The organism is Vitreimonas sp., assembly GCF_036392335.1.
Lineage (GTDB): Bacteria > Pseudomonadota > Alphaproteobacteria > Caulobacterales > Aquidulcibacteraceae > Vitreimonas.
Genome location: NZ_DASVYD010000027.1, coordinates 1 through 52830, shown reverse-complemented (window position 1 = coordinate 52830; position 52830 = coordinate 1). Strand labels below are relative to the sequence as shown.

At 63.9% G+C, this 52830-nt stretch carries 62 protein-coding genes and 1 riboswitch (1 of these 63 only partly in view); of the genes, 38 read left to right on the top strand and 24 right to left on the bottom strand.

The window, feature by feature from the left end; all coding sequences use genetic code 11:
- From VF769_RS06585 to VF769_RS06550, 8 genes are all read left to right on the top strand, one after another.
- Positions 1-1392, top strand: partial view of an ATP-binding protein gene (locus VF769_RS06585; protein WP_331007585.1) — the 3' portion only. Its footprint begins 243 nt before the window's first position; the window shows 1392 of its 1635 coding nt (coding positions 244-1635); its start codon lies beyond the left edge, outside the window; the stop codon is at positions 1390-1392.
- Positions 1393-1503: 111 nt separating this feature from the next.
- The gene (locus VF769_RS06580; RefSeq protein ID WP_331007584.1) at positions 1504-1911 is read left to right on the top strand and encodes a PTS sugar transporter subunit IIA; all 408 of its coding nucleotides are present in this window, start codon (positions 1504-1506) and stop codon (positions 1909-1911) included.
- 27 nt (positions 1912-1938) lie between these two features.
- Entirely contained in the window at positions 1939-2214 is a 276-nt protein-coding gene (locus tag VF769_RS06575) for an HPr family phosphocarrier protein (RefSeq protein WP_331007583.1), read from the top strand.
- Between the two features lies 1 nt (position 2215).
- Entirely contained in the window at positions 2216-3016 is an 801-nt protein-coding gene (locus VF769_RS06570; protein ID WP_331007582.1) for a thioesterase family protein, read from the top strand.
- A gap of 81 nt (positions 3017-3097) precedes the next feature.
- On the top strand, positions 3098-4786 hold the full coding sequence (locus VF769_RS06565; RefSeq protein WP_331007581.1) for a hypothetical protein: 1689 nt from the start codon (positions 3098-3100) through the stop codon (positions 4784-4786).
- A 9-nt stretch (positions 4787-4795) separates the two neighbouring features.
- Entirely contained in the window at positions 4796-5071 is a 276-nt protein-coding gene (locus VF769_RS06560; RefSeq protein WP_331007580.1) for a SemiSWEET family sugar transporter, read from the top strand.
- Between the two features lie 50 nt (positions 5072-5121).
- The gene (locus tag VF769_RS06555) at positions 5122-5979 is read left to right on the top strand and encodes an N-acyl homoserine lactonase family protein (protein WP_331007579.1); all 858 of its coding nucleotides are present in this window, start codon (positions 5122-5124) and stop codon (positions 5977-5979) included.
- A 145-nt stretch (positions 5980-6124) separates the two neighbouring features.
- On the top strand, positions 6125-7369 hold the full coding sequence (locus VF769_RS06550) for a mechanosensitive ion channel (protein ID WP_331007578.1): 1245 nt from the start codon (positions 6125-6127) through the stop codon (positions 7367-7369).
- A 15-nt stretch (positions 7370-7384) separates the two neighbouring features.
- Here VF769_RS06550 and VF769_RS06545 read toward each other — a convergent pair whose 3' ends face one another.
- The gene (locus VF769_RS06545) at positions 7385-7966 is read right to left on the bottom strand and encodes a hypothetical protein (RefSeq protein ID WP_331007577.1); all 582 of its coding nucleotides are present in this window, start codon (positions 7964-7966) and stop codon (positions 7385-7387) included.
- A 132-nt stretch (positions 7967-8098) separates the two neighbouring features.
- Positions 8099-8179, top strand: a riboswitch (S-adenosyl-L-homocysteine riboswitch).
- A gap of 21 nt (positions 8180-8200) precedes the next feature.
- Between VF769_RS06545 and ahcY the strand changes: the two genes are divergently transcribed.
- Together ahcY and VF769_RS06535 are read left to right on the top strand one after the other, a co-directional pair.
- Entirely contained in the window at positions 8201-9598 is a 1398-nt protein-coding gene (gene ahcY, locus VF769_RS06540; RefSeq protein WP_331007576.1) for an adenosylhomocysteinase, read from the top strand.
- Positions 9599-9723: 125 nt separating this feature from the next.
- Positions 9724-10149 carry a hypothetical protein gene (locus tag VF769_RS06535; RefSeq protein WP_331007575.1) on the top strand — a complete coding sequence of 142 codons (426 nt, stop codon included), beginning with the start codon at positions 9724-9726 and terminating at the stop codon, positions 10147-10149.
- Between the two features lie 60 nt (positions 10150-10209).
- Here the strand turns inward: VF769_RS06535 and VF769_RS06530 are convergent, their stop codons facing one another.
- Together VF769_RS06530 and VF769_RS06525 are read right to left on the bottom strand one after the other, a co-directional pair.
- Positions 10210-10905, bottom strand: coding sequence for an anti-sigma factor family protein (locus tag VF769_RS06530; RefSeq protein ID WP_331007574.1), 696 nt, complete (start codon positions 10903-10905; stop codon positions 10210-10212).
- Positions 10902-11405 (bottom strand): sigma-70 family RNA polymerase sigma factor, encoded by a 504-nt coding sequence (locus VF769_RS06525; RefSeq protein ID WP_331007573.1) that lies wholly within the window; start codon positions 11403-11405, stop codon positions 10902-10904. The genes VF769_RS06530 and VF769_RS06525 overlap by 4 nt, the downstream gene beginning before the upstream one ends.
- A 98-nt stretch (positions 11406-11503) precedes the next feature.
- Here VF769_RS06525 and VF769_RS06520 point away from each other — a divergent pair, with 98 nt between their 5' ends.
- Positions 11504-12664 (top strand): S8 family serine peptidase, encoded by a 1161-nt coding sequence (locus tag VF769_RS06520; protein ID WP_331007572.1) that lies wholly within the window; start codon positions 11504-11506, stop codon positions 12662-12664.
- Positions 12665-12760: 96 nt separating this feature from the next.
- Positions 12761-13360, top strand: coding sequence for a hypothetical protein (locus tag VF769_RS06515; protein WP_331007571.1), 600 nt, complete (start codon positions 12761-12763; stop codon positions 13358-13360).
- Positions 13361-13465: 105 nt separating this feature from the next.
- Here the strand turns inward: VF769_RS06515 and VF769_RS06510 are convergent, their stop codons facing one another.
- Together VF769_RS06510 and VF769_RS06505 are read right to left on the bottom strand one after the other, a co-directional pair.
- Positions 13466-13945 (bottom strand): Hsp20/alpha crystallin family protein, encoded by a 480-nt coding sequence (locus VF769_RS06510; RefSeq protein WP_331007570.1) that lies wholly within the window; start codon positions 13943-13945, stop codon positions 13466-13468.
- 106 nt (positions 13946-14051) lie between these two features.
- Positions 14052-14405: a cytochrome c gene (locus VF769_RS06505; protein WP_331007569.1), complete on the bottom strand. Its 354-nt coding sequence runs from the start codon at positions 14403-14405 to the stop codon at positions 14052-14054.
- A 146-nt stretch (positions 14406-14551) separates the two neighbouring features.
- Between VF769_RS06505 and VF769_RS06500 the strand changes: the two genes are divergently transcribed.
- The 3 genes from VF769_RS06500 (at position 14552) to VF769_RS06490 (ending at position 18529) form a co-directional block, all read left to right on the top strand.
- Positions 14552-15241, top strand: a complete 690-nt coding sequence (locus VF769_RS06500) for an energy transducer TonB (RefSeq protein ID WP_331007568.1) — start codon at positions 14552-14554, stop codon at positions 15239-15241.
- A gap of 171 nt (positions 15242-15412) precedes the next feature.
- Positions 15413-17854: a PAS-domain containing protein gene (locus tag VF769_RS06495; RefSeq protein ID WP_331007567.1), complete on the top strand. Its 2442-nt coding sequence runs from the start codon at positions 15413-15415 to the stop codon at positions 17852-17854.
- Between the two features lie 84 nt (positions 17855-17938).
- The gene (locus VF769_RS06490) at positions 17939-18529 is read left to right on the top strand and encodes a hypothetical protein (RefSeq protein WP_331007566.1); all 591 of its coding nucleotides are present in this window, start codon (positions 17939-17941) and stop codon (positions 18527-18529) included.
- Here VF769_RS06490 and VF769_RS06485 read toward each other — a convergent pair.
- Positions 18526-18927 carry a metallopeptidase family protein gene (locus VF769_RS06485; protein ID WP_331007565.1) on the bottom strand — a complete coding sequence of 134 codons (402 nt, stop codon included), beginning with the start codon at positions 18925-18927 and terminating at the stop codon, positions 18526-18528. The two genes, VF769_RS06490 and VF769_RS06485, sit on opposite strands and share 4 nt — an antisense overlap.
- A gap of 164 nt (positions 18928-19091) precedes the next feature.
- Here VF769_RS06485 and VF769_RS06480 point away from each other — a divergent pair, with 164 nt between their 5' ends.
- Complete coding sequence (locus VF769_RS06480) at positions 19092-20252, top strand: ferritin-like domain-containing protein (RefSeq protein WP_331007564.1); 1161 nt, start codon at positions 19092-19094, stop codon at positions 20250-20252.
- A 60-nt stretch (positions 20253-20312) separates the two neighbouring features.
- Here the strand turns inward: VF769_RS06480 and VF769_RS06475 are convergent, their stop codons facing one another.
- Positions 20313-21155: a hypothetical protein gene (locus VF769_RS06475; RefSeq protein ID WP_331007563.1), complete on the bottom strand. Its 843-nt coding sequence runs from the start codon at positions 21153-21155 to the stop codon at positions 20313-20315.
- Positions 21156-21253: 98 nt separating this feature from the next.
- Here VF769_RS06475 and mmcB point away from each other — a divergent pair, with 98 nt between their 5' ends.
- Entirely contained in the window at positions 21254-21682 is a 429-nt protein-coding gene (gene mmcB, locus VF769_RS06470) for a DNA repair putative endonuclease MmcB (RefSeq protein ID WP_331007562.1), read from the top strand.
- Here the strand turns inward: mmcB and VF769_RS06465 are convergent.
- The 3 genes from VF769_RS06465 to VF769_RS06455 are packed head-to-tail and all read right to left on the bottom strand — an operon-like array spanning position 21669 to position 23115.
- Positions 21669-22208, bottom strand: coding sequence for a DUF1254 domain-containing protein (locus VF769_RS06465; protein ID WP_331007561.1), 540 nt, complete (start codon positions 22206-22208; stop codon positions 21669-21671). The genes mmcB and VF769_RS06465 overlap by 14 nt on opposite strands.
- Complete coding sequence (locus VF769_RS06460; protein WP_331007560.1) at positions 22208-22795, bottom strand: DUF1214 domain-containing protein; 588 nt, start codon at positions 22793-22795, stop codon at positions 22208-22210. Before VF769_RS06460 ends, VF769_RS06465 begins: the two co-directional genes overlap by 1 nt.
- Before the next feature lie 20 nt (positions 22796-22815).
- Positions 22816-23115, bottom strand: a complete 300-nt coding sequence (locus VF769_RS06455; protein WP_331007559.1) for a BolA family protein — start codon at positions 23113-23115, stop codon at positions 22816-22818.
- Between the two features lie 42 nt (positions 23116-23157).
- On the opposite strand from VF769_RS06455, the gene VF769_RS06450 reads away from it, so the two are divergent.
- The 4 genes from VF769_RS06450 (at position 23158) to VF769_RS06435 (ending at position 27781) form a co-directional block, all read left to right on the top strand.
- A complete protein-coding gene (locus VF769_RS06450) occupies positions 23158-23784 on the top strand; it encodes a J domain-containing protein (RefSeq protein WP_331007558.1) in 627 nt (208 codons plus the stop codon).
- 95 nt (positions 23785-23879) lie between these two features.
- A complete protein-coding gene (gene cobS, locus VF769_RS06445; protein ID WP_331007557.1) occupies positions 23880-24863 on the top strand; it encodes a cobaltochelatase subunit CobS in 984 nt (327 codons plus the stop codon).
- Positions 24864-24890: 27 nt separating this feature from the next.
- A complete protein-coding gene (gene cobT / locus VF769_RS06440; RefSeq protein ID WP_331007556.1) occupies positions 24891-26789 on the top strand; it encodes a cobaltochelatase subunit CobT in 1899 nt (632 codons plus the stop codon).
- Complete coding sequence (locus VF769_RS06435; RefSeq protein ID WP_331007555.1) at positions 26789-27781, top strand: esterase-like activity of phytase family protein; 993 nt, start codon at positions 26789-26791, stop codon at positions 27779-27781. The genes cobT and VF769_RS06435 overlap by 1 nt, the downstream gene beginning before the upstream one ends.
- A 21-nt stretch (positions 27782-27802) precedes the next feature.
- Here the strand turns inward: VF769_RS06435 and VF769_RS06430 are convergent, their stop codons facing one another.
- Positions 27803-28204 (bottom strand): GFA family protein, encoded by a 402-nt coding sequence (locus VF769_RS06430; RefSeq protein WP_331007554.1) that lies wholly within the window; start codon positions 28202-28204, stop codon positions 27803-27805.
- An 84-nt stretch (positions 28205-28288) separates the two neighbouring features.
- Here VF769_RS06430 and VF769_RS06425 point away from each other — a divergent pair, with 84 nt between their 5' ends.
- The 3 genes from VF769_RS06425 to VF769_RS06415 all read left to right on the top strand — a co-directional run bounded on the left by VF769_RS06425 (position 28289) and on the right by VF769_RS06415 (position 30968).
- The gene (locus VF769_RS06425; protein WP_331007553.1) at positions 28289-28933 is read left to right on the top strand and encodes a glutathione S-transferase family protein; all 645 of its coding nucleotides are present in this window, start codon (positions 28289-28291) and stop codon (positions 28931-28933) included.
- Positions 28934-29083: 150 nt separating this feature from the next.
- Positions 29084-29638: a dihydrofolate reductase family protein gene (locus VF769_RS06420; RefSeq protein WP_331007552.1), complete on the top strand. Its 555-nt coding sequence runs from the start codon at positions 29084-29086 to the stop codon at positions 29636-29638.
- 55 nt (positions 29639-29693) lie between these two features.
- Entirely contained in the window at positions 29694-30968 is a 1275-nt protein-coding gene (locus tag VF769_RS06415) for a serine hydrolase domain-containing protein (protein ID WP_331007551.1), read from the top strand.
- Positions 30969-31018: 50 nt separating this feature from the next.
- Here VF769_RS06415 and VF769_RS06410 read toward each other — a convergent pair whose 3' ends face one another.
- The gene (locus VF769_RS06410) at positions 31019-31669 is read right to left on the bottom strand and encodes a TIR domain-containing protein (RefSeq protein WP_331007550.1); all 651 of its coding nucleotides are present in this window, start codon (positions 31667-31669) and stop codon (positions 31019-31021) included.
- A gap of 158 nt (positions 31670-31827) precedes the next feature.
- A complete protein-coding gene (locus VF769_RS06405) occupies positions 31828-32883 on the bottom strand; it encodes a 1,9-bis(guanidino)-5-aza-nonane synthase (protein ID WP_331007549.1) in 1056 nt (351 codons plus the stop codon).
- A gap of 179 nt (positions 32884-33062) precedes the next feature.
- On the opposite strand from VF769_RS06405, the gene VF769_RS06400 reads away from it, so the two are divergent.
- A complete protein-coding gene (locus tag VF769_RS06400) occupies positions 33063-33836 on the top strand; it encodes a glucose 1-dehydrogenase (protein WP_331007548.1) in 774 nt (257 codons plus the stop codon).
- An 81-nt stretch (positions 33837-33917) separates the two neighbouring features.
- Here VF769_RS06400 and VF769_RS06395 read toward each other — a convergent pair whose 3' ends face one another.
- Positions 33918-35114 (bottom strand): type III PLP-dependent enzyme, encoded by a 1197-nt coding sequence (locus VF769_RS06395; protein WP_349258104.1) that lies wholly within the window; start codon positions 35112-35114, stop codon positions 33918-33920.
- 506 nt (positions 35115-35620) lie between these two features.
- On the opposite strand from VF769_RS06395, the gene pstC reads away from it, so the two are divergent.
- Both pstC and pstA read left to right on the top strand, forming a co-directional pair.
- Positions 35621-36472 (top strand): phosphate ABC transporter permease subunit PstC, encoded by an 852-nt coding sequence (pstC, locus tag VF769_RS06390; protein ID WP_349258108.1) that lies wholly within the window; start codon positions 35621-35623, stop codon positions 36470-36472.
- A complete protein-coding gene (gene pstA / locus VF769_RS06385) occupies positions 36472-37668 on the top strand; it encodes a phosphate ABC transporter permease PstA (RefSeq protein ID WP_331007545.1) in 1197 nt (398 codons plus the stop codon). Before pstC ends, pstA begins: the two co-directional genes overlap by 1 nt.
- Before the next feature lie 46 nt (positions 37669-37714).
- On the opposite strand, the gene VF769_RS06380 is transcribed toward pstA, so the two are convergent.
- Positions 37715-38938 carry a glycosyltransferase family 4 protein gene (locus tag VF769_RS06380; RefSeq protein ID WP_331007544.1) on the bottom strand — a complete coding sequence of 408 codons (1224 nt, stop codon included), beginning with the start codon at positions 38936-38938 and terminating at the stop codon, positions 37715-37717.
- 116 nt (positions 38939-39054) lie between these two features.
- Here VF769_RS06380 and VF769_RS06375 point away from each other — a divergent pair, with 116 nt between their 5' ends.
- Positions 39055-39510: a hypothetical protein gene (locus VF769_RS06375; RefSeq protein WP_331007543.1), complete on the top strand. Its 456-nt coding sequence runs from the start codon at positions 39055-39057 to the stop codon at positions 39508-39510.
- Here VF769_RS06375 and VF769_RS06370 read toward each other — a convergent pair.
- Positions 39502-39816, bottom strand: a complete 315-nt coding sequence (locus tag VF769_RS06370) for a hypothetical protein (protein WP_331007542.1) — start codon at positions 39814-39816, stop codon at positions 39502-39504. The genes VF769_RS06375 and VF769_RS06370 overlap by 9 nt on opposite strands.
- Positions 39817-39869: 53 nt before the next feature.
- Here VF769_RS06370 and VF769_RS06365 point away from each other — a divergent pair, with 53 nt between their 5' ends.
- The 5 genes from VF769_RS06365 (at position 39870) to VF769_RS06345 (ending at position 44628) form a co-directional block, all read left to right on the top strand.
- Entirely contained in the window at positions 39870-41036 is a 1167-nt protein-coding gene (locus VF769_RS06365; RefSeq protein WP_331007541.1) for a serine hydrolase, read from the top strand.
- A gap of 102 nt (positions 41037-41138) precedes the next feature.
- Positions 41139-42551: a circularly permuted type 2 ATP-grasp protein gene (locus VF769_RS06360; RefSeq protein ID WP_331007540.1), complete on the top strand. Its 1413-nt coding sequence runs from the start codon at positions 41139-41141 to the stop codon at positions 42549-42551.
- A gap of 4 nt (positions 42552-42555) precedes the next feature.
- Positions 42556-43473, top strand: a complete 918-nt coding sequence (locus VF769_RS06355) for an alpha-E domain-containing protein (RefSeq protein ID WP_331007539.1) — start codon at positions 42556-42558, stop codon at positions 43471-43473.
- Positions 43474-43479: 6 nt separating this feature from the next.
- A complete protein-coding gene (locus tag VF769_RS06350; protein ID WP_331007538.1) occupies positions 43480-44292 on the top strand; it encodes a transglutaminase family protein in 813 nt (270 codons plus the stop codon).
- Positions 44293-44334: 42 nt separating this feature from the next.
- Positions 44335-44628, top strand: a complete 294-nt coding sequence (locus tag VF769_RS06345) for a hypothetical protein (protein ID WP_331007537.1) — start codon at positions 44335-44337, stop codon at positions 44626-44628.
- Between the two features lie 2 nt (positions 44629-44630).
- Here VF769_RS06345 and VF769_RS06340 read toward each other — a convergent pair whose 3' ends face one another.
- The gene (locus VF769_RS06340; protein WP_331007536.1) at positions 44631-44984 is read right to left on the bottom strand and encodes a hypothetical protein; all 354 of its coding nucleotides are present in this window, start codon (positions 44982-44984) and stop codon (positions 44631-44633) included.
- Between the two features lie 109 nt (positions 44985-45093).
- On the bottom strand, positions 45094-45930 hold the full coding sequence (gene gluQRS / locus VF769_RS06335; RefSeq protein ID WP_331007535.1) for a tRNA glutamyl-Q(34) synthetase GluQRS: 837 nt from the start codon (positions 45928-45930) through the stop codon (positions 45094-45096).
- Between the two features lie 48 nt (positions 45931-45978).
- On the opposite strand from gluQRS, the gene VF769_RS06330 reads away from it, so the two are divergent.
- Together VF769_RS06330 and VF769_RS06325 are read left to right on the top strand one after the other, a co-directional pair.
- Positions 45979-46656 (top strand): alpha/beta hydrolase, encoded by a 678-nt coding sequence (locus VF769_RS06330; RefSeq protein ID WP_331007534.1) that lies wholly within the window; start codon positions 45979-45981, stop codon positions 46654-46656.
- 178 nt (positions 46657-46834) lie between these two features.
- Positions 46835-47395 (top strand): HNH endonuclease, encoded by a 561-nt coding sequence (locus VF769_RS06325; RefSeq protein ID WP_331007533.1) that lies wholly within the window; start codon positions 46835-46837, stop codon positions 47393-47395.
- Here the strand turns inward: VF769_RS06325 and VF769_RS06320 are convergent.
- The 4 genes from VF769_RS06320 to VF769_RS06305 all read right to left on the bottom strand — a co-directional run bounded on the left by VF769_RS06320 (position 47392) and on the right by VF769_RS06305 (position 48968).
- The gene (locus VF769_RS06320; protein ID WP_331007532.1) at positions 47392-47607 is read right to left on the bottom strand and encodes a hypothetical protein; all 216 of its coding nucleotides are present in this window, start codon (positions 47605-47607) and stop codon (positions 47392-47394) included. The two genes, VF769_RS06325 and VF769_RS06320, sit on opposite strands and share 4 nt — an antisense overlap.
- Positions 47608-47717: 110 nt before the next feature.
- The gene (locus tag VF769_RS06315) at positions 47718-47882 is read right to left on the bottom strand and encodes a Flp family type IVb pilin (RefSeq protein ID WP_331007531.1); all 165 of its coding nucleotides are present in this window, start codon (positions 47880-47882) and stop codon (positions 47718-47720) included.
- Positions 47879-48319 carry a (deoxy)nucleoside triphosphate pyrophosphohydrolase gene (locus VF769_RS06310; protein WP_331007530.1) on the bottom strand — a complete coding sequence of 147 codons (441 nt, stop codon included), beginning with the start codon at positions 48317-48319 and terminating at the stop codon, positions 47879-47881. Before VF769_RS06310 ends, VF769_RS06315 begins: the two co-directional genes overlap by 4 nt.
- A gap of 79 nt (positions 48320-48398) precedes the next feature.
- On the bottom strand, positions 48399-48968 hold the full coding sequence (locus VF769_RS06305; protein ID WP_331007529.1) for a DUF5655 domain-containing protein: 570 nt from the start codon (positions 48966-48968) through the stop codon (positions 48399-48401).
- 137 nt (positions 48969-49105) lie between these two features.
- On the opposite strand from VF769_RS06305, the gene VF769_RS06300 reads away from it, so the two are divergent.
- Both VF769_RS06300 and VF769_RS06295 read left to right on the top strand, forming a co-directional pair.
- Positions 49106-49525, top strand: coding sequence for an ester cyclase (locus VF769_RS06300; protein ID WP_331007528.1), 420 nt, complete (start codon positions 49106-49108; stop codon positions 49523-49525).
- Position 49526: 1 nt separating this feature from the next.
- On the top strand, positions 49527-50120 hold the full coding sequence (locus VF769_RS06295; RefSeq protein WP_331007527.1) for a helix-turn-helix domain-containing protein: 594 nt from the start codon (positions 49527-49529) through the stop codon (positions 50118-50120).
- Between the two features lie 4 nt (positions 50121-50124).
- Here the strand turns inward: VF769_RS06295 and VF769_RS06290 are convergent, their stop codons facing one another.
- Entirely contained in the window at positions 50125-50943 is an 819-nt protein-coding gene (locus VF769_RS06290) for a ricin-type beta-trefoil lectin domain protein (RefSeq protein ID WP_331007526.1), read from the bottom strand.
- Between the two features lie 460 nt (positions 50944-51403).
- Between VF769_RS06290 and VF769_RS06285 the strand changes: the two genes are divergently transcribed.
- Entirely contained in the window at positions 51404-51643 is a 240-nt protein-coding gene (locus tag VF769_RS06285; protein ID WP_331007525.1) for a hypothetical protein, read from the top strand.
- Here the strand turns inward: VF769_RS06285 and argJ are convergent.
- On the bottom strand, positions 51640-52827 hold the full coding sequence (gene argJ / locus VF769_RS06280) for a bifunctional glutamate N-acetyltransferase/amino-acid acetyltransferase ArgJ (RefSeq protein WP_349258105.1): 1188 nt from the start codon (positions 52825-52827) through the stop codon (positions 51640-51642). The genes VF769_RS06285 and argJ overlap by 4 nt on opposite strands.
- Positions 52828-52830 lie beyond the last annotated feature (3 nt).

The following is a 52830-nucleotide window of genomic DNA, read 5'->3' as shown; positions in this document are numbered from 1 at the left end:
TACATCAACGAGCCCGCCGTCCGTGAAGTGTTGCGTCGCTTGTTGCCGCCGATCGCCGAAGGGGCTCGACCGGGCGCGAGCGGGCCGCGCGTGCGGGTTTTCTCCGCCGACGGACGGCTGATCGCCGACACGGACGTGATTTATGACCGGTTGGAAGAACGTCCGCTGGCGCTGGGTGAAGAAAGCGACATAGGCGCGCGCCTCGAAAGCGCGGCGCGGCGCGTGGAATATCTGCGCATCACGCCGTGGCGACCGAGCATCACGACCGAAGAGGAAATCGAACGCGGCATGCGCGGCGAGATCGCCCGCGGCGAGCGCCTGAACGAGAAGGGCGAGCGCGTGGTCTCGGTGACATTGCCGCTGCGCCGCGTCCAAGCCGTGTTGGGCGTCGTGACGTTGGAAAGTGCGGATGTGGAGCGCATCCTCGTCGCCGAGCGGGCGAGCATGATCCCGTTCGTACTGGGCGCGACGATTGCGATCTTCCTCTCGTCACTTCTGCTCGCACTTTTCATCGCGCGGCCGCTGCGGACACTTTCGGCTGCGGCTGATTCCCTACGTCTGAGTGGCGCTACCCGCCTTCAGCTGCCCGACATCAGCAAGCGCAAGGACGAGATCGGCGCGCTCAGCCATTCGCTCGAGCAGATGACCGACGCGCTGGCCGATCGCATCGACGCCAACGAACGCTTCGCCGCCGATGTCAGCCACGAGATCAAGAATCCGCTGGCGTCAATCCGCTCCGCTGTTGCCTCGGCGCGCGCCGCGCAAACGCCCGAGCAGCAAAGCCAAATGCTCGCCATCGTCGCGCAAGACGTCGTGCGGCTCGATCGTCTCATCACCGACATCGCGCGCGCCAGCCGCATCGAGGCCGAGACCGCGCGCGGTGATCTTGGTCAAGTGGATCTGGGCGCATTGCTGTTCGACATTGCCCGCGCCTATGAAACGCCTCCAGGCGAGAAGGCGCACGCCGAGGTGCACTTCAAGGGCGCTCGTCCAGAAGGTGCGCTGGTGATTGGCCAGCCAGGATCGCTCGGCCAAGTCTTCCGCAATCTGATCGACAACGCCCGTTCATTCAGCCCCGAGGGCGGGACGGTGACCGTGTCGGCACAGGTGCTCAAGACCAAGGAGGGGCAGATCGTGCGCGCCGTGGTCGAGGACGAAGGCCCCGGCATCCCGCCCGAGAACCTGGAGACGATCTTCCAACGCTTCTATACCCAGCGTCCGAAAGGAACGGCGTTTGGCGGCAATTCCGGCCTCGGGCTTTCCATTGCCCGACAAATTGTGACGTCGCACAGCGGCAAAATCCGTGCGGAAAACATCGAGGGCGCAGACGGCGAGGTGCGTGGCGCTCGCCTCATAGTTGAACTTCCGCTCGCCGGCGCCCCGCGACACTAGCGTTCGTCGAATTCTGCGTCAGGGGTGCGACTTGGCCTTTTCTCGCAACCGCGAAAGGGTATTGTGGCCGACCTTTACGCGAGTCCACCGGGTGGGTGGCGGGAGTAGGGAATGATCGGCGTCGTCGTGGTGTCGCACGGCCGTTTGGCGGACGAATTCGTCGCCGCGGCTGAGCACGTACTTGGGCCACAAGACCAAATGCGCGCCGTGGCCATTGGGCCCGACGACGACATGGAGGAGCGCCGCGCCGACATTCTCGACGCCGTGCGCGCCGTTGAGCGCGGCGACGGCGTCGTCATCCTCACTGACATGTTTGGCGGCACGCCCTCGAACCTCGCGATCTCCGTCATCAATCAGGTGAAAATCGAAGTGATCGCCGGCGTGAACCTGCCGATGCTGATCAAGCTCGCCGAGGTGCGAGAAAAAATGAAGCTTCCCGAAGCGGCGCTCGCCGCGCAGGATGCGGGGCGGCGCTATATTCGCGTCGCATCCGTCGAGCTGGCCGGGGGGCCGGCTTAACAACAACGATAAGCGCAGGATAAGCGCATGGGGCTGAAACGCACGCTTCCCATCATAAATATCCGTGGCCTGCACGCGCGCGCTTCGCGCAAGGTCGCGGAACTCGCGCTCTCCTATGACGACACCACCATCATGGTGCGGCGCGAGGGCGAAGAAGCTGACGCACGCTCGCTGATGGATTTGATGATGCTCGGCGCCGGCATCGGCTCCGAGATCGAGGTCGAGGCCGAGGGGCCGGCGGCCGAAGCCGCGCTGGATGCGCTCGAAGAATTGGTCGCGGCTAAATTTCACGAAGACGAATAAGGTGAGCGCGCCATTATTCGCCGACACTCTGAAGCTAACCCGCTCCGCGCCGAACCTCTGGTCTGGCGAAGCCGACACGCTGTTCAGCAATGGCGACAATCGTCAGTTTGGCGGCTGGGTCGCGGCGCTTTTGCTGAAGGCCGTGCTGGGCTCTGGCAAACCAACGCAAACGCAACGCGCGATCGTGGTCCATTTCTTGGCCGCAGTTCGTCCTGGCGCGCTCGCGGTGCGGGTGACGCCTATGCGGGAGGGCCGCAGCGTTTCTTATTGGCAAGCGGAATTGCTGCAGGAGGAAAGCGTCTGCGTGCATGCCGTCATCACGCTTGGCGAAGGCCGCACGGATCCCTTCGCTGTTACCGCCGGCGGCAAGCCCGACGCCGTGCCGCCTGATACGCCTGGCCTCGGCCGGTTCACGCCGCCAGTGCCCTTTGGCAAAGAGCTGCAGGCGCGCTGGGTCGAGGGCGCGCCCTTTGAAGGCGCCGCGCCCAATCGCTCCGTGTTTTGGTCTGGCATGACCAAGCCCAATCGGCTCGACGCCGCCAAGCTTGCGTTCCTGGCTGATTTCGTACCGCCACGCATTTTCTACGCCGCGCAAAAATTCGTGCCGTCATCAACGCTTTCGATGACGGTGTATTTTCACGCCACCCAAGCGGAGCTCGACGCCGTTGGCGAGGATTACGTCCTCGCCGAAGCGCATGCCCGTCGTATCGAGGCGGGATATTGGGATCACTCGGTTTCGTTCTGGAGTCCGCATGGCGCGCTCCTCGCAACGTCGGAACAATTGGCGCTGCATCGTGGCTGAGGCGGGGTGGTCGCATCCAAAGCGGGCATGAGGCGCATCTGGCAGCTGAAGGTCGCGGTCCCGCCGTCCGAGGAGAATGTCATGCCGTTTTCGTTGCGGGCTGCCGCCACCGCGCTCGCGTTCTTCGCTTGTACTGGATTCGGCGCCCCCGATCGGCTCGACTACACGCTGACGCCGCTTATCCAGGATGGCGCGCTAACCGCCGTGCAAATCGACCTCACGTTCCGCGGCGACGCCGACGGCGAAACCGCGCTGCGCTTGCCCAGCTCATGGGGCGGGCGCGACGAACTCTGGCGCAGTATCGAAGCGATCACTGCCGTTTCGGGCGCGCAATTGCGCGATGGCGACGGCCCCACAAGCCGCGTGCTGACGCATCGCCCCAACGCGCGCATTCACCTGCGTTATCGCGTGATCCAGGATTTCGAAGGCCCGCCGAACGCGCAGCAGGAGAACGCGTACCGGCCGGTGGTGCAGCCAAGCTATTTTCATTTTATCGGCAACGCCATTTTGATTACGCTGGCGGAGCGCGATCTGACGACGCCGGTGCGCTTCCGCGCCCGCGACCTGCCGCGCGGCTGGAGCTTCGCCTCGGACCTTGAGCACAATGGTCTGCTGCTCGGCGCTGCGTGGTCGAGCGTCATGGTCGGCGGTGATTTCCGCATCGTGCATGCGCGCGATCCCAATATCCGCGTCGCGATCCGCGGCGCCTGGAATTTCAGCGACGCGGATTTCGTCGCGGAAGTGGGCGCCATTATCAATGCGCAGCGCGCCTTCTGGGGCGATCACTCGACTCCGTATCTCGTCACGGTGATCCCGCTCGAAGCGCCGAACTCGGGCTGGCTTTCCGTCGGCGGGACGGGGCTGGACGATGCGTTCGCGTTCTTCGCCACCACCAACGCCGAAGCCGCCACCATCACCCGCACGCTCGCGCACGAAGGTTCGCACACCTGGATACCTGGCCAGATCGGCGGCATGGTGGAGGAAGATCAGGCGGGGAGCTATTGGTTTTCCGAAGGCTTCACCGATTTCTACACCGGCCGCCTTCTGGTGCGCCAAGGCGTCTGGAGCCCGCAGGATTTCGCGGCGGATTTGAACCGCATGTTGGCGGCGTATGCGCAATCGTCGGTGCGCACCGAACCTAACAGCCGCATTGTCGCGGATTTTTGGGGCAGTCGCGAAGTGCAGCAATTGCCGTATCAGCGCGGCCGCTTCCTCGCGACCATTTGGGATGCGCGGCTGCGCGCGCAGGGGCGCGATCTGGATGACGTGATGCTCGAAATGCGCGCCCGCGCGCGCGGCGGCGATCCGTTGCACGCCGATCAGATGTTTCCCATCGTCATTGACCGCTTGGGCGTCAACGTGGACGCCGACATCGCGCACTATGTGATTGAGGGCGCACCTGTTTTGTTGCCCGAAGACGTCTTCGCGCCATGCGGCCGCGTCGTCACGCGCGAAGCGGCGCGCTTCCATCGCGGTTTCGACATCGAAGCCACCTCCGCCAACAACAACATCGTCACAGGCGTCGATCCCAGTCTCCCAGCCTATGCCGCTGGCGTCCGCGACGGCATGGTGCTCCTGCGCCGCGCCGGCGGCGCAATTGGCGATGCCGACCAGGACATCACCTATATCATGCGCGACGGCGACACCGAGCGCAGCTTCACCTATCGGCCGCGCGGTCACGGCCTCTATACGCTTCAGGAATTCCTCGTCGCGGAAGGACTCGCCGGCGATCGCTTGGCTCAATGTCTCGCGGTTTTGAGCGGCGCCTAAGGAGACATCATGCAATCCGACACTATTGAGCTTCTTGGTCTGGTTGCGGGTTTCATCGGCGCGTTCGCGTTTGCGCCGCAGGCGTTCAAGATCATTCGTGATCGGGACGCGCACGGCGTGTCCGGCCTGACCTACGCCATGGTGTTCTCGGGCGCGGTGCTCTGGGCGGCCTATGGCGTGTTGCGCGGCGCACCGTCGATCATCATTTGGAACCTCGTCGCCGCAAGCCTTGCCGCGCTCGTTCTTATCCTCAAGCTTTCGCGTCGACAGACACCTTCAACTTGACCCTTGCGCTGTGCGCCCTCAGATGAGGCGCACACGAGGGGAGAGCCATCATGAAGAAATCGCTGTTTGCGTTCGCCGCTTTGGCGGCGCTGGCCGCCTGCGGCCAATCCGCGGACCAAACCGCCGCGCAAGCGCCAGCCGTGCAACTCTACGCGCTCGATTGCGGCCGCATCTCGATCAGCGACGCCGGCATGTTTGCTGACGATGGCTCGCTCAATGGCCAGGCGCGCGAAGTTGTCGATCCTTGCTTCCTTATTCGTCATCCCGAGGGCGATCTCCTCTGGGATGCCGGCCTGCCAGATGGCGTCGCCGACGCGCCGGACGGCCAAGTCGTCAATGGTCCGTTCACGCTACGCGTCACCAATCGCCTCGCCGATCAGCTCGCCCAATTGCAGCTGACGCCCGCTGACATCGAATTCGTGTCGATCTCACACAGCCATTTCGATCACGTCGGCAATGCCGCGCTTTTTGCCGGTTCGACTTGGCTCCTGGACGCCGATGAGCGCGCCTGGATGTTCCGCGAGGAAGCGCGCGGCGCCGAGGAATTCGCGCTGATCGCGCCGATCGAGAACGCGCCGACGCGCGCGCTTGAAGGCGATGGCGACACGGACGTGTTCGGCGACGGCTCCGTCACCATCGTGCAGGCGCCCGGGCACACGCCGGGCCACAACGTTCTGCTTGTGCGCTTGCCCAACGCCGGCCCGATTTTGCTCACAGGCGACATGTGGCACATGAATGAGAGCCGTGAGCGCCGCTTGGTTCCCGCCTTCAACGTCGATCGTACGCAAACGCTCGCGTCGATGGATAAGGTCGAAGCGCTCGCAACCCAAACCGGCGCGCGCATTATTCGCCAACACGTGCCGGAGGATTTTGAATCGCTGCCGGTGTTCCCGGCGGCGCTCAACTGACGCGCATTTAGCAAGACGGGCGTGTTTTTCGCAGACGCAGCACGGCGAAAGACACGCCTCTCGCGCGTAAAACCTTTGCTTTCCGCGCTTTCCGCCCAAACACTAGGCGATCTTTGAACACCGCCTCGCGAGGAGGGCTGCTCATATGACGCCGGAAAATACACAGGCCTTGATGTCGTGGCTAACACTCTGGGCCCCACGCATCGCATTGGCCCTTCTCATCCTGATCGTGGCCCATTTTGCCGCGAAGGCGGTTAAATGGGCGATCGCCAAAGGCATCGACCGGCTGCCATTCTTTTCGCGCCGTGACGGCCCCACCAGTGTGAAGCCCACAGTGGATGTCGGCGAGCGCGTCGGCGAGGTGGGCTATTGGCTCGTATGGCTGCTGGGGCTCATCGCCGCGCTCAATGTGCTTGAGCTCAATGCGGTGGTCGCGCCGCTCAATGCCATGGTCGCGGGCTTCCTGGCCTATCTGCCGGCCGTTGTCGGTGCGGCGCTCATCTTCTTCATCGGCTTTGTGCTCGCGACGATCGTGCGCCGCATGGTCGAGGCCACGGTGGAAGCTGTCGAGCTCGACCGCCGCCTCATTGACGCCGGCCTCACGCATACGCCGCGCGGCCCTGGCCTCGCGCGTCTGCTCGGCATTCTGACCTTCACGCTCATCATCATCCCGGTCGCGATCGCGGCGCTCGATGTGCTCAACATCAGCGCCATCTCCGATCCCGCCACGGCGATGCTCAACAACATCCTCATGACGATCCCGCGCGTGATTGGCGCGGCGCTGATCATCTTCATCGCCTACGTCATCGGTCGCTGGGTGATGACATTGACGGAGGAGGGGCTGAAATCGATTGGCTTCGACACGATTATCTCGTCGATCGCCAACGCCGAGCCCGTACGTGTGGGCCGCGAGCGGATGGATCTGACGCCCGGCGTCGACACGGTCGACTTCAAGACTTTCCCGCCGTCGCGCATGATTGGCCTCGCCGTGCTGATTGGCATCGTGCTGTTTGCAGCCGTTGAGGCGGCGCGCATGCTCGAATTTGGCGCCATGGCGGCGATGTTGAGCGAGGTGCTGACGCTGGCCACGCGCGTTCTGTTCGGCGCCGTGATCATCGCCCTCGGCATCCTGCTCGCGAACATTCTGGCCGCGGCGGCGTCCAAGGAAGGCAAGGCATCGTCCGAGATCATCTCGACCTTGGTGCGCTGGGGCGTTATTGCGCTGGCAACAGCCGTCGGCCTGCGCTTCATGGGCCTCGCCAACGACATCATCGTTCTGGCGTTCGGTCTGATCCTCGGCGCCGTGGCGGTGGCGGTGGCGATCGCCTTTGGCGTCGGCGGGCGCGACGCCGCCAAGAGATTGCTGGATCGCTGGACAAGCGGCGCCTGAGCGGCGCCGTCGCCGCTATTGCGGAATGTGGAACGACCGCATCCCGCAATAGATGGCGCCATCCTCGCCCGGCGCGCCAGCGGCGAAACCGAACACACTGATCGCGAGATCAGCCCGGAACGGGTGATAGACGAACACCGCGTGCGTGAGCGGTCGGCCACTGCACGGGATGAAATCGGCGCTGGTGCCCGGCAGCGCCCTATAGAGGCCAACCAGAGGGTTCTCGATCGAATGCGCGCGGACCAACGCGAAAAGCGGTTGCGCCTGGCCATCGACGAAAACCTCGGCGTTGAAATCCGGTTCGCTCGGCGTCGCGACGTGAAACGCGCCGACTTGGCCCTCGTTCGACTCGATCTTGAACGCCCACACATTGAGTGTCGCCCCCACCGGTGCATCGCCTTCACCGATAAAGAAGCGATGCGTCGGCTGCGTCGGCGGCGCGGCCTCCGCAGGGGTTTGCGTCTCGGTCGTTTCGGTTGACGCTTCGATCGCCGGCGCGCCCTCAACCAATTGCGCCGTCTCCAGCCAATTCACGTGCACCGGCTGGCTGCACGAAGCCACAAACGCCAAGGCGCAAAGAAGAGCTGCGATCCGCATGCTTAATCCCTAAAAAACCTTGCGCCGCTAAAGCCATGGCGTGGTGTTTGGGGTCAAGGCGCGCCGTGCAAATGTCGTAAAACTGTGATCTTGGGTTTGCCAGATTCAGCTTCATTTGTTATGAGCCGGCCGCCCGCCGAGGAGCGTTGCGACGGCCAGCGCATGGCCGCCAGGCTCGACGGGTTTCCCTTTTGGAAACGACGCTCGCGAGTTCTCAATTCCGGAGGGCGCGCGATGAGCGCACAAGATTATATCGTAAAAGACCTGAGCCTTGCCGCCTGGGGCCGCAAGGAAATCGAAATCGCTGAAACCGAAATGCCGGGCCTCATGGCCATTCGCGCCGAATATGGCCCGAAGCAACCGCTCAAGGGCGCGCGTATCGCCGGTTCGCTGCACATGACCATCCAAACCGCGGTGCTGATCGAGACGTTGCAAGCGCTCGGCGCCGAGGTGCGCTGGGCCTCGTGCAATATCTTCTCGACGCAAGACCACGCCGCCGCCGCGATCGCCGCGAAGGGTACGCCGGTGTTCGCCGTGAAGGGCGAGACGCTCGAAGAATATTGGGATTACGCCCACCGCATCTTCGAATGGCCGAACGGCGAATACGCCAACATGATCCTCGATGACGGCGGCGACGCGACGCTGCTCTGCGTGCTTGGGCCGAAGGCGGAGCAAGACCAAGATTTCCTTGAGCATCACTCGAACGAAGAAGAGCAAGCACTCTTCGCCATGATCAAGAAATATTGCAAGGAAAAGCCCGGTTTCTATTCGGCCATCCGCAACAGCGTGAAGGGCGTTTCGGAAGAAACGACGACGGGCGTGCATCGCCTCTACGAAATGGCCAAGAAGGGCGATCTGCCGTTCCCGGCGATCAACGTGAACGACAGCGTCACCAAGTCGAAATTCGACAACCTCTACGGCTGCCGTGAATCGCTGGTCGACGCGATCCGCCGCGGCACTGACGTCATGCTCTCGGGCAAGGTCGCGGTCGTCGCCGGTTATGGCGACGTCGGCAAAGGCTCGGCCGCGTCGCTCCGCCAAGGCGGCGCGCGCGTGATGGTGACGGAAGTCGATCCGATCTGCGCGCTGCAGGCGGCGATGGAAGGCTATCAGGTCGTGACCATGGAAGACGCGGCGCCGACCGCTGACATCTTCGTCACCGCCACCGGCAACAAGGACGTCATCACCGTCGATCACATGCGGGCGATGAAGAACAACGCCATCGTCTGCAATATCGGCCACTTCGACGCCGAAATTCAGGTCGCCGCCCTGAAGAATTTCAAATGGGACGAGATCAAGCCGCAAGTCCATCACGTGGAATTCCCGGACGGCAAGAAGATCATTCTTCTGTCCGAAGGCCGCCTCGTGAATCTCGGCAACGCCACCGGCCACCCGAGCTTCGTGATGTCCGCCTCTTTCACCAACCAAACGCTGGCCCAGATCGAACTCTGGACCAACGGCAAGGCGTACAAGAACCAAGTCTACACGCTGCCGAAGCACCTCGATGAAAAAGTCGCCATGCTCCACCTCGACAAACTCGGCGTGAAGCTGACGAAAATGTCGAAGGGGCAGGCCGATTACATTGGCGTCTCGCCCGAGGGCCCATTCAAGCCGGACCATTATCGCTACTAAGCGACGAACGGCGCAGGTAAGCGAAGAGGGGACGCCGCCGCGTCCCCTCTTTTTTGCTATCAATGTCGCAAGTGGGCGCGGTCGAGCGTCAATAATGCATCCACGACGGTTACGCGGGAGCCAAAATGATTGCGTTCGATATTCTACTCGCCCTGCACCTTATCGGTCTGATGATGGGCGCGGGCGGCGGTTTCGGCAGCATGATCACGCAACGCGAAGCAGCAACGCGGTCGCCTGAGCAAGCCGCGACGCTTAAATCGCTTGGCCCGGCGATGGTGCGCTTTTCTGCGATCGGCCTTGTCATCATGTTGGCGACCGGCTTTGCGCTCGTCTTCGTCAAGTATCAGAGCCTCGGCGATCTGCCGCTGATGTTCTGGATCAAAATGCTCTTCGTCACCACGCTGACGCTCGCCTCGATCCTCGTCCATTTGACCTATGCCAAGATCAAAGCCGGCGATTTCTCCGCCGCGTCACGCCTAGCCATCCTCGGCCCAGCATCGGGCATGTCGTCACTGCTTGCCGTGATCTTCGCCGTGTTCGCGTTTCACTGAAATAAGGAGCGCGGGCGTCTTCGTTACGAGGTTCGCGTGCGAGGACGCCCGCGCTCCATATTATTCCCAGCCCGCATCGCGGGCTTGGGCTTCGCTTGTGGCGTCCAACGGCTCGCCAACGATCATTGCATTGACGGCGTTCAAGATCTGCTCTGACGCGGCTGCTTGCCGCACTTCGCCCCCGCCCGCGCCGGCGGTCGTCATCGCCACGTTCCACGCATCCCCTTCGCGGCAGGCGAGGCCTGCCGTGCCGCCGTCTGTGAGATCGAACGTGCGGCAATAGCGGCCGTCAGTGTCGCGGAAACTCAAACCAATCCGTACCGCGCCGGCTTCATCCGACGCGAGCTGCGTTTCCAATGCATCCGCCAGCGCGCCACGCGCAACCAAGCCGCTTGGGCTCGGCGACATCAGCGGCGCTTGCGCACTCATCACGCCAACGCCAACGAAAAGCCCCAGTACGACGCTCGCGGCCATCGCGCCCCATTCGCGCACCGACCAGCGCGCCATGCGCCGATCGGCCAAGTTCACGACCTCCGCTGTGCGCGGTTTCTCCGCAGCCGACAGCAGAGACGCTGGCACCGGCTCACTCAACGCGCCGTCGAACGCACCGCTCAACCGCGTCCGCAAGCGCTGATGCGCGGCGAGCTTCTCGCGCAAGCTCGCATCTTCCGCGAGCGCAGCTTCGACTTCGGCGCGTTCCGTGCCGCTCAATTCGCCGTCGGCGAACGCCATCAATCTTTCATCGTCGACGCTCATGACGCGCCTCCTAACATCATTTGCAACGCCTCGCGCCCGCGCGCCAAGCGGCTGGTTAGCGTGCCGATCGGCACACCCAGCGCATCGGCGGCTTCGCGATAGGCGAGACCTTCCACACACACGAGCGCCACCGCTTCGCGCTGTTCCTCCGGCAGCTTGCGCATCGCGCTCCACACGTCATCGGCTTCCAATTTGGCGTGCATCTCGGCTTCGCCGTCATTGCCGACCTGTTCGCCGAGTTCGGCGGGCGCGAACACTTTGCCGCGTCGCGTCCGCGACCGCGCTTCGTCGATCCAGGCATTGCGCACAATGCTAAAGAGCCACGAATCCAGCCGCGTACCGGGTTGATATTGATCCATCCGCATCAATGCGCGCTCCACCGCGATCTGTACGATGTCGTCCGCGTCCGCCATTTGACCCGTCAGGGCGCGCGCGAAGCGCCGCAAGCGCGGCAGCATCGCGACGATATCTGAGCGGGTTTGCTCGGCGGCGCTCGTCATCTTCACTGGATCAAACGACTGGGGCGGGCGGTTTCTTCCGCGGAAAATCACTTCATACTGGAAGGGATGAAAATGGCGGGGTCAAACGTTCTCCGGTCATGAAGCCTGCTTTCGCCCTTTTGTTCCTGATTTGCGCCTTAGCGGCGGCTCCGTCCGCGCAGGCGCAATTGGGCGTGCCGCTGCCCGAGGTTCCGGCCGTGGGCGATGTGCTCGGCCAGACGCGCGACACCCTGGAGCGCCCGCTACAGGACGTTCGCCGTCTACAGATCCGCGACCTGCTTCGGACGCACCGCCGCGAACTCGAAGCCGATCCCGTCGGCCAGCCGATCGTCCGCGGCCAAATCCTGGCGCTCGGCATCAGCGATGCCGCGATCGAGGCCGCGCGCGCCCAAGGCTTTGAGATTGTCCGCACCGATTCAATCGATGACGCCATCCGCATGGTCACGATGCGCGCGCCGCGAGGCATGTCCACACGTCGGGCGCTGCGCCGTCTGCGCGAAACCGATCCGAACGGCACGTATGATTTCGACCATCTCCATCTCGAAAGCGGCGCAGCACTCATGCTGCCGGCGTTCGCGCAAAGCGGCGCGACATCCATGGGCCCGCGCATCGGCCTGATCGATAGCGGCGTTGGCGCGAGCGTCGCGGCGCAACGGGCGTTCGCGAGCAACACGCCGGTCACCGGCGCGCACGGCACAACCATCGCCGGGATCATAAGTAACGCAGCGCCGGGCGCGCGCATCTACGCAGCCGATATCTACGGAGGCGCGCCAACCGGCGGCGCCTCCTCGGCGTTGGCGCGCGCGCTCGGCTGGCTCGCGCAAGAGAATGTCGCCGTGATCAATGTGAGCCTCGTCGGCCCGCGCAATCGCGTTGTGGAAGCCGTGATCGCGCGCATGGCCGCGCGCGGTTTCATCATCGTCGCCGCCGTCGGCAATGACGGCCCTGCCGCCGCACCGCTGTTTCCCGCGTCCTACGAAGGCGTGGTTGGCGTCACAGGCGTCGATGCGCGCGAGCGTGTGCTGATCGAAGCGGGGCGGGGCGCGCAGGTGGATTTCGCCGCGCTCGGCGTACATGGCCGCGCACGCGGCACCTCTTACGCCGCGCCCCTCGTCGCCGCGCGGCTCGCCATGCAACTCAACACGCCCAATGCCGCCACTGCGCAAGACGTGGTGAATGCGATGCGCAACCAAGCGCGCGATCTCGGGGCGCGCGGGCGTGATGATGTGTATGGTTACGGCCTGATCGCAGCGCCCTGAAATTTTCTCGAAGAATTTTGGAAGAAGCGCGGGTTCCCGTTCGTTGTCTCTTCGAAGCCGGCTTTAAGCCCGGCGCCAACCGAAGGAGACAATATCATGAACACGAAGCTTCTGATCGCCACGACCGCTCTTGCCGCGATGCTTTGCGCAGCACCTGCGTCCGCACAATTGCTCGGCGGCGGCGGCTCGGTCACCGGCGGCCTCGGCGGCACGATCAACAACACCACAGGCTCGATCGGCGGCTCGGTGAGCGGGGCCGGCGATTTGAACGCCGACACAGGCATTGTCGATCGCGCCACCCAACGCGCCGAACGCGAAGCGCGCCGCGCCGCGCGCGCTGCTGAAGAACAGGCGAGCCAGCCGCGCAGCGTTGACGCCGGCGGCAGCGGCGCGCTCGGCGGCGCGCTGAGCGCCGGTCCGCTGTCGGCGCAAGGCAATGGCTCAGCTGAAGGCTCGGGCGGCGCAACTGTGGACCCGGGCCCGGTCGTCAATCGCTCCACCAATGCGATGCGCACGGCCGCCAACCGCGTGCGCGGCGCAGCGCAGGGGGCTGCCGATCGCGTGCACAGCGCTTCGCCCAACGTTTCCGTAAGCGGCAGCGCAAGCGCCAGCGGCTCGGCCTCGGCCAGCGGTGATGGTGCGCGCGCCAGCGGCAATGCTTCGACCGACGGCAACGTCACCCGCACCCCGGACTGACGCGTCGATCGAAAGAGCGGCGGCGCTTACTCCCCCGCCCAAACGCGTCGCCGCTCCGCTAAGCAAGGCGCCGTTGGCCCCACCCAACGGCGCCTTCGTTTGCGCCTATTTGCCGATCTGAATCCGCTTCGTGGTCGGCTTCGTCGTTTCCAGCTTTGGCAACGTCACCGTTAGCACGCCGTTCTTAAACGTCGCTCTGGCGCGGTCTTCATCAACTTGCGCCGGCAGCGCCATGCGGCGTTCGAAGCGACCGTAGAAGCGTTCGCTGTACCGGCGCTCCTTGTCGTCCGTCTCGGTGTGCTTCTCGCCGCGCAACGTCAGGACATCGTCCTGAATGTTGATCTCGATGTCTTTCTCATCGAGGCCGGCAAGCTCGGCCGTGACCTTCAATTCCTTGTCGGTCTCCGTAAGCTCAACCGACGGCCAGCCAAAGCTGTTCTGCTCGCGCGTGAACGGTGCAAGCCCAAAGCCGTTGAACGTATCGTCGAAGAGGCGGTTCATCTCCCGCTGCAGCGCGAAGAACGGGCTCACATCGCTGGGCCGGTCGGGCGCGCGGAAGCGACGCCCCGGTACGAGGTCAGTCATCGCATGCTCCTTACCATGTGCGGTAGGGCCGGCGCGGCCGTCCACGTCGGCCCTCATGCGCACGCATTTAGAAAACGCGGCCCATCGTTCAAGACATTGCGTTGGCTCAACCGCCGCGCCGTTCTTGCACGCTTTCAATGTAGCTGAGCAGATCGTCGATTTGCGCGGGCGCCAGACGAAACTCGGGCATGTCCGGATGGCCGACGAGGATGCCTTCGGCGAACGCTTCTTCGAGCGCGGTCACCGGATAGTCCCGGGAGAGCGTGCGAAAGGGCGGCGCCATGGGATGGCGGCTTTCGCCCTCAGCACCGATCGCATGGCAAGTCGCGCAATTGATTTCGGCCAAGTGGCGGCCGGCCTCGATGCTTGGCGCATCGGCCGCAGCGTTTTGGCCCTGAGCCAATCCCGTGGAGCAGCCAGCGAGCGCCAACGTCAAAATCACAAAGCCGAAATTTTTCATGCGCTTTCTCCGAAGCTGAGCATCGCCTGCCAACCTGCATCGGTCTTGATCGAACGCAAGCTATCCCAAGCTTGGCGCCCTTGGCCGCATTGAACCTGTCATGCGGCGCGTGCATGTAAGCGCCCTCGCAAGGAGACGCCGCTCACATGCTGGTCTGGGCCCAACGCACGGTATCGGTGCTGACGACCAGAGCGTTGGTCTATGGCGGGCTTTTCGTTGGCGTCGTTGTGCTCCATCTCGCGCTCTCTGGGGCGCTGCGGGAGCACGGCTGGAATAGCGGGCTCGCGCTGACGGCGTCTGGAGGCGCCGTGCTTGGCCTCGTGCTCGTGCTGTTCAATGTGCTCGAACGCATCCGCGAATGGCGGGGCGCCCGCCGGGAAATGGAGCGTGTGCGCCAGCGCCTGCCAGGCGGGCCAATGTGCGTGGTGTGGCGTGCGCCCGACACCACCGTCGACGAAGACGATGACGCCATGCCCTGGGAGGTCGTCGGCCCGCTGCGCGCCCGTTATCCAAAGCTGGCGCGGCGTTTGGGCGTCGAAGGCGTGGCCATTGCCGAGTTCGAGGTCAGCGCCGATGGCCGCGCCAAGAATATCGCATGCGTCGATGCATGGCCCTCGGATGTGTTCTACGACGCCGCGCGCGAAGCGTTGGAGCACGCGCGTTTCCAGCCCAAGTTCGACGTGCATGTGCGCTACGGCGCGAGCTACCGGATCCCGTTTGTGTTCCGGATTTCGGGGGCGGCGAAGGTGAAGGAGCGGGGACGGCGCGCGCGCAAGCTCCGACCGACGCTCCATGCCGCCCAGCAGGCTGTGGATAAATTGCGCCGCACCGGCTGAGCGCGCGTGTTAACACATTGAACTTTCTTAACTTAACCGCGCGTTCACCAATTTAAGCTGTTGTTAACGCTTGCGCGCAGCCTGCGGCGTTTCCCTGGCTGCGTCCCTGCGGGATGATGCCTGCGGGGTCCGGCGATTCGTTTCGCCGCACAGATGGAATTGGGGTCGGTATTGGACGGCGAATTCGCAAGCCTGCTGGTGGCGGGCGGCTCCGCGTCGATTGCGATCGCGTCGCTCATTTGGGCGATGCGCGTGACCGATGGCGCGCGCGGCGGCGTCGACGCGTGGAAAAAACGCGCGCGCGATCTCGAGGATAAGGTCGCGTGGGCCGACGCGATCTTCGGCGCCCACCCAGGCGTCGTGCTGATCTGGGAAGACATCACCGCCGACGGCGATGGCGATTGGGGCGCGCCGCGCATCTATGGCAGCCCGCTGGCGCTCGCGAGCCTGCTGCGCTTCTCGGATGCCGCGGTGGCGGCGTCGCCGGCCGTACGTATTCTGCAGGGGCTTTCGGTCTTTGACGCCACCGACGCAACCGGCGCGGCCACGCGTTTGTCGCCGGCGCTGACACGTCTGCGTCGCGAAGGCGCGGCGTTCTCCTTGAAGATTTCCACGCCCGACGGCGTGTTCGTTGAAGTGGATGGCCGCACCGCCGGCGCCCGCGCTGTCGCCTGGATCATGGATGCGAGCGTCCGCGGCGTCGAAGAGGGCGCGGCCGGCGGGCGCATCGGCATCGGCCACGAAGTGATCGCCCGCGATCCCGCCGCCTTCCTCGAAATGTGGAATGGCGCGCCCTTCATCGCTTGGCGCGTCAATGGCGCGCTGAAGCTCGAATGGGCGAACCCGGAATATCTGGCCGCGCTTGAAGCCAAGTCGCTCGACCAGGCGCTCGCGCGCAATCTGCAACTGGACCAAGGCGCGGTCGAACTTGCGCGCAAGGCCATCGAGACGGGCGAGGCGGTTGAGGAAACTCGCTCCGTCGTCGTGCGCGGGGGCGAGCTGCGCGCGTTTCGCCTGCGCGTGTCACCCGTCGCCGGCGGCGCGGCCGGCATGGCGATCGACGTCACCGAGCAAGAAGCCGCGCGCGAGCATATCGCGCGCCAACAACGCGCCCATGACGAAACGCTGAACTTCCTTGCCGAAGGCATCGCCGTGTTCGATGCGCAGAAGCGGCTTGTGTTCCACAATCGCGCCTTCGAACAGATGTGGAATCTCGAACCCGCATTCCTGGCCGATCGTCCTGCGCACGCCGCTTGGCTCGATTATCTGAAAGAGAAGCGCAAGCTGCCGGCGCATGCGAATTATGCCGAGTGGCGCGCGCGCGAACTCGCACTCTATCAAGAGCACAACGATCTGCCGCAAGATTTCTGGGTGCTGCCGGATGGCCGCATGTTCCGCATTGCGCGCCAACGTCACCCGAACGGCGGCCTGCTGCTGATCTTCTCCGACATCACCAACGAGGTGTCGCTGAAGTCTTCATACGACGCGCTGCTGCAAACGCAGAAGGCGGCGCTCGACAAGCTGCACGAAGCGGTTGTCGTGTTCGGCCTCGACGGACGCCTGAAACTTTCCAATGCCGCATTCCAAGCGATGTGGAAGATCGAGGCCGATCAGCTGCAGGCGGAAATGCCGTTTGATCGCGTGGTCGAGCTCTGTCAGCCGCTCTTCCACGACAAAGCCATGTGGGCGCAGGTGCGCGCGCGCATTACGGACCCATCGCCGGAAGCGCGCACCGAATATCGCGCTGAAATGCGCCGCAGCGACGAGACGGTGCTGAAATTTCTCACCCGTCCGCTGCCGGATGGCGCAACACTCGTGGCGTTCCAAGACATCACCGCCGATCGCCGCGTTGAAGAAGCGCTGCGCGAGCGTGCGGAAGCGTTCGAGCAAGCCGATAAGCTCAAGGGCCAGTTCGTCGAGAACGTATCCTACCAATTGCGCAATCCGCTGCAGGCCATTCTCGGCAACGCCGAGCTCTTGCAGCATCGCGTGTTCGGCCCGCTCAACGACCGCCAAGTGGAGCAGGTGGGCTCGATCATCGACGCCGCCGGCAATCTCTCCAAGCTGATCGACAACATCCTCGATGTGGCCATGGTCGAGGCCGGCAACGTGCAGCTCGATCTGGGCCCGGTGAACATTTACGACACGATCACGGAGTCCGTGCAGATGGCGGCCTCCAAGGCGCGCGACACCGAAGTGCCGATCCGCATCAAGTGCGATCCAGCCATCGGCGACATCGAAGCGGATCAGAAGCGCATCACGCAAGTGATCGTGAATCTGCTCTCCAACGCGCTGCGTCACACCGAGCGCGGCGACACCATCACCGTCTCCGCCGAACGCCTCGAAGGCATCGTGCGTCTGACCGTGGCCGATACGGGCAAGGGCATGGGTTTCGATCAGCAAGCGCGCGCCTTCGACAGCTTCGAATCCGGCGATCGCCGCGGCGCGGGCCTTGGTCTCGCGCTTGTACGCTCGTTCGTCGAGATGCACGGGGGCTGGGTTGCATTGCAGAGCGAGCCGGGGCGCGGCGTCACGGTGACATGCCATCTACCCGCCAGCGCGCCCGCCGCCGGTCCGCCGCCCACCCCGCCGGCCACAAAAAAGGCCGCCTAATCCAGGCCATACCTTACGCGCCGCTCACTAGGCGGGCGCAGCTTTCCGGCCTAGGTAAAAGGCGGAGCTTTGAGGGAGCCGCGTATGTTCGGACGTTTGGCGATGGTCGCCGCCATGGTGGCGCTGAGCGCCTGTGCCGGTATTGAATCCGCCGGTCGCACAGCGTCGCGCGCGCCTCAGCCCGCACCCGTCTCCCGCCCGGCCCCGCAACCCGCGCCGCCCGCCGCCGCGTTGCCGCCGCCGCAGCAAGCGGCGCCAGCGCCGACAGTTTCCGCGCCCCAAGCTTCGCCCGCATTGACCGTGCCGCCGGCCTCCGTCGCTGCGCCGATTCCTGAGCCGCAGCCGACCCAGGCCCCGCCTGTCGCCGCGCCAGAAGTGCGCGTGCCGACGCCGACGGCGGCGCCGCCGCGCCCGCGCTCGGATGACGACGATATCGTCGTACCCGGGCAGGCGCAGGAGCAAGTCATCGCGCCACGCGGCGATTTCCGCTCGCGTGAACAACGCAATGAAGACATCCGCGCTTGGGATCAGTGCGTCTCGGCGGTGCAGGCTGTGTACGAGCGCGATCCGATGCGTCCGCAATTGGACTCGCCGGAGGATTATTGCGCCCGCTCGCTAGGCATGGCCAATCGCGACGCAATCCCGGAAAGCCGCCTGCAGCGCGTGCGGCGCTAATCGCCGGCCTGATCCGAAAGCGCGTCCATATCGTCATCGCTTAAACCGAAATGGTGGCCGATCTCGTGCACCAGCACGTGCTCCACCAATTCGTCCAGCGGCACGTCGCCATGTGAGATCCACTCGAACAGGATCGCATGGCGATAGAGGAAGACCATGGGCGCGCGTTGCGCGGGGTCCATGATCGAACGCTCGGTCAGGTCAGGCCCCGTATAGAGACCGGTGAGGTCGAGTGGATCTTCGAGCCCGAGTTCCGCAAGCGTCTCCGCGTCGGCGAAATCCTCGATCCGGAAAATGACGTCCCCAGCCAGCGTCCGAAACTCCGCTGGCAGCGTCGCCCAGGCGTGCTGCGCCATGCGTTCAAGATCGTCCAGCGATGGGGGCAGAAAGGGCTTCATGTCCGCCCTTTATATGGGGCGAGGCGCTCGACACGGTAAAAAATCCGTCAGGCAAGTTGACGGATGCGTCATTTTTCTTGATCGAGATCAAATTCGCCTGTATCGTGCAGCCTTCAAAACGATGGCCGTATCCCACGCGGCCGCATTCCGGGAGAGACGACGCGATGGCCGATTCCGCCGCTCCAATTCGCCAGATCACCAAAGACGAAGTGTATGACGCGGTCCCGCCGACCGATTTCAGCCAGATGCTCGACATCAACCGGCACCTGAACCGGTCGTCCGCTTTCGACAAGATCATCTCGGCCACCCACGACCATTTCTGGGATCCGCTGGATAAGAAGTACATCGACTTCAACGATGACTTCGATCCCGACACCACGGACTTCATCCCGGACCACATGGTTCCGGCGTTGCAGACCGATTACGTCAAGAACCACTTCGCCGATAAGCCGGCCGAATTACTGCGCTTCAAGAGCCAGATGGCGCGCTGGCAAATGTCCGCGATCCTTCACGGCGAGCAGGGTGCGCTGAACCTTTCGGCTTCGCTCTGCCACGTGTTGCGCGATCCCGGCGCCCAAGAATACGCCGCCAACCAGACGCGCGAAGAAGGGCGTCACGTCACTGCGTTCGCGAAATACATCATCGCGCGCTGGGGTTCGCCGCTGCCATGCGGCGCCGTTCTCGCGGGCTTGCTGCAAGAAATCGTGCACGCGCCGGAGGTCTATAAGAAGATCATCGGCATGCAGATGCTGGTCGAAGGCCTCGCCATGGGCGCCTTCGCCTCGATCTTCAAGGAATGGAACGATCCGCTGGCGAAGAAGCTGACGCAACTCGTCATGACGGACGAAGCCTTCCACCATAAGTTCGGGAAGATTTGGGCCGACCGCACGATCCCGAAGCTGTCCAAGGAAGAGCACGAGATCGTCGAGAATTGGGCCGCGCACTGCTTCCAGACGCTGCTGTTCAACCTCGTCGCGCCGCACCAGATGACGGCGATCTATGAGCAATTCGGCCTCGACCCGGAAAAGGTCATGGAGGGCTTCCAAGCCGTCGCGACCGACGAAGAGCGCCGCGAGCACATGAAGGAAGCCACCAACATCTTCCGCGTGCTGGTAAAGACGCTCTGGAACGCCGGCATCATCACCGAGCGCACCGCGCCGTTCTACGCCACCTATGTGAACTTCGAAGAGTTCAAGGCCGAAGGCGATGAGATGGTCGGCGACGCGATCGCCGACGAAGGCATCCAATATCTGAAGACGATCAATTTCGGCGCGAACGCCAACGCGCTGAATGAAGTCAAGGCGGCGGCCGTCGCTGCCGAGTAATTTGGAGTGCGCTCCAAGTTGAAACGCCCCACCTTCGGTGGGGCGTTTTGCTTTGGCGGCTTAGCCACGCGGATCGGGCGCGGCTTGCGGCGTTGGCGCGGCTGGCGTCGGGGCGGCGCCGGTCACACTATCAAGCTGCTGCAGGTTTTCGCCCACCTGTTCGGCCACCGCCTGCGGGTCGATCAGCTGATAGCCCGGCGGCACGCCAAAAAGGGCCACGTCTTGCTCGCCGCGTTGGAGCGAAGTGGCCTCCCAAAGCACGCGCTCATTCTCGCGCACGCGCAGCACGATGCCATCGTCGGTGATGCAGGCGGTGCGTTCAACGCCAGGGGCCGGCGCTTCGCGCGGCGTCCATTCGTGACCATTTTCTCCGGCGACTTCGCAGCGGCCGGTCGACCGCGCATTGTCGGCGCCAAGCGCGGCCCAGGCGGTTTCGAGCGGTTGGGGCGCATCCGCATCTTGGATTCGGACGGCGACGCCAAGCACTTGCGGTGTTGGCGCCGGCGTTACCGTCGCCCCGGGCGCATTGGCGGCGGGTGCGGCGCCCGCAGCGGGGGCTGCGGTCTGCTGGTTTGGCGCGGTTGCCGCCGGCGCGCTCGGTTGCGCGGTCGGAACGGGCGCCGTGGGCACAGCGCCCGTTGGGTTCAGGACATAGGCGGCATTGGTGCTTTCGTCGAACACGATGGTCGCCTGGCCGTAGCTTGGCAGCGTTGCTTCCACGCGCATTTTTGGGCCATCGCGATAGATTACCGTTTGCGTCGTGGCGCCGGTGTCGGGTGAGGTGGTGCGGCCTTCGACCCGGTATGAGGTCTCGGAGAATTCAGGATAGGCCGGCGCGCCGAAGCCGCAGCCAGCCAGCAAGGCGGCCGCTGCGGCGGCGGCGAGGAAGCTCAACTTGCGCATGGAAATGTCCTTCCGTTTGACCAGCGGCGAACGCGCATGCTGCACCCCATGTTCCTGCCGCGCTTGTTCCGCCCTGGGCGCGGTGCGAAACTTCGTACATGGACGCGTTGCCGCTCTCTCGGCCCGACACGACGCTCGCGCTCGCGCGCGGGGTGACGCGTCTGCTTGCCGACCACGGGCTCGCCTCGGTGCTGGAGGTGCCGCTCGCCAATGGCCGCCGCGCCGACGTGATGGCGCTGACCGCCCACGGAGAAATCTGGATCGTCGAGACGAAATCTTGCCTCGCCGACTTCGCGGTCGATGCCAAATGGCCGGACTACGTTGAATATTGCGACCGCTTCTTTTTCGGCGTCACGGAGGAATTTCCGCGCGAGCTTATCCCCGACGATGTCGGGCTGATCGTCGCGGATGGATTTGGCGGCGCGATTTTGCGCGAAAGTCCGGCGCGTCCACTCGCGGCTGCGCGGCGGAAAGCCGTGACATTGCTGTTTGCTCGCCTCGCCGCGGCGAGGCTTACGAACCTCTAGAGAGCGCCGCCACGCTCGCGCAGACGTCATCGCGCGCGACTTGTGCCGCGGCGCCATATTCTTCAGGGGTCGGCGCGAGTCTCCGGATGAGCGCGATGCCGCGCGCACTCGGGCTCTCCACCACCATCGATGCGCCCTCGGGATGTGGTCGTCCGCGTCGGACTAAGGTGATTTCGGCGCCATTGTGCGCCTCACGATCGTCGATGACGAAGAAATTGTCGCTGTTGCCGGCATAGAGCGAGAGCGACCAATACTCGCGCCAGGGCGCGGCGCTGATCACGATCGGCCCGCGCGAAAGGTCATAGGTGCAGGCGGAATAGGCGAAGTCGGGTGAGGGGCGTACGATCTGGCGCGATTGTTCCGTGACACGCGGCGCCAATTGCCAACGATTGAGCCCCATTTCGCTGAGACGCGTGATCGCCACGTTCATCAGCACGTGCGGCACGGCGTAGATGATGGCGAAGTGGATCAGCACGGCGCTGATGAGGGCCGCCCAGACGTATTTGCGCAGATGCTCGCCGCCCATCACGCGCCTCCTGCGCATGACAGAGCGCTGAGTAGAGGCAGTGATTGTTCACTCGGACGAAAATCGCGCTGCGGGTTGTAGACGCGCAACGTCAGCGAAAAACCGCGGCGCGCCGCACGGGAGGATATCCAATTGATCGCATCGCCTTTCACCGGGGCGATCCGCGCGCGCCAATAACCGTCGGCGCTGTAGGAGACGCGTGACGCGTCCACGGAGTGCTCATGGTCATTATTCATCGCCAGGAAACTGTCGTCAGCATAGAGCGTCACCGACCACCACCGGGCGTCCAGGTCGCGGCCCGTCAGTTCGTAGACGCAGCTTTCGCTCAGCGGGCGTCCCTGGTCGTCGGTGAAGATCGTAAAATAGAGCGCCTCACGCGCACTCAGGGCCAGCAGGCCGTCGCGGGCGATAATCGCGCGGGTATAGGGGCCAGCGGCGACTGATCCAGCGGCGCGGTTGAAGTGCCAACCGCCATACTGCTCGGCGAAATTGGTGCGACCGATCTGCAGCGCCCCCCATGCGCTCGCAGCGCCCAATACGACGCCGATCACGATCGCAGCCAACCACGCGAATATGCGCCCCAGCACGTTTCCCCCCGAGCCCTCGCTTACGCGCCTGCGACCTCGTCCGGAGTTTTGAGGTCGAGCGAGAGCGCGTGCAAGCCTGTGTCGAATTCTTCACGAAGCGCGTCGTACACCAAGCGCTGACGCGCCACGCGCGAAAGACCGGTGAACGCCGGCGAGACGAGGCGCAGACGGTAATGTGTTTCCCCGCCTGGGCGCGCGCCGGCGTGCCCGGCGTGCTTGCTGCTATCGTCATCCAACACGAATTCGTGTGGCGCGAATTGCGCTGCCAACAGCTTTTCGATGCGTGCGGCGCGCGAAAGATGCGATTTGCTGTCTGTCAATTCCTTGTCCGCTTAACTCTTGGCGCCCATACTCAACAGCCCATGTCAGGCGCGTTCGAATATAAGCCGAAATTCGTCGACATCCGCGTCAAGAAGCCTGGCGCGGAAACGATGGAGCGCGCGCCGAGCGAGCGCGCCTGCGATCATGTAGGGTGTCGCAGGCCCGGACTCCACCCGGCGCCGAAGGGCCGCGACCTGGAGGGCCAATTCTGGCACTTCTGCACCGCTCACGCCGCTGACTACAATAAACGCTGGAATTACTTCGCCGGCATGACCGACGGCCAGTGGGCGGATTATCAGGCGCGTGAAGAAATCGGCCACCGGCCCACCTGGACCTTCCGTTCGGGTCGGCTCGACAAGCATTCCGCGGCGATGCGCGGGTTCAGGGCGGGGCAGAGCTACGACCCCTTCGGCATGTTCGGCGACGCTGGCGCTCAGCGGACCGCCCCGGCCGCTGAACCGCGCCGACGGCTTACGCGGCTGCAGACCTTGGCGTTCGAGGCCCTCGCTTTGGACGAAGGCGCGGACTCAGCCACGATCCGGGCCAAATACGCCGAGCTGGTGAAACGCTGGCATCCCGATTCTAACGGTGGTGACCGTGGCGCCGAAGAGCAGCTCCAGCGCGTGATCAAGGCATATCAAGTGCTCAAATCCGCCGGTCTGGTCTGACCCTTAGGTCAAGCCAATCGTCATTTCGCCGCCTTTCCTGCCATGCTGCGGCGCGGTAAGGTAATTGGCCCAAGATAATAGAGACGCCCGATCTTATGAGCACCGCCGACGATCTCCTCTCCATGAAGCCCGACAAGCAGGTCTCGGCCCGCGATTTCGGCGTCGATAGCGATATGAAAATCCCGGCCTTCTCGAAGCGCACCGAATACGTGCCCGAGGTGGACGAGGCCTATCGCTTCGACCCCCAGACCACGCTCGCGATCCTCGCGGGCTTTGCGCACAACCGCCGCGTCATGGTGCAGGGCTATCACGGCACGGGGAAGTCGACGCACGTAGAGCAGGTGGCGGCGCGGCTGAATTGGCCGATGGTGCGCGTGAACCTCGATAGCCACGTCTCGCGGATTGATCTCGTCGGCAAGGACGCGATCGTGCTGAAGGACGGCAAGCAGATCACTGAGTTTCGCGAGGGCATGTTGCCTTGGGCGCTGCAGCGCCCGGTGGCGATTTGCTTTGACGAATACGACGCCGGCCGCCCGGACGTGATGTTCGTGATCCAGCGCGTGCTGGAATCGAGCGGCAAGCTCACGCTGCTCGATCAGAACCGCGTCATCACCGCCAATCCGTTCTTCCGCCTGTTCGCGACCACGAACACGATCGGCCTGGGGGACACGACCGGGCTTTATCATGGCACGCAACAGATCAACCAAGCGCAGATGGACCGCTGGTCCGTCGTCACCGTCCTCAATTATCTTGAGCACGACGTTGAAGCCGAAATCGTGCTCGCGAAAGCGCCGAGCTATAATAATCCCGAAGGCAAGCGTACGATCATGGCGATGGTCCGCGTCGCCGACATGACGCGCAACGCCTTTATGAACGGCGATGTCTCCACCGTGATGAGTCCGCGCACCGTGATCACCTGGGCGCAAAACGCCGAAATTTTCGGCGATGTCGGCTTGGCGTTCCGGATGACGTTCCTAAACAAGTGCGATGAACTGGAACGCCCGACCGTGGCGGAGTTCTATCAGCGCGCGTTCGGCGCGGATCTGCCGGAAGCCGCGACGCGGGTGAAGGTGGCTTGAGGCGCGTTTGCGCGCGACAGAGGGCGCATGTCCCACAAGGAAACCCCGACCGAGCTCTTCAAGCGCGTGCTGGCGCAGTCGACGCGTGCGTTGGCGGGCGCGGAGGAGGAGCTTGAGGTGACGTTTGGCGCGGAGGGGCCGCGCCTTAGTCCCGGCAAGATTGTGCTGCCGCATCCGCCGCGCGTGGTCTCTGATCCCGAGGCGGAACGCATTCGCGGTCAGGCCGATGCGCTGGCGCTGAAGCTCGCGCACCACGACGCGCTCCAGCACGTGCGCAATCGCCCGCAAGGCGCGGATGCACGCGCCGTGTTCGATGCGGTCGAGGAGATGCGCATTCAGGCGTTGGGCGCCAACGCCATGAAAGGCGTGTCGAACAATCTGACCGCCTCGCTCACCGATCAACTCGAACGCAAGGGCGCCCCACGGCTCACCGACAAATCGAGCGCGCCGTTGGCGGATGCTGTGGCGCTGATGGTGCGCGAGCGGCTGACGGGCTTGGCGCCGCCGGCCAACGCGAAAGCGATGGTCGACGCCTGGCGCGCGGACATTGAACGCGACGCCGGCGCAGCGCTCGATAAGCTTGGCGCCGTGGCGGATGATCAGCCGGCGTTCGCCAAGCTGATGAAGGATGTGCTCACCGATCTCGGCATCGGCGATGAGCTTACGGCCGAAGAGAGCAACGACGACGACACAACCGAGTCCAAGGCCGACGAACCGCCGCCGCCGCAAGCGGACAATTCCGAGGGCGACGACGACCAAGAGCAAGAGGCGCCCGCCGATCTGGAAATGATCGACGGTGAAATCGACAGCGATACCGACCGCACCATTTCCATCGAAACCGATATGGATGCGGAGGACACGCAGGATTCCGAGCAAGAGGAGCCCGGCGAAAAGCCAATCCGGCCGAAGACGCGCGACAATGTTGAAGATCCGAACGCGAACTACAAAGTGTTCACCCGCGCGCACGACGAGCAGATCACGGCCGAAGAGCTGTGCGACGCCGAGGAACTGGCGCGCTTGCGCACGTATCTCGATCAGCAATTGAAGCCGCTGCAGAGCATCGTGGGGCGTTTGGCCAACCGCTTGCAGCGTCGCCTGTTGGCGCAGCAAAATCGCTCCTGGAGCTTCGATCTCGAAGAAGGCATCCTTGATAGCGCGCGTCTGACGCGCGTGATTGTCGATCCGATGTCGGCGCTCTCCTTCAAGCAAGAAGAGGACATGCCGTTCAAGGACACGGTGGTCACGCTTCTCTTGGACAATTCGGGCTCGATGCGTGGGCGCCCGATTATGGTGGCGGCCCTGTGCGCCGATATTCTCGCGCGCACGCTGGAGCGCTGCGGCGTGAAGGTGGAAATCCTCGGCTTCACCACGCGCGCGTGGAAGGGCGGGCGTTCGAAGGAAGATTGGCTCGCCGCGGGGCGGCCGCCGCAGCCGGGCCGGCTCAATGATCTGCGTCACGTGATCTACAAGAGCGCCGATGCGCCCTGGCGGCGCGCGCGGCGTAATCTCGGCCTGATGATGCGCGAGGGGCTGCTGAAAGAGAACATCGACGGCGAAGCCTTGATGTGGGCGCATGATCGCTTGATCGGTCGCCAAGAGCAGCGCCGCATCCTGATGGTGATCTCCGATGGCGCACCGGTGGACGATTCAACACTCTCGGCCAATCCGGGCAATTATCTCGAACGCCATTTGCGCACCGTGATCCATTGGATCGAGACCCGCTCGCCTGTGGAGCTGATCGCCATCGGCATCGGCCACGATGTCACACGATATTACCGCCGCGCTGTTACCATCACTGACGCAGAGCAGCTTGGTGGCGTGATGACGGAAAAGCTCGCGGAATTGTTCGAAGAGCCGGCGCCTGGCGAGATCGCCGCGCCACGATCGCCGCGCGAGGCGCGCGAACGCACGCGGACGATGGCCTAATGCGCGACGTGTTGGCGTGTGTCGCGGCGCTCCTGCTTGCCGCATGTTCGCAATCGGCCGCCGATGCGCCGATCGCCGAACAATGGCGCAGGCTCGAACTCAATGTCTCGCCGGCGGAGTTCGGCGCCGAGCAGGTGGGACATTTGCGGTTTCGCGGCGGCTTGCATCTGCAGAGCCCGCCGAACGATAGTTTTGGCGGGCTCTCGGGCCTTGAAGTGCTCGAAGATGGCCGCCTGATCGCCATCACAGACGATGGCCGCTGGTTCGAGGCCCGGCTCATGCTGGACGAAGCGGGCGCGCTGACGGGGCTTGCCGAAACGCGCGTGGCGCTGATGCGCGACGCGAATGGTCAGCCATTCGAAACCAAGGCGCTTGGCGATTCCGAGGGCCTCGCGCAATTGCCGGACGGCCGTTTCGCGGTCAGTTTCGAGCAACGTCCGCGCATTCTGATTTACGATCTCAACCGTGACGGGCCCTTTGGCGCGGCAAGCGCCGGGCCGCGGCTCGACGGAACCTCACGGCTGCGCCGCAATGTCGGCCTTGAAGCGCTGACCGTCACAACAAGCGGCGCGCTGCTCGCCGGGGCGGAGGGCGTCCATCGGCGCAGCACATCGCTGTGGGTCGCCCCGTTGGATGCGTCGACGCCAGCGCCGCAGCGCATCGATTACCCGCTCACCGACGGGTTCGCGCTCACAAGTCTCGATCGCCTGCCCGACGGCGGCTTTATCGCGCTGGAGCGCTTCTATGCGCCGATCATCGGCGCGCGCGCCCGCCTCACACGCTTCGCCGAAACCGTGCTCGATGCCGACAGCGAAACGCTGCCCGAGATCGAGTTGCTGGCCGAGATCGCGGCTCCGCTCGCGGTGGACAATTTCGAGGGCGTGGCCGCCGTGCGCGCGCCCGATGGCGGGGTGCGGCTCTACATCGTCTCCGACGATAATTTCAGCCCCCGCCAACGCACGCTGCTGTTGGCGTTCGACATCGTGAACTAAATCATCGGCGCGGCGTCAGGCTCAGTGGTGATGCTCCAGCGGCAAGTCTCCCGCCGCGAACACCCACGAATGACATCGCTCCTCATACACTGAAACGCGCGGCGGCGGAAAAGCCGGGTCCGCGAAGGCGCCCACGGCCACGGCGAGGAAGTCCGGCAGGGCATCCATCTCCCAATAGACGATGGCGCTGCAGGCGGCGCAGAAATGGAACGTGGCGACGCCGCCGGACTCGCCACGGCGCGCCCATTGCGATGAGGCGCCCGCAAGCGTGACCTGCGTGCGCGCAAACCGCGCCTGCACCCCGTAGACGCTGCCCGTGCGCTTCTGGCACTCGAGGCAATGGCACATCGAGACGCGCACGGGTTCGCCCGCGCACGTGGCGCGAAGCTGACCGCACGAGCATGAGGCGACGCGTTGGATCATGTTGGGCTCCCTTGGCGTCGGCTTAGCACAAGTGTCGGCGGCGGCGCGGTGGGATCGTTCAAGGATCAAGAAAGGAATAACCCCATGACGATCACCATCACCGTCTTCGAGCGCGCGTTCGACAAGGGCCGGGGCTTAGCGCGGGATATGCGCGTGCGTTGGGCGTTGGAGGAGGTGGGGGAGCCCTACGAGGCTAGGTTGGTCCCTTGGGAGGAGTTCAAGGCGGAGGCGCATTTGGCGCGCAATCCGTTCGGGCAAATCCCGACCTATGAGGAAGGCAATCTGACCCTCTTCGAATCCGGCGCCATCGTGTTGCATATCGCCGAGCGCTTTCCGGGCCTGTTGCCGATAGATGCCGACGCGCGAGCGCGCGCGATCATGTGGATGTTTGCGGCGCTATCCACCGTGGAGCCTCCGATCGTGGATCGTGACGTCGTGGGATACGCCGAGGCAGGAAAGATCTGGCAAAGCGAGCGTTTTGCCATGGTTGACGAACGTATTCGCAAACGGCTGACCCAACTCTCTGCGCGCATGGGCGATGGCGAATGGCTCGACGGCGCTTTCAGCGCAGCCGACATCATCATGGTGCACGTGCTGCGGCGCTTGGAAGGCTCGGGGCTGTTGGAAGAATTCCCAACGCTCGCCGCCTACATCGCCCGCGCCGAAGCGCGGCCCGCGTACAAGCGCGCGTTCGCGGCGCAGCTAAAGGTGTGGGAAGAAAACAAATAGCGCTAAAGAACCCTCTCCCCGCGAGGGGAGAGGGCAGGGTGAGGGGCGGCTCCGTCAGTGATGCGCTCGACAATCGCCAAACGCCCGCGCTCAACCCTCACCCCAGCCCTCTCCCTCCAAGGAGGGGGAGGGAGCGACGAAGGAGATCACATGGCCAAGCTGATTTTCGGAATGAACGTGTCGCTCGATGGTTATGTCAATCACGACCACGCCGGCTTCATGCCCGACCCCGAGCTGTTCCGTTATTTCACCGCGCAAACGCGTAACACGGCGGGCAGCATCTATGGGCGCGGCTTGTACGAGCTGATGCGCTATTGGGATGGCGACGATTGGGATCAGGACAGTCGCGAGCAAGGCGATCTCCGCGCGTTCGCGGAAGCGTGGCGGGCGATGCCGAAATGGGTGGTGTCGCAATCGCTCAAGGACGTCGGCCCGAATGCGACTTTGATCAGCGGCGATTTCGAGGGCGCCGTTCGCAAACTCAAAGCTGAACTGGACGGCGAGATTGAAGTCGGTGGGCCAAAGCTCGCGGCAAGCCTGACAAAGCTTGGGCTCATCGATCAATATCACCTCTTCCTGCGCCCCGTCGTCGTCGGCAAAGAAGAAGGCCGCCCCTTCTTCGCTGGCGACTACCCCCGCCTGCGTCTCGTTGCGCACGAGCGCATCGGCGACGATGTGATCAAGCTAACCTATGTGCCGGCTTAGTCGGCGCGGTGCTCTCTTGCTCGACTTCGCTGGCGGATGAAGTATTGCGGATATCATGGGCAGACTGTTTCGCATTATTCTCGCCGGGATCGTCGCGCTGGCGCTTTGGGCGGCGTTCGTCGCTGTCGGCGCCCGCGAAGGCTGGTGGCGGCCAATGCCGGCGCCGCAGGGCGACACAGCTGGCTTCATGCGCTGGGCGCAGGGGCGCTACGCGGCGCGAACGCATGGCAACATCGCTATCGTGCTGCTCGATAACGGCGAGGCCGCGCAGAGCTATTATGCTTCGCATGGGCGTGCGGTCGATTCCGACTCGCTTTTCCAGGTCGCGTCGCTGAGCAAGTGGCTGACGGCGTGGGGCGTGATGACGCTGGCGGAGCAGGGACGCATCGATCTCGATGCGCCGGTCTCGCGCTATCTCACGCGCTGGCATTTGCCGGAGAGCGCGTTCGACAACGATCAAGTCACGGTGCGGCGGCTACTCAGCCACACGGCGGGACTGACGGACGGTCTGGGATTCTTGGGCTTCGCGCCGGATCAGACCATCCCGTCCATCGAGCAGGAATTGAGCGACGTCACCGATGCGATGCCAGGCGCCAGCGGCGTTGTGCGCGCCGGTGCGCCGGCTGATGGGACGTGGCGCTATTCCGGCGGCGGCTATCTCATTCTGCAATTGCTCATCGAAGAGGTGACCCAAGAGCCCTTCAACGACTACATGCGCCGCGCTGTCTTCGCGCCGCTCGGGATGGCTTCATCGACTTTCGTCGATCCCGATCCCAATCGCTTGGCGGAATTCTATGCGGCGGATGGGTCCGAAGCGATCCACTATAGGTTCGCCGCGACGGGGGCGGCGTCGCTCTACACGTCCGCGGCCGATCTGACGCGCTTCCTGCAAGCGCACGTCGCCGCAGCAGATGGCGCCCCGCCGGGGCGCGGCGTGCTCAGCCCCCAGGTGCTGGAGATGATGCGTGCGCCGGAGGCGCGTCTGGCGACGCTCCCGGTGTGGGGGCTGGGCCCGACGCTCTACGCGCCAAATGGCGCTGGCGGCTTCATCATCGGCCACGATGGCGCGAACTTCCCCGCCATCAACACAACAGCGCGCACCGATCCCGCGACCGGCGACGGAATCATCGTGCTGGAGACAGGCAGCGCCACGCTCGCGCGCGAGATCGGCGGGGAGTGGACCTACTGGCAAACCGGCGTCGTGCCGCTCGATACGCTTGTGCTGTTCGATCTGCAGCGGGTTTTGATCGTGTTCGCCGTGGGCGCGCTGGTGATTGTAGGCGCGATCGTGTTCGCGCGGCGAGGACGGCGTGCCGTTGGGGCGCGGTGAAACAGCGAAGGGCCGCTCCTTTCGGAGCAGCCTTCGTACGGAGTCGCAGGTCAGCTAAACGGCCAAATTCCATTCTTTGGTTTTGTTGGCCCAGGATCGACCGGCCGCAGCCTTGCTTCGAACGGGAACTTCTTAAGTACGTCGTCGCGTGCTGAGGCGGGAGGGCCACGATAACGGATGACTTTGTCATCTTCTCGATCACGCATCGTCCAATCTGGTCGCCCGCCAACAAGCTTGATCACCTTGGGTACAATCTCGTGGGCTACACGGCCGCAGACAGCATGAGGCAGGCCAAGCGACGCAACTTCAGAAATGAGTGCTGTCCTACGCTGCTGATCCTCACCGTGATCCACAAACAGGATCGGGATGGCGTAGCCAATCGCCGCAAGCTGTACTTCCCACGTCACCCATTCAGATCGACCGGCGCCTACTCGGCTTGGCGCGATCAAAATGTCGGACGTGTATATACGTGCGGCGATGTTGGCTTGAATTTCTAGCTTGGGCAGCTCGCCGCCGCGCGGACCGGCCATTTGCTCTTTAGCGGAGAGCGAAACGTCCTGAACTGCGAAGCCCTGGCTATCCAGGGCGCGCCGCACCTGCTCGTACAATTCTTCATCGTTCTCATAGCGATGACTTATGAAGATACGGAGCCGTCGCTCTTCGCTTCCCGGCTTCCAAAACTGCAGTGACGTTTGCGCCATACCCGATTCCCCGTGTTGTCTGGTGCAACTTTCAGGTGAGAGGTAGGCAACTCCTCTTTTTGATTTCGGTCAAGCAAAACGAAAAGGCCGCTCCTTTCGGGGCGGCCTTCGCGTTTCTGCGTCCAATTTCCTTCTGCCCCGCGAGGGGGAGAAGGGAGTTACTTAAACAGCTTCGCCCAATTCCGCGCTTCGCGTTTGCGCCAGCCGCCGCGGTGATAGGCGTCGCTGACGATGATCGGCGCAACGGACGTCGCCTCCGCGAACACCATTTGCTCGTGCACCGTGCTCACCTTCCCCCAGCTCGCCGCTTCTTGCAGCGTTGAGGAGGAGCAAGCGCCGTCGCGCACATCCGCGACTGTGATCTGCACGGCGTATTTGTGCACTTCGACGTCGTGGTGGCCGAGGATTTCGGCGCAGACGACGGTGTCTTGCGCGAAATTCTTCGGCACGCCGCCGCCGACCATGAAGAGCGCCGTGGTGCCGGCCGCGAGCTTGATCTCGGTCAGCTCACGGAAGTCGCCGCCGCTGTCGATGGTGAGATACGGCTTGCCCGCTTTGCGGCGCTCGACCTGGTGCTTCACGATACCGAAGCCGGCCGAGCAATCCGAGAACGCCGGCACGAAGATCGGCACGCCCTTTTCGTAGGCGCGCTGGATCAGCGAATCCTTCTTCTTGGCGTTGCCGGCGGCGAGCCACTTGCCGAGCTCATAGATGAACTCGCGCGACGTGTAGGGGCGCGGCTCCAGCATCTCGCAGATCTCGTAGATCGTGCCGTCGACGTGCTGGAGTTCTTCTTCATCGATATAGGTGTCGTAGATGCGGTCGATGTAGAGCGAGCGCAGCGTGTTGTCGTCGGGGATTTCCTTGGCTTGGTAATGCTTGAAGCCGAGCGCTTCGAGGAAATCCATGTCGATGATCGAGGCGCCAGTGGCGACGATGGCGTCGGCCATGTTGTACTCGACCATGTCGCGCCAGACGTGCAGGCAGCCGCCCGCGCCGGTCGAGCCTGCCATGATGAGCCAAGTCGAGCACTTCTCGTCTTCGAGCGCCATGTTGAGAATTTGCGCGGCGCGCGCGGCGTCGCGGCTGGTGAAGCTCATCTTGCCCCACGCGTCGATGATCGGGCGCGCGTCGAAGCTCGTGATGTCGATGTGCTCGACCGGCGAGGAGAGAAGTTCCGCTTTGCGATTGGTGTCGATTTTGGTGTCAGCCATTGGAGTGGGCTCCTATGGGCGGCGTCATCTGTAACCAATCGCGCGGACGCTCCGCCGACACGCGATCGCGGCTGCAAATAGGGCAATGCGCCAGGATTGCAAGAACTTTGGCGACGTAGGGGCAGCTTTTGCCAGCCTGCGCGGAAGCGCTAGGCTACGCGGCAACAAGGGAGGAAATCATGGGTGAGTTGAGCGGTCGTGTCGCTTTGGTGACCGGCGGTGCGCGGGGCTTGGGCGCCGCGGCGGCGAAGGCGCTGGCGGCGAAGGGCGCGAAGGTGGTCGTGAGCGACGTTCGTGACGGCACGGAGACGGCGGCCGCGATCGACGGCGCGTTCGTGAAGCACGACGTGACCAGCGAAGAGGAATGGATCGCGGCGGTTCAGTTCGCGAAAGACAAGTTCGGCGGGCTCGACATTCTCGTGAACAATGCCGGCGTGTTCTGGATGATGCCGCTGCCGATGGAGACGCTCGAGAATTTCCGCAAGATGCAAGCGATCAATGTGGAAGGCGTGTTCCTCGGCCTGAAGCATTGCATCCCGGCGATCGCCGAGCGCGCCCACCTTTGGGATGGCGGCGGCGCGGTCGTAAATCTCTCCTCCGTCGCGGGTATCGTCGGCGCGCCCAACATTATCGCCTACAACGCCTCAAAGGGCGCTGTACGCCTGATGACCAAATCCGCCGCGCTCGAATACGCCGCGCACAAGGTGCGCGTGAATTCGGTGCACCCCGGCATCATCGACACGCCGATGATGGCCGAAGCCGCCAAAGTGATCGAGGCCACGACGGGTCAAGGCGCCAACGCCACACGCGATCAATTCGCGACCCGTCATCCGCTTGGTCGCATGGGCCGCGATATCGACATCGCCAACGCGGTCGCTTTCCTTGCGTCCGACGCCGCCGCTTTCATCACCGGCTCGGAACTTGTCGTCGATGGCGGCATGACGGCGATCTGAGCCAAAGGTGCGTGCGCTAAACGAGAAGAGGGCGGCCGCACGTTCGTGGGCCGCCCTCAGTCTTTGCTTTACCTCGAAAGCTTACGCCTGCTTCGGCTTGCGCGCGCGTTTGGGCTTCGCGGCGGGGCTCGCGCCGTACATGCTCGGCCACGGTGCGTCTTGCGATTCCATCGTCACGGCTTCACCGAAACCGTTGAAACGCGTCGCCATCGCCATGCCATAGGCGCCCAACGAGCCGATCTCGATCAGATCGCCTTCTTGAATGTCGGCCGGCAGCATGAACGGGCCTGCCGCCGCATCCATCGAGTCACAGGTCGGGCCGTACAAGCGGAACGGCGCGAGCTTGGCCCGGCTTTCCTTGGCGCGCAGCAGCTTGGCCGGGAACGACCAATTCAGGTGCGTTGCGTCGAACAACGTGCCGAAGGCGCCGTCATTCAGATAAAGCGCATCGCCCTTGCGCAGCTCAACGCGCGCAACGGTGGAGCCGGCTTCCGCGACGAGCGCGCGCCCGGGTTCGGCCCAAAGCTTGGCGTTCTGAGCGACGAACATCTCTTCGAACGCGGCTTTGATCGTGTTGACGTACTCGATCATCGCCGGCGGGTTCATGCCCGGATAGATCGCCGGGAAGCCGCCGCCGATATCGACGATGTCGACCACGACGCCAGCTTTCACGATCGCGCGGTTCACCATTTCCATGGCGGAGCGGTAGGCGTCCGGACGCATGCATTGGCTGCCGACGTGGAAAGAGACGCCGAGCATTTCTTCCGTGGCCTGACGCGCGCGGCGCAGCAGGGCGGGCGCTTCCTCTTCGGTCACGCCGAATTTGCGCGCGAGCGGGTAAGCCGCGCCGTCGCCGGACACGGCGAAGCGGACGACCAAAGTCAGATCCTTCGCGCCGCCGGTCTCAGCGAGGATTTTCTCGAGCTCGTCTTCGCTATCGATGGCGAACGTCTTCACGCCGAATTCGCGGTAAGCGCGCGCGATCGCGCGGCGCGACTTCACCGGGTGCATGAAGGCGATCTGCGCGCTGGGATAGCGCGAAGCCACGAGTTCGACCTCTACTTCGGAGGCGACGTCGAAATTGCGAACGCCGTTGTCCCAGAGCGCATCAAGCACCCACGGGCTCGGGTTCGCCTTCACGGCGTAAAACACCTCGCCCGGAAAATTGTCACGAAACCACGACGCAGCCGCAGCGACGCGGTGCGGACGGGCGATAGCCACGGGACCTTCCGGCGCTTGACGCGCAGTCAGGTCAAGAGGCGAGAGGACAGAGTCCATCCGGCGGCTCCCAAAACAATGCCGCCGCTTCGAAGAGCGACGCTTGTTAAACCCAGGCCGGCGTTAGTCGGACATGCTAAAATGTCAGGTCCGCCCTTGGGAGCTTGCGCCGGAGGATCGCCTAAGAAGCTTCCTGCTTCCCGTTGCTTGCGATCCCCCAGGTGGCCTGGGCCGAGGGGGCGTTAGTGGACGCTGTTTCCAGGTCCGCCGGTAAAACGCGAAATATGGTGATCGTTCGCCAATGTAAAGAGCCGTTCGTGGTTAATTTCGCCTGCGGATCAGTGGCCTGCGGCGGACGGCATGGTCAGCGGCTGGCGGCCTTTCCGCGCCGGCGCTGCAGCTGTGGGCGCGGCCGCAGTCAAACTGTCACAAAACTGAAGTATGGCGACCGCGTAAACCCGGACCCCTGGCGCGGTCCCGGGGCGTGTGTGCTGGGCGTTTTGTGGCAGGGGTGATCGTTGGAGCGGGACTTCACCAAGAAGAAGGTGCGCTGGGGCGAGAGCCTCATGGAAGGCCTGCTCTTCGCCGCCGCCGCCGCCGCCGTCGGCGTGGTGGTGGGCATTGTCTATGTCGTGGTGTCTGAATCCGCCAAGTTCTTTGCTCAGGTTTCGGTCATCGAGTTTCTGACCTCGACCACCTGGACGCCACTGTTTGACAATCCACAATACGGGATTGCTCCGCTCTTGACCGGCACCTTTATGTCGACGCTCGTCGCGCTCGCGGTCGCGGTGCCGCTGGGCTTGCTGGTCGCCATCTATCTCTCTGAGTTCGCGAGCACGCGCACGCGCGAAACCATCAAGCCGACGCTCGAATTGCTCGCCGCCGTCCCCACCGTGGTCTACGGCTATTTCGCTTTGTTGTTCGTGACGCCGATCCTGCAACGAATCATTCCTGGCCTGCCCAGCTTCAATCTGCTCTCGGCTGGCATGGTCATGGGGCTCATGATCATTCCCTACATTGCCTCGCTCTCGGAAGACGCGATGCGCGCCGTACCGCGCGCGATGCGCGACGGCTCGTTCGCTATGGGCGCCACGCGACTTGAGACGGCGTTCCGCGTCGTAGTGCCTGCGGCGGTGTCGGGCGTGGTCGGCGCCGTGATCCTCGGCATGTCGCGCGCTATCGGCGAGACAATGATTGTCGTCGTCGCCGGCGGCCAGTTGCCGCAAATGGTGACGAGCCCGACGCAGCAGGGCGCCACGGTGACCGCCTTTATCGCGCAAGTGGCGCTAGGCGATCTGCCGTTCGGCACGCTCGAATACAATTCGATCTTCGCCGCCGGCTTGGCTCTGCTGGTGCTGACGCTGCTCTTCAACTTCGTTGCTTTCTATATGCAGCGCCGCTTCCGGGAGGCCTATTGATGGCGGCCGTCGACGTGCAACGCCCCAGCGATATCACTGCGCACCCGCCCGGCCTCGCGCGGCGCAAATTCTGGGACAAGTCCTTCGTGATCTGGGGCATCGTCGCCACTATCATCGGCCTTGGCACCCTGGTGACGCTGGTCAGCGATCTGCTGGCCGATGGCGGCCACCGGCTCACGCCCGCCTTCTTTTTCAGCTTCCCGTCCTCTGATCCCGCCGAGGCTGGCATCCTTTCGGCTTGGGTTGGCTCACTCTTGGTGATTGCGACCACAGCGCTTGTCGCGATTCCGGTGGGTCTGCTCGCTGGCGTCTATCTTGAAGAGTACGCGCCGAAGAATCCCGTCACCAGCGCCATCGAAATTGCCGTGAACAATCTCGCCGGCGTGCCGTCCATCCTGTTCGGCTTGATGGCGCTCGGCATCTTTGTCCAATTCCTCGGCAATCCAGCGCGTTGGTTTGGCTTCCTGCCGGAGAGCTTCCGCGTGGCCGGCGCCGACTTGTTCGGTCAGTCGATCCTCACCGCCGGCATCACGCTCGCCTTGTTGATCCTGCCGGTCGTGATCGTCGCCACGCGCGAAGCGGTGCGCGGCGTACCTCAGGAAATTCGCCATGCTGCGCTCGCGGTCGGCGCAACCAAGTGGCAAACGACCCAACACCACGTGCTGCCCTATGCGCTCCCCGGCGTCGTCACCGGCGTCATCATCGGCATTTCGCGTGCGCTCGGCGAAACCGCGCCGCTGATCATGATCGGCGGTCTCACCTTCGTCGCGTTCCTGCCGATCACGCGCCCGGGCGACGCCACTTTCGAGACGATCGGCGTGCTCGATCAATACGGCGCCGCGATCGATCCGAGCGCAACTGAGCGTGTCACCATCGCGCATGACGGCGTTGTCGTGCTGCCAGACTTCACTGAGCAACAAGTCTCGGCCGGCCAAGTGCTGGATCTGCCGCACGGCTCGACGGTGCAATCCGTCGCGAATTTGGGCGACGCGGTCGCCAGCTGGTCGCCGACCCATTGGCTGGGCTCGGAATTCACAGTGATGCCGATCCAGATGTTCAACTGGACCTCGCGCCCGCAGGCGGAGTTCCTGGAGATCGCCGCCGCCGCCGGCCTCGTGCTGCTCGTCATCACGTTGCTGATGAATGGCGCTGCGATCTGGCTGCGCTACAGGCTCCGCAAACAGATCAAGTGGTAGAAGGCAAGCGGCCTGGCGGCGGCGCCGCTTGCGCGGCGCTGCGGCTCTAGCGTCGTCCGGCTTGTCGTTCCGCCTGCCGCTTCTCCTTGGCGATGCGCCGGCGCTCCTTGGCGCGCTTCCGCAAGTCCGCCAATTTGTGCCAGAAGCGGCGCCCACGCTCTTTCGGCAGCGGCTCCAGATTGCGGCGGAAATCTGCTGCGCAAGCCGTCCAAGAATAGCGCTCCGCCAGCGCACGCGCGTCTTCGCGCTTGAGCTTGAGCGCTTCCAGGCACGCCTTCTGCAGATCGTCATCGACAACGCCCGCCCCGGTGCCTGGCAGGATGTCTTGCGGTCCAGGGGCCACGAAGCCGGCCACTGGCGTACCCGTCGCCGCCGCTTCCAGGATCACCAGTCCGAACGTGTCGGTGAAGCTTGGAAACACGAAGACGTCCGCGTCGGCGTAATGACGCGCGAGCTCCTCGCCGAATTTCGGGCCGGTGAACACGGCGCTTGGATATTTTTCTTTCAGTTCGTCGAGCGCCGGCCCGCCGCCGACAACAACCTTCGAGCCCGGCAAATCTAGCTTTAGGAACGCCTCAATGTTCTTCTCGACCGAAACCCGGCCGACATAAGCGAAAATCGGGCGCGGTAGGTCGGCGGGGTAGATGCCGCCATCGATGCCGCGCAGCCGCGGGTGGAATTGCTCAATGTCGACGCCGCGGCTCCAAATCGCGGTGTTGCGGAAGCCCTGTAACTCAAGCTGCTTCTGCATTGTCGGCGTCGCCACCATGACGCGGCCCGACTTGTCGTGGAACGCGTGCATGTAGCGATAGCCGGCCCAAAGCGGGATCCACGGAAAGCGCGCGGTCACGTACTCGGGAAACTGGGTATGGTAGCTCGTCGTGAACGGAAACTTGTGTTTGAGGCACACCGCGCGCGCATCCCATCCCAGCGTACCCTCGGTGGCGATATGCACGGCGTCGGGCGCGAAAGAGAGGAAACGATCCTCGACGTCTTCGCGGGCCCCCAAAGCCAGGCGAATTTCGGAATAGGTGATCAGCGGCACGGTGTTCGGATAATCGGCCGGTGAGATCACCTCGATCTCGCAGCCCAGTTTCTTCAACTCGGCCATCGTGTTCGACAGGGTGCGCACGACCCCGTTCACCTGGGGCTCCCAGGCGTCGGTGACGAGAAGGATTTTCTGCGCCAGCGGCGGCTGATCCTGAGCGCCCTCAGAACGGGGCGCGGGATCGACCGCGGCGGCGGGAGGCGTCGAAGCGTCGGTGCTCACGGGCGCGTTCTGACCACGGGCGCCGGTTCGGCGCAAGGGGCGGGGGCGGCCGTCGCCAGCGGACATGTCGTGAACAACTGGCCCGGACCGGGCGCCCGTCCTATCCTTCCAGAATCATGTCGCACGACAACGTCACCCCCTTTCGCCGTCCCAAGCCGGCGCGGCCGCAGCAAAGCGGCGGCCTGGGGTTCAAGACGCACCGCGGCAAGGTGGTGCTTGTGCACCTGCTGACCATCGTCGCGTTCGCGCTGAATTTTATCCTGCGCATGCCGCCGTGGTCGCTCATCGGCACGGCCGTTGGCCTCGCCGCCATCGCCTTGGCCTACACCAATCGCGGTCAGGGCATGCCGTGGGTAAACACCCATCACGAACACGCCGTCCGCACGCTGGTCATTGGCTATGCGGTGTGGGTGCTGGGCGCGGTGTTGCCGATGGCGTATGCGCCGCTCGTGGTCGCCACCTTCTTCATCCAGCTGGCTGCGGCAATCTGGGCCGGCTTGCGCGCGCTGATTGCCTTGGTGCTCGCGGTGATGCGCAAGCCCATCCCCAATCCGCACGGCTGGCTAGTCTAGAATTCGGCAGCCATATTCCGGCTCGAATACGGCCGAGGCGCTGATCGCGCCGAACAGCACGCTGGCGCGCACCCGACTGCCGTCCTGCCCCACGCTGATCTGTTGGCGGGCGTCCTCGGGAAAGTCGTTCATGCAGCTGTCGAGATCACGGCCGCTCACGTGCAGACACGAGCAGGTCTGTTTGGCCGCGTAGCCGGTCGCGATCCGTGCGTAGGCGACCTGATCGCGCGACGCCCAGGCGCCGCCCGCGACCACAAACACGATCGCCGCCAGTACGCCCACCCCAATCCAGCGTTTGCGCGACACCTGCGCCTCCCCCTATGCTCGAAGACAGCATAGCGAAGGCGAGGGGAGACGTCATGCTGCGCGCGTTGATGGGGGCGCTTGCTCTGTTGTTCGCAACGGCGGCGAATGCGCAGCAATTGTATCCGCTGCCGCCGCAACCAGCGGGTGTTGCTTGGCCGGCGCAGGATTGGGCCGAGGCGCCGCTTCCTGCTGATGTTGACCGCGCCGCTTTCGATCTCGCCATCACCGAAGCCTTCGCCGGCCGCCATCCGCTGCTTGGCGAGACACGCGCCGTCGTCATCATTCAAGGCGGTCGGCTGGTGTATGAGCGCTACGCGGACGGCTATTCGCGCGACACGCGCCTCAATTCCTGGTCGATGGCCAAATCCGTCACCCACGCGCTTGTCGGCGCCGCGGTGTTGCAGGGCCGCGTCGCGATCGATGCGCCGATGGGCAGTCCGCATTGGCGCGCCGGCGATCGCCGTGCGTCTATCACCTGGCGCCAATGGCTGAACATGGTTGATGGGCTTGAGTACAGCGAGAATGGCGACAGCGTCGCCAATGCGGGCAATGCGCGCATGCTGTTCGGGCCCGGCCGACAAGATACGACGCGTTGGGCCGCCAGCCTGCCTTTGATCCACGATCCGGGCGCGCATTGGAATTATTCCTCCGCCGGCACCCTCCTGATCTCTGACGCGCTCACGCGCGCCATCGTCGCCAATCCGCAAAACCCCGCGGACCGCCGTCAGCGTATGCGCGCTTGGATGAACACGTCGCTGTTCAATCAGATCGGCGTGAGCCCAATCGTCGAATTCGATCCGCAAGGCTTGTTCTATGGGAGTTCGCTCATCTGGATGACGGGGCGCGACTGGGCGCGTTTTGGCTATCTGTATCTGCGCGGCGGCGTGTGGGACGGGCGGCGCGTCCTGCCCGAAGGCTGGGTCGATTTCGGCCGCACGCCAGGCCCCGCGCCAAACACCGACACCTACGGCGCGCATTGGTGGCTGACGCCGACCAGCGGCGACGGCCGCCCGGCGCGTTCGCTCATCACCGGCGATGAGATGCGTGATGCGTTTTCAGCGCAAGGCTATGAAGGGCAGATCGTCGTCGTCGTGCCGTCGAAGGATTTGGTCATGGTGCGTCTTGGCCTCTTCACGGGTGGCGGCGAGGCCTGGGATGCGCTGGGCGATTGGAGCACCCGGCTGATCGGCGCGTTCGGCGCGCGTCCAGCGCCGCCCTGAGCGACGAAGCGGCAGCGGCGCCCAAAAGCAGGGCGCCCGCCCGATAGCGTCCCGCCTCGGCGCCCGGCGGCGTTCTCCGCGCCCGACAATCAGTGAAGGCTCATGGGCGTGTTTGAAGAAATGCGCGCCTCGGACGGCTCGATCCGTCTGCCTTATGAACAAGTCGCCGCTTGGCTGGAGGCGACGGGCGAGGCCAATTTGCGCCAGCGCCAGAGCGAGGCCGAAGCGCTGTTTCGCCGCCTCGGCATCACGTTTTCGGTGTACGGCGAGGGCGGCGATCCTGAGCGCCTGATCCCGTTCGATCTGATCCCGCGCGTGTTTGGCGCCGCCGAATGGCGCAAGCTCTCACGCGGCGTGCAACAACGGGCGCGCGCGCTCAACGCGTTCCTCTACGACGTCTATCATCGCGGTGAAATTATGCGCGCCGGCATCGTGCCGGAAAGCTTGGTCTATCAGAACGAAGCCTATCTGCCGGAGATGGCGGGCTTCGATCCGCCGGGCCGCATCTATAGCCACATCGTCGGCGTCGACATCGTGCGCACAAACGACACCGATTTCCAGGTGCTCGAAGACAATTGCCGCACGCCTTCGGGCGTCAGCTACATGCTTGAGAACCGCGAAATCATGATGCGGATGTTTCCGCGTCTGTTCGCCGCCTGCGCCGTCGATCCGATCGACGAATACCCAACGATGCTGAAGCGCACGCTGCAGGAGGTCGCGCCGCCCGCGTGCAAAGGCGAGCCGACTGTGGTGCTGCTCACGCCAGGCCCGCTCAACAGCGCCTATTACGAGCACTCATTTCTTGCGGACTTGATGGGCGTTGAACTGGTCGAGTCCAGCGATCTCTTCGTCAATGACGGCCTCGTCTGGATGCGCACGACGCGCGGGCCGCAGCGCGTCGATGTGATCTATCGGCGCATCGACGATTCCTACCTCGACCCGCTGGCGTTTCGCCCGGATTCGCTGCTTGGCGTGCCGGGGTTATTCAGCGTCTATCGCGCCGGCGGCGTGACTCTGTGTTCGGCCCCAGGCTCGGGCATCGCCGACGACAAAGCCATCTACGTCTTCGTGCCGGAGATGATCCGCTTCTATCTCGGCGAACAACCCATTCTCAAAAACGTGCAGACTTGGCGTTGCGCGCTCGCGGAGGAGCGTGACCATGTGCTCGCCAATCTGAAGGACTTGGTGGTCAAGCAAGTGCACGGCTCGGGCGGCTACGGCATGCTGATCGGCCCGCACGCGACCAAGAAGCAGCTCTCCGAATTCCGCACGAAGATTCTGGCCGACCCCGATGCGTATATTGCGCAACCGACGCTCGATCTTTCCTCCGCGCCGACGGTCACTGCTGATGGCATCGAAAATCGACATGTTGATTTTCGTCCGTTTTGCCTCGTCGGCAAACAAGTGCGTTTGGCGCCGGGGGGGCTGACGCGTGTCGCGCTCACCAAGGGCTCGCTTGTGGTGAACTCGAGTCAGGGTGGCGGCGTTAAGGATACTTGGGTGTTGTCGGAATGAGCCCATGCTGAGCCGCACCGCCGAAAACTTGTTCTGGATGGGGCGCTATATCGAGCGCGCCGACGCTACGGCGCGCCTGATCGAAATGGGTCGACGCATGGCCATGCTCCCGGGCGCCAACGAAGAATGGCAATCGGTCGCGCGCGCGGCGGGCTGCGCGAGTGAGCTGCCGCCGAAGGCCAGTGATTCCAAAATCATCACCTATCTTCTGCTCGATCGCGAAAACCGCTCCTCGATCCATTGCTGTCTCGCGCAGGCGCGCGCCAACGCCAAAGCCATCCGCACCGCGCTCACCGCCGACATGTGGGAAGCGCTGAACGACCATTGGCGTCTGCTGGAAGCGCTCGACGCCGATGAAGCGATCGCCGACCTGCCGGTGTGGCTCGACTGGGCCAAGCAACGCGCCGCCGCATTCCGAGGCGCTGCTGAAACGTCGTTGCTGCGCAACGAGGGCTATGTATTCCTGCGCCTTGGAGAGTTCGTCGAACGCGCCGAGATGACGTTACGTCTGCTCGACGTGAAATATTATGTGCTGCTGCCGGAGACTGACGTCGTCGGGGGCGGTCGCGATTTTCACCAATGGACCTCAGTGCTGCGCGCGACTTCGGCCATGCGCGCCTATCACCACGTTTATCGCGGTGATTACACGCCTTGGGGCATCGCCGAATTTCTGGTGCTCAACACCACGTTCCCGCGCTCGGCGAATTTCTGCTACCGCGCGCTCGAACGTCACCTCGACGATCTTGCGCGCCTTTATGGCGAGCGTCACAACTGCCATGAGACGGCCGCCGAGATGGTGCGCCGGCTCGATGGCTGCGATATCAACAGCTTGTTTCAGACCGGCCTGCACGAATTCATTGGCGACGCGATTAAGGTCACAAATCGTCTGTCGTCCGAAATTTCGCGCGCATATTATTTTTGATCGCCCATGCGCCTCTCTGTCCGCCACGTCACGCGCTACGAATACGATCCGCCGGCGATGCGCGCGGACTTGCGCCTGCGTCTCTTCCCGTCGCGCTTTGACGGGCAGAAGCCGCTGCACTGGACCGTGACCGTGAATGGCGACGAGGTGAGGCCGCTGTTCGTCAACGCGTTTGGCGATGAAGAAGCGATCTGGCGCAGCGATCGCCAACAAACGCAGATTGAGATCGTCGCCGATGGCGTGGTCGAGACGAGCGACGCGGCTGGCGTAATGCGCGGGTTGAAGGATTATTCGCGGCCCGCTGTGTTCCTGCGTGAAACCAGACTTACCGCGCCCAGCCGCGAAATCCTCGAACTCGCCCGCGCGAGCGCCGCGGGTTCGGTGCTCGATACGCTGCATGAGCTGTCGCAGAACGTGCGAAATGCGGTCGAGTACGAGCAGAACACAACCCACCACGCCACAACGGCGACCGAAGCGCTGCAGAGCGGCAAGGGCGTTTGCCAGGATCACGCCCACGTTTTCATCGCCGCCGCGCGCCTTGCTGATATCCCCGCACGCTACGTCGCGGGCTACATTTCCGCCGGCTATGTCGGCCGCCAGGAATCCCACGCCTGGGCCGAGGCTTACGTGCCTGATCTCGGCTGGGTCGGCTTCGACCCATCCAATCGTCAAAGCCCCACCGACGCCTACGTCCGCATCTGCTGCGGCCTGGACGCCGCCGATGCCGCGCCGTTGCGCGGCTGGGTCAGCGCCAGCGTGCGCGAAACGCTTGCGGTTGAGGTCGATGTCGCGCCAAGTCCGCATCAAGCGCAGCAATGATTCGCTGCGCTTTAAGGCCCTAGTTTTTGGGGGAGGCGCTCAATGTCCCTGACTGAAGTTGAAGGCCGCGACGTCAAAGTCCAATGCGCCAAGCTGCTGCGCGAAGCGGGCTTCGTGCGCCTGGCCGCTGAATTGGAGCACGGCTCGCTCTCCGCCGTCGCCAAGGATGAGCCGGTGTTCGTGCTGTGTGGCCGCGATCGCATCGCGCCGACGGCCATCAAAGCCTGGATCGAGGCCGCGCGTCTGTCCAACGTGCCGGACCACAAACTGGAATCCGCCCACGAAGCTATCGAGGCGATCGAAGGCTGGCCGGGCTTCCGCCACTACCCAGACTGAGTTCAGTGATAGGTGCTGAGCGCCGCGTGGGCGCGGTCCAAGCCTTGATACAAGGCGGGGCGCACGTCCTTTTCGCGATTGCGCGCCGCGAATACGCTGAGGCTCGTCAGTGCGTCCGCGGCGTCGAGTTCAGTATTCTCTTGCGCCAGGATCGCCGTTGAATGCGCGCGTTCGATGAAGCGATCGAGCCCAGGCCCGCGCGCCTCAAGCACGTGCATGCGCAATTGGCGTAGCGCCACGTTCAACGCCGGCGGACGTCCGGCGAGATTTTCGCGGCGTCGCTCGCGAATACGCAAACCACCGGCCTTGCGGCGCCGGTCCGGTCCAAAATAGCTAGAATGATCGACCCAGAGCATACCAACAACGTCGCGCTGTTTCCGGCGCGGCTTCCTTCTTGTAGGCCGTGCTACACGAACATGCTTAGAGAAGCGTTCAACTGCGTGAAGAAAGCGTCGTGAATGCGCGTTAGGCTTGAAGGCCGAGTAACCTTCTTATGTCAGCCGGCGTACGCCCGTTCTCGCGCATCGCGCGCAGCGTGGCGGCTTGATCGCGCTTCGCTAAGCGCTTGCCGTCCTCGCCAAGAATAAGCCGGTGGTGGCGATAGACGGGGCGGGGTAGGTCGAGCAGCTTTTGCAGCAACACATGCAGATGCGCCGCATCGCGCAAATCCTCGCCGCGGATCACATGCGTGACGCCTTGCAGCGCGTCGTCCCACACCGAGGCGAGATGATAGCTCGTGCCGAAATCCTTCCGCGCCAGCACCACATCGCCGTGCCGTTCGGGTTCAGCGCGCACCAGTCCGGTTTCGTCCTCGAACACCAAACTGAAATAGGCCGGACCCAGCACGCTGCGCGCTTTTTTGAGCGAGAGCCGCCAGGCGAACGCTTCGCCAGCCTCGAGCCTTGCCGCTTCCTCGTCCGCTGGCAGCGGCTCGCCGCGAAACATATCTTCACTGGCGCCGTGCGGGGCTGATGCAATCGCCTCGGCGATCTCTTTGCGCGTGCGGAAACAGCGATAGACGAGGCCGCGTTCGACCAAGCTTTGCAGCGGCGCGGCATAGTCGGCCATGTGCTCAGACTGCCGCCGCACCGGCTCTTCCCAGCTGAGCCCGAGCCAAGCCAGATCCTCGAAGATCGCCGCCTCGAACTCGGGTCGCGCACGGCCTTGATCAATATCCTCGATCCGCAGCAGAAAACGCCCGCCGGCCGCCTCAGCCGCATCGAACGCGGTCAGCGCCGAGAAGGCATGGCCCAGGTGGAGATAGCCCGTGGGCGAGGGGGCGAAGCGGGTGACGAAGCTCATCGGGCGGCGACGCTACCCTTCGCGTCCACGAAGGGCTACTAGCGGGCCATGACGGTTTTTATCGATGGCCCTCGCATGCCGCCCAAGCGCGGCGGCAAACCAGATTCGCTGGTGATCTTCCTGCACGGCTATGGCTCCAACGGCGCGGACTTGATCAGTCTCGCGCCCTATTGGGCCGATCTCTTGCCTGGCACGGCGTTCGTGTCGCCCAACGCCATCGAGCCGACGCCGATGGCGCCCGGCGGTTATCAATGGTTTCCGATCTCCGAACTCGATCCGCTCTTGATGGAGCAGGGTGTGCGCATGGCCGCGCCCTCGGTCGATCGCTTCATTGAGCGCGAGATGGATAAATACGGCCTTGAGGCCAGCCGCGTCGCGTTGGTCGGCTTCAGTCAAGGCACGATGATGGCGCTGCACGTCGCGCTGCGGCGCGAACAGCCGCTGGCTGCGGTGCTGGGCTTCTCGGGGGTGCTCGTTGGCGGCCCGCGCCTGAAGGACGAAATGCGCGCCAAACCGCCGGTGCTCCTGATCCATGGCGACCGCGACCCCACGCTGCCAGTCCCCTTCATGTTCGAATCCGCGGAGGCGTTGGCCGCAGCCGGGCATGGCGCGCAATGGCATGTGTCGTATGGGACGCCGCACGCGATCGGCCCGGACGGCCTGGAACTCGGTGCGGCTTTTCTCGCTACGTACCTGAAAACGCCCAAGATTGCCGCGAGCCGCTGAGCTTTTTCGGCAACGTGGCGCCTCTGTCATGAAGCTGTCGCCGCAAATCAGCTAAAGCTCGTCTCGCCCGCGCGCCGATTCATGCTAGCTTCGACCCGGTCAAAGGAGTTTTGGTCTTCAGTCTTCAGAGCCTGATCCCCCACCAGATCCTGCAGCGGCTGCACTGGAGCAGTCGCCGATGAATGTTTCCAGCGCGCCTCTCGCGGGTTGTCCGGCGCTGGTGTTGAACGCCGACTTCCGGCCGTTGTCGTATTACCCGCTCTCGCTTTGGCCGTGGCAAGAAGCGGTGAAGGCCGTCTTCCTCGAACGCGTCGACGTCGTGGCGCATTACGACCAAGTGGTGCACTCGCCATCCTTCGAGATGAAGCTGCCGTCGGTAATCTCGCTGCGCGACTACGTCGCCCAGGATCGCCCGCCGGCGTTCACGCGCTTCAACGTCTTCCTGCGCGATGGCTTCGCCTGCCAATATTGCAGCTCCGGCGATGACCTGACGTTTGACCATCTGATCCCGCGCTCACGCGGTGGGCGGACGACGTGGGAAAACATCGTCACCGCCTGCGCGCCGTGCAATCTGCGCAAGGGCGGGTTGATGCCGCAACAAAGCGGCATGCGCCCGCACAAGAAGCCGCGCCGCCCGACGATGCATGAGCTGCAACATGTCGGCCGCCGCTTCCCGCCGCACCATTTGCACGAGTCCTGGGTCGATTATCTCTATTGGGATGTCGAACTCGACGCCTAAAGCGTCAGCTCCAAACCATCGCTTTGCTGCAATGCCGTGCGCACCAGCGCATGCGTATCGGCGAGCGCTTCGTGTCCGGCGGCCTCGGCTTCGGCGAGCGTCGCGCAGAATTGCGCCTGGGCGGTCGCGAAGCGGGCGGAGAAGGGCTGGTCGGCGCAAAGCGCGTACGCGTAACCCGCCGCGGCGATGGCCAAAGCTTGCGCGATGTTCATGTCCCTGCCTCCGCGCGGGCCGGCTCTGGCCGCGCGGGCAGGGGTATGGCGCGGGCGCGTTACGCCCGTTCGTCGCCGCTGAAATATTCCTGAAATGTGCGCTGGAGCGCTTAGTTCACGCCGTCAAAGCCCGCGTCGGCTTGGCCGAACACGCCCTGAAGCGTTTCGCCGATCGGCTGGATCGCCAGGATGATGGCGAACAGGATGATCGCGGCGATAAGCGCATATTCGATCGCGGTGGAGCCGCGCTCATCCTTGAGAAAACGACGGATCATGATGCGCTCCGTTCAATCAGGCGCTCAACCAGCACGACGTCCGCTGGCGGCATCTCGTGCGCGCGGAGCGCTTCGGCGCGCACCCATTTCATCGCGGCGGCAGCGTTGGGGTCCAGCTTGGGCTCGCCTTGCCAGCGGGTGACGACATAGAGCGGCATCAGCAAATGAAAGTCCGTGTAGGCGTGCGACGCGAACGCGAACGGATCGAGGGCATCTGGTTCGACGTGCAAGTCCAGCTCCTCTTTCAGCTCACGCACGAGCGCGTGTTCTGGCGCTTCCCCTACCTCGACCTTGCCGCCGGGAAATTCCCAAAGACCGCCGAGCGCTTTGTGCAAGGGGCGCTGCGTGATCAGCACGCGTCCCTCGCTGTCGATCAATGCGGCCGCCGCCACTAAAAGCAGACGTCGCGCTGAAGAGGGAACATCGCCGATTTGCATGAAAAAGCCGTGAGGAGACTTGGTTGAAAGGCGTTAGCCAAAACACCCTTTCCCGCGCGTTTACGGCTTTGGCAAGCGCCTAGCCGGCGGCGTCATAGGCTTGTTTGATGTAGCCGATCAGCTTCGCGTCGATCTCGTCGGCGTTCGTGAGCGGGACGATATATTGGCACATGCCCCCAGGTGGGACCGGCTTCACGCGCGTGTCGCGAATGTCGTCCTTTAGGTTCAGTCCCAGCTCGAAGCGCTCATTGGTCTTGGGGCCAAGCATGGCGAATTGCTTTTTCCGCCGCAGCGAGACGTAGCCCTTCTTCGGCGCCGTATCGAAGGGGCCAAAGCCTTCAATCGCGGCCATGAGCTTCTCATGAACCGGTCGGAGATGGGCTTTCTTGCCGGCATAAATCTCATCGAGCAGCTGATCGGCGCTGGCGCCCGCCGCGCGCGAGGCCCCATCGCTGCGCAAGGCGTAATGGGTCAGCGTGTTCGCATCGCCGTTGCCGAGCCCATAGGTCGCGACCACCCAGGCGCGGATTTCGCCGTGCTTGTCCTTGCCGCACGCTTTGATGGCGGCGCTGAGCTGGGCCAGCGTCTTGCCGGTCTTCTTCTCGATGTTCGCCAATTGCGTCGCCGCCGCCTGCGCCGGATCAGCCATGTCCGCCTCCCTGCCGCCACTATCGACCTGCGGCCGCATCGCGCAACAGAAACGACGATTACGCGATAATGAGATGATGGGCTTGAAATGAGACAAAGATCTCATTAGCTTCCCCCCCATTGAGACGGGGAATAAGAATGCTGAGCCGTGAAATGATGGACAAGAAAATGGACGAGCATTTCAGCTTTGAAGCGCACGACCATGTCGAGGGCGTGCTCGCCACCCTGGCCGAGGATTGCGAGCATGACATCGTCGGATTTCCGACCGGGCCGACCTTCGGCCGCGAAGCTGCGCGCGGCTTCTACGAAAGCCTGTTCGCCGACCTGTCCGACAGCAAATTCGAGACGCTGCGCCGCTATTACGGCCCGGACTTCATGGTCGATGAATCGCGCTGGAGCGGGCGCGCGCCGGGGAGGCCATTTGGCTTGGAAGGCCGCAACCGCCCGCTCTCGTTTCGCTTGCTGCATGTGATGGAATTCTCCGACGCCGGAGCCATTCAGCGCGAAAACGTCTGGGTCGATCTGGCCTCGATCATCCAGCAATTGCCGCAGGATTGAAATGAGCGAAGGCCGTCCCAATCAACGCCGCCGCACGCGCAAGGATTTGCTGCAAGCGGCGGCGCGTCTGTTGAAACAAGGCAAGGCGCCGACGCTGGAAGACGTCGCCGCCGAAGCGATGGTCTCGCGCGCGACGGCCTATCGGTATTTTCCAAATATCGAAGCGCTGCTCATCGAAGCGCCGCTCGACACCGCGGTGCCGGAGCCGGACGAGGTGTTCCGCGACGCGCCGAAGGACGACCCCATCGCGCGGATGGATCGTGTCGACGCCGCGTTCGAAAGCATGATGTCTGCGAACGAACCGGGCTTGCGTATGATGCTCTCCAACACGGTGCTGCGGCCGTTGCGCGAGAGCGAAGATGGGGAATTGCCGAAGCGGCAAAATCGCCGCTCGCCGTTGATCGAGGCGGCGCTGGAGCCCGCGCGCAAGGAGCTCAAGCCCGCCGACGCCAAGCTGCTCGCGAAAGCGTTGGCCTTGGTCATCGGCACAGAAGCCATGATCGTGTTCAAGGACGTGCTGCAAACCGACGAGTCCGAGGCCCGCAAAGTCCGCCGCTGGATGATCCGCGCACTGGTGAACGCGGCGCGTAAGTAACGCGCTAGTTTTCGACAGCCTCGAAATCCCAGCGTTGTTCGGCTTGCGCGGTGCAGGCGCGCATGCGGATCACCCAGCGCTCGCTTTCGCGCTGGGGCTCCATGCAGCGCGGCGCGCCATCAGAGAGGGTGGCGCCGTTTTGGAAAAACCAAGTTGTGTCGGGCGCCACGGCGCAGCGACCGAGGCGGACGCTGCCGCCGACATTGCTGCCGAGGCACGATGCGCGCATACGCACTTGGCCGGGATCGCTCATGTCGAACGAAAAAATCTGATCGCCCACCGCGCCGCATTCGGCCAAGCCGATGAACGAACCCTGCTCGATCCAGCTGAGGCAGAGGCTCGCGTCCGGCTGCCAGTGAATGCGCCCGCGCACCGGCTCGTAATCGTAGCGGTTGTTTGGCAGCACGCGCCATCTTTGCGCCCATTCGCGATTACGACATTCGGCGGCGTAGATCAGTTCGCCGTCTCGGCTCGAGAGACCGAGCAGGGCGAGGCAGCGATCGTCGCCGTTTGCGACGATGCCTTCCTCGCTGACCGTCCAAGTTTGCGCGGGCGCGCCGCTGCAGGCTTCCGCGAAGAGGGCGGGGTAATTGCCGCCGCGCGGGGCCAAACATTGCTCGCCCAGACGGATGGGGCCGGGGCCGCCGTCAGGCAGGACGAAGTCTTGCGCGCCGCCAATATCGCAGGGGCGGCTGATCGAGCCTTGCTGCGGGTCGATGGTGAGACACATGCCGGGCAGGCGCTCAGGCTCCAAGGTTTGCGCCCGCGCTGGCGTCACAAACGCGAGTCCGAGGCAAACCGCGGCGACCAATCTCAGAAACATGCGTCGCGTCCCCAAACGTCCCGTTCGAAGGGTCTAGGCCATAAGCGGCAGCATTGTGACTGCCGTCACATCGCTCAGGGGGCGGCCTGGGTAGGTTTGCTTATCGAAGCGCTGCCGCTTCGGAGGAGCAAAGCCAATGACCAAGTTTTACGCCCTGATCGCCGCCTGCGCTGTGTTCGCCCCGGTTGCTTTTGCGACCCTGAACCAAGCCGCGCAGATCGTCGCCTGATCGGCCCGCCCAACCCAAATTCGAGAGCAAACCGATGACCAAGTTTTATGCCCTGATCGCTGCCTGCGCCGTGTTCGCCCCGATGGCGATGGCCACGCTCAATCAAGCCGCTCAGATCGTCGCGTAACGCACCGCGATCAAACGGCTGAAAAAGCCCGCGAAGGATGCTCCCCCTTCGCGGGCTTTTTTTTGTTGCTTGAAACCTACTCAAACTCCGCCAATGGTCGCCGTATGGACGACGAATTGACCGACGACGATCGCTGGCGCCTGCAGATGGAGGCGCGCATGTTTGCCCTGCATCGCGGCTTCTTCGCGTTGGCTTCTCTATCCGGTCAACGAGATGCGCTCGTTGCGGACTTAGCTCGGACAATTGAACAGGGCCGGGAGACGGGCTCGGGGAGCGTGTTCGAGGAATTCATTCTCGAGGAGCTTGAGGGGCTTCGAGGCGAGCTCGAAGAACTTCAGCCCTAGCTCCGATAATCGCCGTTGATCTCGATGTAGCGTTTGGTCAGATCGCACGTATACATCCGCGCGCGGCCGGAGCCGGGGCCGACCACTACCGTGATCTCCAGCTCTTGCCGCTTCATGTAAGCGCTCATCGCGGCTTCGTCATATTCGGCGCTGACCATGCCGTCGCGTGCGGCGTAGAGTTCGCCGAAGCGGACGGCGATCATTTCTTTGCGCACGGGTTGATCGGCGCGGCCGATGGCCATGACGATGCGGCCCCAATTGGCGTCTTCACCGGCGATGGCGGTTTTCACCAACGGGCTTTCGCAAATGGTGCGGGCGATGATCTTGGCGCTCGCATCGCTCTGCGCGCCTTCGACGTTCACGGCCACGAGCTTGGTCGCGCCTTCGCCGTCGCGCACGATCTGGATGGCGAGATCGCGCAGCACGTCCGACAGCGCTTGGCGGAAGCCGGCGAGGCGATCGTCTTTGGCGTCGGCGATCGGCGGCACTTTGGCTTGGCCGGTGGCGTAGAGCAGCACGCAATCATTGGTGCTGCGGTCGCCGTCGACGGTGATGGCATTGAAGCTCGTCTCGGTTTCCTGGCGCAGCAGCGTTTTCAGGATCGGCGCGGAGAGCGCGGCGTCGGTGAAAACGAAGGCCAGCATCGTCGCCATGTTCGGCGCGATCATGCCGGAGCCTTTGGCGATGCCGGCGATGTTCACTTGCACGCCGTCGATTTCGCAGGTCGCGCCCGCGCCCTTGGGAAACGTGTCGGTCGTCATGATCGCGGCGGCGGCTTTCGGCCACGACACAGCGTCGAGCTTCATGTGCAGCAACGCGGACGTGATTTTGGCATCGTCGAGCACGACGCCGATGACGCCGGTGGACGCGGCGAGCATTTCGCGCGGCTCAATGCCGATTGCCGCGCTGGCTTCGCTCACGGCGCGCTTGCAGGCCGCATCGCCGGCATCGCCGGTGAACGAATTGGCGCAGCCGGCATTGACCAGGAGACCACGCGCATTGCCGCGCGTGGCGGCGAGCACTTGCTTGCACCAGTCGGTCGGCGCGGAGCCCACGGCATTCGTTGTGAACACGCCTGCCGCGCGCGTGCCCGCGGGCATGCGCATCAAGAGCAGATCAGGACGCTCGTGCTTGTAGAAGCCGGCGCGACCGATCGCGGCCTCTAAGCCCGCAATCTCCGGCAAATC

Bases quoted from the DNA above. Each gene is read 5' to 3' on its own strand.
- VF769_RS06485 (WP_331007565.1), bottom strand. From the start codon at position 18,927: ATGAAGCCCTTTCTGCCCCCATCGCTGGACGATCTTGAACGCATGGCG.
- VF769_RS06340 (WP_331007536.1), bottom strand. From the start codon at position 44,984: ATGCTCTGGGTCGATCATTCTAGCTATTTTGGACCGGACCGGCGCCGC.
- VF769_RS06405 (WP_331007549.1), bottom strand. From the start codon at position 32,883: ATGGCTGACACCAAAATCGACACCAATCGCAAAGCGGAACTTCTCTCC.
- VF769_RS06410 (WP_331007550.1), bottom strand. From the start codon at position 31,669: ATGGCGCAAACGTCACTGCAGTTTTGGAAGCCGGGAAGCGAAGAGCGA.
- VF769_RS06360 (WP_331007540.1), top strand. From the start codon at position 41,139: ATGGGCGTGTTTGAAGAAATGCGCGCCTCGGACGGCTCGATCCGTCTG.
- VF769_RS06350 (WP_331007538.1), top strand. From the start codon at position 43,480: ATGCGCCTCTCTGTCCGCCACGTCACGCGCTACGAATACGATCCGCCG.
- VF769_RS06535 (WP_331007575.1), top strand. From the start codon at position 9,724: ATGATTGCGTTCGATATTCTACTCGCCCTGCACCTTATCGGTCTGATG.
- VF769_RS06560 (WP_331007580.1), top strand. From the start codon at position 4,796: ATGCAATCCGACACTATTGAGCTTCTTGGTCTGGTTGCGGGTTTCATC.
- VF769_RS06500 (WP_331007568.1), top strand. From the start codon at position 14,552: ATGCTGGTCTGGGCCCAACGCACGGTATCGGTGCTGACGACCAGAGCG.
- VF769_RS06315 (WP_331007531.1), bottom strand. From the start codon at position 47,882: ATGATCCGTCGTTTTCTCAAGGATGAGCGCGGCTCCACCGCGATCGAA.
- VF769_RS06520 (WP_331007572.1), top strand. From the start codon at position 11,504: ATGAAGCCTGCTTTCGCCCTTTTGTTCCTGATTTGCGCCTTAGCGGCG.
- VF769_RS06465 (WP_331007561.1), bottom strand. From the start codon at position 22,208: ATGGGCGGCGAGCATCTGCGCAAATACGTCTGGGCGGCCCTCATCAGC.
- VF769_RS06345 (WP_331007537.1), top strand. From the start codon at position 44,335: ATGTCCCTGACTGAAGTTGAAGGCCGCGACGTCAAAGTCCAATGCGCC.
- VF769_RS06510 (WP_331007570.1), bottom strand. From the start codon at position 13,945: ATGACTGACCTCGTACCGGGGCGTCGCTTCCGCGCGCCCGACCGGCCC.
- VF769_RS06525 (WP_331007573.1), bottom strand. From the start codon at position 11,405: ATGACGAGCGCCGCCGAGCAAACCCGCTCAGATATCGTCGCGATGCTG.
- mmcB (WP_331007562.1), top strand. From the start codon at position 21,254: ATGGACGCGTTGCCGCTCTCTCGGCCCGACACGACGCTCGCGCTCGCG.
- VF769_RS06425 (WP_331007553.1), top strand. From the start codon at position 28,289: ATGACGATCACCATCACCGTCTTCGAGCGCGCGTTCGACAAGGGCCGG.
- VF769_RS06515 (WP_331007571.1), top strand. From the start codon at position 12,761: ATGAACACGAAGCTTCTGATCGCCACGACCGCTCTTGCCGCGATGCTT.
- VF769_RS06375 (WP_331007543.1), top strand. From the start codon at position 39,055: ATGTCGCACGACAACGTCACCCCCTTTCGCCGTCCCAAGCCGGCGCGG.
- VF769_RS06575 (WP_331007583.1), top strand. From the start codon at position 1,939: ATGGGGCTGAAACGCACGCTTCCCATCATAAATATCCGTGGCCTGCAC.
- VF769_RS06505 (WP_331007569.1), bottom strand. From the start codon at position 14,405: ATGAAAAATTTCGGCTTTGTGATTTTGACGTTGGCGCTCGCTGGCTGC.
- VF769_RS06320 (WP_331007532.1), bottom strand. From the start codon at position 47,607: ATGAACATCGCGCAAGCTTTGGCCATCGCCGCGGCGGGTTACGCGTAC.
- VF769_RS06450 (WP_331007558.1), top strand. From the start codon at position 23,158: ATGTCAGGCGCGTTCGAATATAAGCCGAAATTCGTCGACATCCGCGTC.
- VF769_RS06365 (WP_331007541.1), top strand. From the start codon at position 39,870: ATGCTGCGCGCGTTGATGGGGGCGCTTGCTCTGTTGTTCGCAACGGCG.
- pstC (WP_349258108.1), top strand. From the start codon at position 35,621: ATGGAAGGCCTGCTCTTCGCCGCCGCCGCCGCCGCCGTCGGCGTGGTG.
- VF769_RS06300 (WP_331007528.1), top strand. From the start codon at position 49,106: ATGCTGAGCCGTGAAATGATGGACAAGAAAATGGACGAGCATTTCAGC.
- VF769_RS06565 (WP_331007581.1), top strand. From the start codon at position 3,098: ATGCCGTTTTCGTTGCGGGCTGCCGCCACCGCGCTCGCGTTCTTCGCT.
- VF769_RS06325 (WP_331007533.1), top strand. From the start codon at position 46,835: ATGAATGTTTCCAGCGCGCCTCTCGCGGGTTGTCCGGCGCTGGTGTTG.
- VF769_RS06305 (WP_331007529.1), bottom strand. From the start codon at position 48,968: ATGGCTGATCCGGCGCAGGCGGCGGCGACGCAATTGGCGAACATCGAG.
- VF769_RS06310 (WP_331007530.1), bottom strand. From the start codon at position 48,319: ATGCAAATCGGCGATGTTCCCTCTTCAGCGCGACGTCTGCTTTTAGTG.
- VF769_RS06580 (WP_331007584.1), top strand. From the start codon at position 1,504: ATGATCGGCGTCGTCGTGGTGTCGCACGGCCGTTTGGCGGACGAATTC.
- VF769_RS06355 (WP_331007539.1), top strand. From the start codon at position 42,556: ATGCTGAGCCGCACCGCCGAAAACTTGTTCTGGATGGGGCGCTATATC.
- cobT (WP_331007556.1), top strand. From the start codon at position 24,891: ATGTCCCACAAGGAAACCCCGACCGAGCTCTTCAAGCGCGTGCTGGCG.
- VF769_RS06400 (WP_331007548.1), top strand. From the start codon at position 33,063: ATGGGTGAGTTGAGCGGTCGTGTCGCTTTGGTGACCGGCGGTGCGCGG.
- VF769_RS06550 (WP_331007578.1), top strand. From the start codon at position 6,125: ATGACGCCGGAAAATACACAGGCCTTGATGTCGTGGCTAACACTCTGG.
- VF769_RS06490 (WP_331007566.1), top strand. From the start codon at position 17,939: ATGTTCGGACGTTTGGCGATGGTCGCCGCCATGGTGGCGCTGAGCGCC.
- VF769_RS06555 (WP_331007579.1), top strand. From the start codon at position 5,122: ATGAAGAAATCGCTGTTTGCGTTCGCCGCTTTGGCGGCGCTGGCCGCC.
- VF769_RS06475 (WP_331007563.1), bottom strand. From the start codon at position 21,155: ATGCGCAAGTTGAGCTTCCTCGCCGCCGCCGCAGCGGCCGCCTTGCTG.
- pstA (WP_331007545.1), top strand. From the start codon at position 36,472: ATGGCGGCCGTCGACGTGCAACGCCCCAGCGATATCACTGCGCACCCG.
- VF769_RS06480 (WP_331007564.1), top strand. From the start codon at position 19,092: ATGGCCGATTCCGCCGCTCCAATTCGCCAGATCACCAAAGACGAAGTG.
- VF769_RS06530 (WP_331007574.1), bottom strand. From the start codon at position 10,905: ATGAGCGTCGACGATGAAAGATTGATGGCGTTCGCCGACGGCGAATTG.
- VF769_RS06395 (WP_349258104.1), bottom strand. From the start codon at position 35,114: ATGGACTCTGTCCTCTCGCCTCTTGACCTGACTGCGCGTCAAGCGCCG.
- VF769_RS06420 (WP_331007552.1), top strand. From the start codon at position 29,084: ATGGCCAAGCTGATTTTCGGAATGAACGTGTCGCTCGATGGTTATGTC.
- VF769_RS06285 (WP_331007525.1), top strand. From the start codon at position 51,404: ATGGACGACGAATTGACCGACGACGATCGCTGGCGCCTGCAGATGGAG.
- gluQRS (WP_331007535.1), bottom strand. From the start codon at position 45,930: ATGAGCTTCGTCACCCGCTTCGCCCCCTCGCCCACGGGCTATCTCCAC.
- VF769_RS06330 (WP_331007534.1), top strand. From the start codon at position 45,979: ATGACGGTTTTTATCGATGGCCCTCGCATGCCGCCCAAGCGCGGCGGC.
- cobS (WP_331007557.1), top strand. From the start codon at position 23,880: ATGAGCACCGCCGACGATCTCCTCTCCATGAAGCCCGACAAGCAGGTC.
- ahcY (WP_331007576.1), top strand. From the start codon at position 8,201: ATGAGCGCACAAGATTATATCGTAAAAGACCTGAGCCTTGCCGCCTGG.
- VF769_RS06430 (WP_331007554.1), bottom strand. From the start codon at position 28,204: ATGATCCAACGCGTCGCCTCATGCTCGTGCGGTCAGCTTCGCGCCACG.
- VF769_RS06290 (WP_331007526.1), bottom strand. From the start codon at position 50,943: ATGTTTCTGAGATTGGTCGCCGCGGTTTGCCTCGGACTCGCGTTTGTG.
- VF769_RS06435 (WP_331007555.1), top strand. From the start codon at position 26,789: ATGCGCGACGTGTTGGCGTGTGTCGCGGCGCTCCTGCTTGCCGCATGT.
- VF769_RS06545 (WP_331007577.1), bottom strand. From the start codon at position 7,966: ATGCGGATCGCAGCTCTTCTTTGCGCCTTGGCGTTTGTGGCTTCGTGC.
- VF769_RS06415 (WP_331007551.1), top strand. From the start codon at position 29,694: ATGGGCAGACTGTTTCGCATTATTCTCGCCGGGATCGTCGCGCTGGCG.
- VF769_RS06295 (WP_331007527.1), top strand. From the start codon at position 49,527: ATGAGCGAAGGCCGTCCCAATCAACGCCGCCGCACGCGCAAGGATTTG.